The sequence below is a fragment of the Microcoleus sp. PH2017_34_RAT_O_A genome (genome assembly GCF_020737885.1).
Lineage (GTDB): Bacteria > Cyanobacteriota > Cyanobacteriia > Cyanobacteriales > Microcoleaceae > Microcoleus.
Genome location: NZ_JAEQDD010000005.1, coordinates 57672 through 115342 on the forward strand (window position 1 = coordinate 57672; position 57671 = coordinate 115342).

General features: G+C 46.3%; 47 protein-coding genes and 1 tRNA gene (2 of these 48 cut by a window edge). 26 read left to right on the forward strand and 22 right to left on the reverse strand.

The window, feature by feature from the left end; translation table 11 throughout:
• The 3 genes from JGK11_RS03785 to JGK11_RS03795 all read right to left on the reverse strand — a co-directional run.
• Positions 1 to 4874, reverse strand: partial view of a PAS domain S-box protein gene (locus JGK11_RS03785; RefSeq protein ID WP_293210619.1) — the 5' portion only. It extends 1318 nt beyond the left edge of the window; 4874 of the gene's 6192 nt are visible here — the first part of the coding sequence; its start codon is at positions 4872 to 4874; the stop codon falls past the left edge of the window.
• A gap of 205 nt (positions 4875 to 5079) precedes the next feature.
• A complete protein-coding gene (locus JGK11_RS03790) occupies positions 5080 to 5580 on the reverse strand; it encodes a chemotaxis protein CheW (protein WP_293175155.1) in 501 nt (166 codons plus the stop codon).
• 506 nt (positions 5581 to 6086) lie between these two features.
• Positions 6087 to 6452, reverse strand: coding sequence for a response regulator (locus JGK11_RS03795; RefSeq protein ID WP_293175153.1), 366 nt, complete (start codon positions 6450 to 6452; stop codon positions 6087 to 6089).
• Positions 6453 to 6558: 106 nt separating this feature from the next.
• Between JGK11_RS03795 and JGK11_RS03800 the strand changes: the two genes are divergently transcribed.
• Positions 6559 to 6783: a hypothetical protein gene (locus JGK11_RS03800; protein ID WP_293210622.1), complete on the forward strand. Its 225-nt coding sequence runs from the start codon at positions 6559 to 6561 to the stop codon at positions 6781 to 6783.
• A gap of 243 nt (positions 6784 to 7026) precedes the next feature.
• On the opposite strand, the gene JGK11_RS03805 is transcribed toward JGK11_RS03800, so the two are convergent.
• Positions 7027 to 9405, reverse strand: a complete 2379-nt coding sequence (locus JGK11_RS03805; RefSeq protein ID WP_293210625.1) for an amylo-alpha-1,6-glucosidase — start codon at positions 9403 to 9405, stop codon at positions 7027 to 7029.
• A 603-nt stretch (positions 9406 to 10008) separates the two neighbouring features.
• Entirely contained in the window at positions 10009 to 11094 is a 1086-nt protein-coding gene (locus JGK11_RS03810; RefSeq protein WP_293175147.1) for a glycosyltransferase family 4 protein, read from the reverse strand.
• A gap of 280 nt (positions 11095 to 11374) precedes the next feature.
• Here JGK11_RS03810 and JGK11_RS03815 point away from each other — a divergent pair, with 280 nt between their 5' ends.
• The 4 genes from JGK11_RS03815 (at position 11375) to JGK11_RS03830 (ending at position 15872) form a co-directional block, all read left to right on the forward strand.
• Positions 11375 to 11656 (forward strand): hypothetical protein, encoded by a 282-nt coding sequence (locus tag JGK11_RS03815; RefSeq protein WP_293175145.1) that lies wholly within the window; start codon positions 11375 to 11377, stop codon positions 11654 to 11656.
• Positions 11657 to 12072: 416 nt separating this feature from the next.
• On the forward strand, positions 12073 to 13560 hold the full coding sequence (locus tag JGK11_RS03820; RefSeq protein WP_293210628.1) for an EH signature domain-containing protein: 1488 nt from the start codon (positions 12073 to 12075) through the stop codon (positions 13558 to 13560).
• A gap of 346 nt (positions 13561 to 13906) precedes the next feature.
• Positions 13907 to 14641, forward strand: a complete 735-nt coding sequence (locus JGK11_RS03825; protein ID WP_293210630.1) for a phosphoadenylyl-sulfate reductase — start codon at positions 13907 to 13909, stop codon at positions 14639 to 14641.
• 253 nt (positions 14642 to 14894) lie between these two features.
• Entirely contained in the window at positions 14895 to 15872 is a 978-nt protein-coding gene (locus JGK11_RS03830) for a class II fructose-bisphosphate aldolase (RefSeq protein WP_293210632.1), read from the forward strand.
• Between the two features lie 399 nt (positions 15873 to 16271).
• Here the strand turns inward: JGK11_RS03830 and JGK11_RS03835 are convergent, their stop codons facing one another.
• A complete protein-coding gene (locus tag JGK11_RS03835) occupies positions 16272 to 17108 on the reverse strand; it encodes a Uma2 family endonuclease (RefSeq protein ID WP_293191493.1) in 837 nt (278 codons plus the stop codon).
• Between the two features lie 197 nt (positions 17109 to 17305).
• Here JGK11_RS03835 and JGK11_RS03840 point away from each other — a divergent pair, with 197 nt between their 5' ends.
• Positions 17306 to 19510: a Tex family protein gene (locus JGK11_RS03840; RefSeq protein ID WP_293210634.1), complete on the forward strand. Its 2205-nt coding sequence runs from the start codon at positions 17306 to 17308 to the stop codon at positions 19508 to 19510.
• Positions 19511 to 19793: 283 nt separating this feature from the next.
• Here the strand turns inward: JGK11_RS03840 and JGK11_RS03845 are convergent, their stop codons facing one another.
• Both JGK11_RS03845 and JGK11_RS03850 read right to left on the reverse strand, forming a co-directional pair.
• Positions 19794 to 20912 (reverse strand): GDSL-type esterase/lipase family protein, encoded by a 1119-nt coding sequence (locus JGK11_RS03845; RefSeq protein WP_293175133.1) that lies wholly within the window; start codon positions 20910 to 20912, stop codon positions 19794 to 19796.
• A 15-nt stretch (positions 20913 to 20927) separates the two neighbouring features.
• A complete protein-coding gene (locus JGK11_RS03850) occupies positions 20928 to 22307 on the reverse strand; it encodes an MBOAT family O-acyltransferase (RefSeq protein ID WP_293210636.1) in 1380 nt (459 codons plus the stop codon).
• Between the two features lie 190 nt (positions 22308 to 22497).
• Between JGK11_RS03850 and JGK11_RS03855 the strand changes: the two genes are divergently transcribed.
• Both JGK11_RS03855 and JGK11_RS03860 read left to right on the forward strand, forming a co-directional pair.
• Entirely contained in the window at positions 22498 to 22626 is a 129-nt protein-coding gene (locus tag JGK11_RS03855; protein ID WP_293175129.1) for a hypothetical protein, read from the forward strand.
• A 512-nt stretch (positions 22627 to 23138) separates the two neighbouring features.
• Positions 23139 to 23708 carry a Uma2 family endonuclease gene (locus JGK11_RS03860; RefSeq protein WP_293175127.1) on the forward strand — a complete coding sequence of 190 codons (570 nt, stop codon included), beginning with the start codon at positions 23139 to 23141 and terminating at the stop codon, positions 23706 to 23708.
• A 74-nt stretch (positions 23709 to 23782) separates the two neighbouring features.
• On the opposite strand, the gene JGK11_RS03865 is transcribed toward JGK11_RS03860, so the two are convergent.
• Together JGK11_RS03865 and JGK11_RS03870 are read right to left on the reverse strand one after the other, a co-directional pair.
• On the reverse strand, positions 23783 to 23977 hold the full coding sequence (locus JGK11_RS03865; protein ID WP_293175125.1) for a hypothetical protein: 195 nt from the start codon (positions 23975 to 23977) through the stop codon (positions 23783 to 23785).
• Positions 23978 to 23989: 12 nt separating this feature from the next.
• Positions 23990 to 25072, reverse strand: a complete 1083-nt coding sequence (locus JGK11_RS03870; RefSeq protein WP_293175123.1) for a PIN/TRAM domain-containing protein — start codon at positions 25070 to 25072, stop codon at positions 23990 to 23992.
• Positions 25073 to 25450: 378 nt separating this feature from the next.
• On the opposite strand from JGK11_RS03870, the gene hemW reads away from it, so the two are divergent.
• The 4 genes from hemW to JGK11_RS03890 all read left to right on the forward strand — a co-directional run bounded on the left by hemW (position 25451) and on the right by JGK11_RS03890 (position 29855).
• Positions 25451 to 26791, forward strand: coding sequence for a radical SAM family heme chaperone HemW (gene hemW / locus JGK11_RS03875; protein WP_293175121.1), 1341 nt, complete (start codon positions 25451 to 25453; stop codon positions 26789 to 26791).
• A 227-nt stretch (positions 26792 to 27018) separates the two neighbouring features.
• A complete protein-coding gene (locus JGK11_RS03880; RefSeq protein ID WP_293175119.1) occupies positions 27019 to 27279 on the forward strand; it encodes a hypothetical protein in 261 nt (86 codons plus the stop codon).
• Between the two features lie 121 nt (positions 27280 to 27400).
• Positions 27401 to 27667 (forward strand): DUF1830 domain-containing protein, encoded by a 267-nt coding sequence (locus JGK11_RS03885; protein WP_293175117.1) that lies wholly within the window; start codon positions 27401 to 27403, stop codon positions 27665 to 27667.
• Positions 27668 to 28289: 622 nt separating this feature from the next.
• Complete coding sequence (locus JGK11_RS03890; RefSeq protein ID WP_293175115.1) at positions 28290 to 29855, forward strand: FAD-binding oxidoreductase; 1566 nt, start codon at positions 28290 to 28292, stop codon at positions 29853 to 29855.
• A gap of 416 nt (positions 29856 to 30271) precedes the next feature.
• On the opposite strand, the gene JGK11_RS03895 is transcribed toward JGK11_RS03890, so the two are convergent.
• Positions 30272 to 31141 carry a lipid kinase gene (locus tag JGK11_RS03895; protein ID WP_293175113.1) on the reverse strand — a complete coding sequence of 290 codons (870 nt, stop codon included), beginning with the start codon at positions 31139 to 31141 and terminating at the stop codon, positions 30272 to 30274.
• Between the two features lie 304 nt (positions 31142 to 31445).
• On the opposite strand from JGK11_RS03895, the gene JGK11_RS03900 reads away from it, so the two are divergent.
• Complete coding sequence (locus JGK11_RS03900) at positions 31446 to 32840, forward strand: HEAT repeat domain-containing protein (protein WP_293195988.1); 1395 nt, start codon at positions 31446 to 31448, stop codon at positions 32838 to 32840.
• A 178-nt stretch (positions 32841 to 33018) separates the two neighbouring features.
• On the opposite strand, the gene JGK11_RS03905 is transcribed toward JGK11_RS03900, so the two are convergent.
• Entirely contained in the window at positions 33019 to 36435 is a 3417-nt protein-coding gene (locus JGK11_RS03905; RefSeq protein WP_293191817.1) for a PAS domain S-box protein, read from the reverse strand.
• 793 nt (positions 36436 to 37228) lie between these two features.
• Here JGK11_RS03905 and JGK11_RS03910 point away from each other — a divergent pair.
• The 6 genes from JGK11_RS03910 to JGK11_RS03935 all read left to right on the forward strand — a co-directional run bounded on the left by JGK11_RS03910 (position 37229) and on the right by JGK11_RS03935 (position 43789).
• Positions 37229 to 38224 carry a LysR family transcriptional regulator gene (locus JGK11_RS03910; protein ID WP_293175107.1) on the forward strand — a complete coding sequence of 332 codons (996 nt, stop codon included), beginning with the start codon at positions 37229 to 37231 and terminating at the stop codon, positions 38222 to 38224.
• A 173-nt stretch (positions 38225 to 38397) separates the two neighbouring features.
• Positions 38398 to 39462, forward strand: coding sequence for an anthranilate phosphoribosyltransferase family protein (locus JGK11_RS03915; protein ID WP_293191814.1), 1065 nt, complete (start codon positions 38398 to 38400; stop codon positions 39460 to 39462).
• A 137-nt stretch (positions 39463 to 39599) separates the two neighbouring features.
• Entirely contained in the window at positions 39600 to 40205 is a 606-nt protein-coding gene (locus JGK11_RS03920; RefSeq protein ID WP_293191811.1) for a molybdenum cofactor guanylyltransferase, read from the forward strand.
• Positions 40206 to 40278: 73 nt separating this feature from the next.
• A complete protein-coding gene (locus JGK11_RS03925) occupies positions 40279 to 41478 on the forward strand; it encodes an aminotransferase class V-fold PLP-dependent enzyme (protein WP_293175101.1) in 1200 nt (399 codons plus the stop codon).
• Between the two features lie 596 nt (positions 41479 to 42074).
• Entirely contained in the window at positions 42075 to 42419 is a 345-nt protein-coding gene (locus JGK11_RS03930) for a DUF6717 family protein (RefSeq protein WP_293175099.1), read from the forward strand.
• Positions 42420 to 42436: 17 nt separating this feature from the next.
• Positions 42437 to 43789, forward strand: coding sequence for an LCP family protein (locus JGK11_RS03935; RefSeq protein WP_293175097.1), 1353 nt, complete (start codon positions 42437 to 42439; stop codon positions 43787 to 43789).
• Positions 43790 to 43845: 56 nt separating this feature from the next.
• On the opposite strand, the gene JGK11_RS03940 is transcribed toward JGK11_RS03935, so the two are convergent.
• Entirely contained in the window at positions 43846 to 43971 is a 126-nt protein-coding gene (locus JGK11_RS03940; protein ID WP_293175095.1) for a hypothetical protein, read from the reverse strand.
• A 24-nt stretch (positions 43972 to 43995) separates the two neighbouring features.
• Between JGK11_RS03940 and JGK11_RS03945 the strand changes: the two genes are divergently transcribed.
• Positions 43996 to 44505: a pentapeptide repeat-containing protein gene (locus JGK11_RS03945; protein WP_293175093.1), complete on the forward strand. Its 510-nt coding sequence runs from the start codon at positions 43996 to 43998 to the stop codon at positions 44503 to 44505.
• A gap of 264 nt (positions 44506 to 44769) precedes the next feature.
• Here JGK11_RS03945 and JGK11_RS03950 read toward each other — a convergent pair whose 3' ends face one another.
• Both JGK11_RS03950 and JGK11_RS03955 read right to left on the reverse strand, forming a co-directional pair.
• On the reverse strand, positions 44770 to 46023 hold the full coding sequence (locus tag JGK11_RS03950; RefSeq protein WP_293175091.1) for an S-layer homology domain-containing protein: 1254 nt from the start codon (positions 46021 to 46023) through the stop codon (positions 44770 to 44772).
• 395 nt (positions 46024 to 46418) lie between these two features.
• Positions 46419 to 47111, reverse strand: coding sequence for a GDSL-type esterase/lipase family protein (locus JGK11_RS03955; protein WP_293175089.1), 693 nt, complete (start codon positions 47109 to 47111; stop codon positions 46419 to 46421).
• Between the two features lie 79 nt (positions 47112 to 47190).
• Between JGK11_RS03955 and JGK11_RS03960 the strand changes: the two genes are divergently transcribed.
• The 4 genes from JGK11_RS03960 (at position 47191) to JGK11_RS03975 (ending at position 49121) form a co-directional block, all read left to right on the forward strand.
• Entirely contained in the window at positions 47191 to 47424 is a 234-nt protein-coding gene (locus JGK11_RS03960; protein ID WP_293175087.1) for a DNA-directed RNA polymerase subunit omega, read from the forward strand.
• Positions 47425 to 47772: 348 nt separating this feature from the next.
• Entirely contained in the window at positions 47773 to 48417 is a 645-nt protein-coding gene (locus JGK11_RS03965) for a hypothetical protein (protein WP_293210639.1), read from the forward strand.
• Positions 48418 to 48644: 227 nt separating this feature from the next.
• Entirely contained in the window at positions 48645 to 49010 is a 366-nt protein-coding gene (locus JGK11_RS03970) for a DUF1818 family protein (RefSeq protein ID WP_293195992.1), read from the forward strand.
• Positions 49011 to 49047: 37 nt separating this feature from the next.
• Positions 49048 to 49121: transfer RNA gene (locus JGK11_RS03975), tRNA-Pro, on the forward strand.
• A 122-nt stretch (positions 49122 to 49243) separates the two neighbouring features.
• Here the strand turns inward: JGK11_RS03975 and JGK11_RS03980 are convergent.
• The 7 genes from JGK11_RS03980 to petB all read right to left on the reverse strand — a co-directional run bounded on the left by JGK11_RS03980 (position 49244) and on the right by petB (position 56485).
• Positions 49244 to 49870 (reverse strand): hypothetical protein, encoded by a 627-nt coding sequence (locus JGK11_RS03980; protein WP_293175049.1) that lies wholly within the window; start codon positions 49868 to 49870, stop codon positions 49244 to 49246.
• A gap of 187 nt (positions 49871 to 50057) precedes the next feature.
• Positions 50058 to 51104: a PDDEXK nuclease domain-containing protein gene (locus tag JGK11_RS03985; RefSeq protein WP_293175046.1), complete on the reverse strand. Its 1047-nt coding sequence runs from the start codon at positions 51102 to 51104 to the stop codon at positions 50058 to 50060.
• A 173-nt stretch (positions 51105 to 51277) separates the two neighbouring features.
• The gene (locus JGK11_RS03990) at positions 51278 to 51823 is read right to left on the reverse strand and encodes a hypothetical protein (RefSeq protein WP_293175043.1); all 546 of its coding nucleotides are present in this window, start codon (positions 51821 to 51823) and stop codon (positions 51278 to 51280) included.
• A 225-nt stretch (positions 51824 to 52048) separates the two neighbouring features.
• Positions 52049 to 53389 (reverse strand): cytochrome 450, encoded by a 1341-nt coding sequence (locus tag JGK11_RS03995; RefSeq protein WP_293195994.1) that lies wholly within the window; start codon positions 53387 to 53389, stop codon positions 52049 to 52051.
• 534 nt (positions 53390 to 53923) lie between these two features.
• Entirely contained in the window at positions 53924 to 54631 is a 708-nt protein-coding gene (locus tag JGK11_RS04000) for an HAD family hydrolase (protein WP_293206287.1), read from the reverse strand.
• Positions 54632 to 54767: 136 nt separating this feature from the next.
• Positions 54768 to 55250 (reverse strand): cytochrome b6-f complex subunit IV, encoded by a 483-nt coding sequence (gene petD, locus JGK11_RS04005; protein ID WP_293175034.1) that lies wholly within the window; start codon positions 55248 to 55250, stop codon positions 54768 to 54770.
• 566 nt (positions 55251 to 55816) lie between these two features.
• Positions 55817 to 56485, reverse strand: a complete 669-nt coding sequence (gene petB, locus JGK11_RS04010; RefSeq protein ID WP_293175031.1) for a cytochrome b6 — start codon at positions 56483 to 56485, stop codon at positions 55817 to 55819.
• A gap of 135 nt (positions 56486 to 56620) precedes the next feature.
• Between petB and JGK11_RS04015 the strand changes: the two genes are divergently transcribed.
• Positions 56621 to 56893, forward strand: coding sequence for a hypothetical protein (locus JGK11_RS04015; protein ID WP_293175028.1), 273 nt, complete (start codon positions 56621 to 56623; stop codon positions 56891 to 56893).
• 183 nt (positions 56894 to 57076) lie between these two features.
• On the forward strand, positions 57077 to 57671 hold the start of the coding sequence (ctpA, locus tag JGK11_RS04020) for a carboxyl-terminal processing protease CtpA (protein ID WP_293195996.1). Its footprint extends 695 nt past the window's final position; the window shows 595 of its 1290 coding nt (coding positions 1-595); the start codon lies at positions 57077 to 57079; the stop codon falls past the right edge of the window.

Consider the following 57671-nt stretch of genomic DNA (forward strand, 5'->3'; position numbering starts at 1 on the left):
GTAATTATGCCTTTGAGGTCAGTTTCGCTGACGATCGCAGCTTCATCGAGGGCATTTTGCCGCGTTTTGAGTTCTTGCAGCAAGCGTTCCTGTGCCTCGGCCAACTGCTGCATCTGCTGCTGCGATGCTTTTTCCTGGGTGACGTTGCGGCAAACGACTACACCACCTTTAATTGCTCCTGTTTCGTCTTTGAGCGGCCGGCCGTTAATTTTGACCCACAGGCCCTCAGGCTGGGCTGCGTGGCGGGTGAAAATATCTACATCGTCAACGGATTCTCCTCGAAGCGTGCGTACTAAAGGGATGTCGGCTGTGGGATAGGGAGTGACGGTATCGGGCAAAAATACACCGTATTTTGCCGCCCACTCGTTGGGGAGAGCATCTGTGGAACCCGAGCCAAACATATTTGTAGCGGCGGGGTTGAACAACACAAAATTGCCATTGGCATCGGCAGCAACCACGCCGTCGCTAATGCTGTTAATTAGCAGTTGCAAGAGATTGCTTTGCCCTCTAAATTCCTCTTCAGAACGGGCTAATTGGGCTGTTGTTTCTTGCAGTTGACTAATTGTTTGTTTGCTTTCGGTAATGTCGCGCGCGACTGCATACATGATCTTTTCTTCTATTAGCGGTCGCGATTTCCAGGACAGCCATTTGTAGGAACCGTCTTTGCAGCGGTAGCGATTTTCAAAAGATATTGTTTCGGCACCGCCGGCTACTTTTGCCGTTTCTGCCAAGGTTTTTTCCACGTCTTCGGCATGGACAAAATCGATAAAAGATTGGTTTTGGAGTTCTTCTACTGTGTAGCCGAGGGTTTTTGCCCAAGCGGGATTGAGACGCTTGAATTTGCCTTCAAAATCGGCAATGCAAAGCAAGTCTAGGGACAGGGTGAAAAATCGATCGCGCTCTGCTTCGGCTTTTTTGCGATCGGTAATTTCGATCGCCACACCGCCAACACCGATCGGTTTCCCGTCCTCTCCGGCCAAAGGAAAGTAAGAAGCCAGCCAATCTCGGATTACGCCCGGTTGATTGACGGTTGTACCTGCAACCTCAATATTTAAAAGCGGCTGGTTGTTTGCCAAAACCCCCTGCAAAATCGGCTGTAGAGTATCGACCATTTCCGGTATCACTTCTCTGACGGTTTTGCCTAGGTGTTCGGCAACTGAGACGCCGGTCGTTTCGGCCAAACTTTCGTTGACTTGCACGAACCGCAACTGCTCGTCAAAAATAAACATCGAGGCTGGGGCGGCGGCGAAAAATGCGTCAAAGCGGGATTGACGCAAAACTAATTCTCGTTCTAGGGCTTTGCGATCGGTAACTTCCAGAACGAAAGCACCGATACCAAGGGGTTTGCCGTCCTCTCCCGGCAAAGGAAAGTAAGAAGACAGCCAATCCCGCACCACATCTGGGTGGGCAGTGGTAGCGTGGGAGACTTCGAGATTTAAAATCGGTTCGTTGGTACTCAAAACCTGCTGGTACAGCGGGCCGAGAACCGGTGCCATTTCCGGTTCGGCTTCCCATAGGGTTTTGCCGATGTATGCTGAAGCCGGCTGGCCCCCGAGTTCGGCTAATTTTTCGTTGAACTGCATGAACCGCAGTTGGTCGTCGGTGATGAACATTCCCGCTGGTGCTGCGGCGAAAAAGGCATCAAAGCGAGCTTGACGCAAAGAAAGCTCTCGTTCTAGGGCTTTGCGATCGCTCAGATCGCGGCCTTCTGGAATTAATAGCACGACTTTGTCGCTCTCGTCTTTGATGGGTTTGAGGGAGAAGTCAAGGGTTGCGAGGAAACCCCCGGTAAGTAGGACTTCCGCTTCGTAGCGAACTACCTCGCCGGCGGCGGCTTTGGCGACAGCTTCTCGTACCTGTTGCTTGACTTCTGGGGAAATCTGCCACCACGGGGTTTCCCAAAACGGCTTGCCTACTACCTCTTCAATCCCCACCTCAGCGGCAAGGAGGGCTGTTTGGTTGATTTCCAAAACAGTACCGTCTGGCTCTAGCAGCCCCATGAATTGTAACGATTGGTCGAAAATGGCTCGGAACAGTCTTTCGCGATCGCGCAGCATTTCTTCTGCCCGTTTGCGATCGCTGATGTCGCGGGTAACTGTTGCCAACCCCATCGGCTCTCCTGTTTCTGGGTGTTTGACTGTAAATACGCTGTAGTCAACGGGAATGCGATCGCCGGTGCGAAAGTGCTTCAACCGAAACTCGCCCCGCCAAGAGCCAGTCTCCATGACGCACGGCATAATTTCTGCTGTGAATTGCTGGAGGTCTTCTGGAAAAAAGAATTCCCCCGTATTCTTAGTTTTGAGTTCTTCGGGAGAGTTGAGTCCCACTAGCTTAATGCCAGCGGAGTTCAGGTAAAATGGCTCTCCCTCCATTGTTGCCATCCCGATAAAATCCGAGCTACTTTCGACGATCGATCTCAATCTTTGATTTTCGATTTCGGCTTGCTTGCGGCCTGTAATGTCGTTGTTAGTTTCTAAAATTGCTTTGGGTTTTCCCTGTTCGTCTCGCTGCAAATTCCAGCGGCTGAATACGGTAATTTTGGTGTCGTAATTGGTGGTGTGAATCAGTTCTCCTTCCCAATAATCCCGCTCTGCTAACTGTGCCAATATTATTTCTAAAGGCTGGGGGAAGATGGTGTGAAATAGAGTGTGGGTGAGTTTACCCAAAGCTTCTTGTTTCGTGAAGCCGTACATTCTCTGGGCGCCTTGGTTCCAATAATTAATCGTGCCGTCAATATCCCGAACAATCAAAGCATCGCTGGCAAGGTCGAGCATTTGCAAGTTCTGCTGCAAGGCTTGTTCGGTGCGCTTGCGTTCTGTAATGTTGCGGGCGATCGTTGACATAAATTCAACTTCTCCGCTCTGGGATTTGTGGGCAATAATTACTTGGGAAACGGGTATTTCTTCGCCGTCTAAAGTCTGCCAAATTGTCTCGCCGCTCCACACCCCGTCCCGGCAAGCTGCGGGGATACCAACTTCCATCAGAGTGTCCATACTTTTGGGCGATGTTACGTCAGAAATACTAATTCCGGCTAAATCTGAGTCCTTGCCAACTCTCAACATTTCTCTGGCTGCGCGGTTGAGATAGATGCTGCGCTGTTGGGAGTCTGCCATCCCTACCCAGTCGGTGGTGGTTTCTAAGATTGCTTTGAGCCGCAATAGTTCTTGTTCGGATTCGCGCCGTTGTGTGATGTCGCGCGAGAAGCCGAGAACGCCTAGAATCTTGCCTTCTGCGTCTTTGAGGGGCGATTTTTGGGTGTCGAAGATGTGTACTTTGCCGTCTGCTAAGGAGGCAATGTCGTTGGGGTTATGGACTTCCTGACCGTTGAGTACGGCTGTGTCATCAGCGCGCCAGCCTTTAACTTGTCTTTGAGGATCTGTTTGGGTATGGAAGTTGCCGAATATTTGCTCTGTGGGTACGTTGAGTTCTAGGTCATCTTTGCCTAGCATTTCTGCTTGGGTTTTGCCGAAGGCGGCGGCGAAACCTGCGTTGACTAGGCTGTAGCGGAAGTTTCGATCTTTGACGAAGATCAAGTCTGGGGTAGCGTCAATAACTGTTCGCAGCAAGTTTTGGGAGCTTTCAGCCTCGGCGAGTGTCTCCCGCAGTTGTTCTTCCATACGCACCCGGTTGGTGATTTCTCTAATGGCGCAAACGAGGACTTTGCTGCCGCCGGCATCTACAAAGGTAGATTTTTTGACCGACAGAAAACGGGTATTTCCGTCCGGTTCAGTAATGGTTTCTTGGGTTTCGCTGCTGGTGTTTGCCCAGAAAACTAATTGGTTTTTTTCTTCATATATGTCTGCTTGTTCTTTGGGCAAGAAGTCGCGGTAAGCTTTGCCAATTAGTTCCGATCTGCTGCGACCGATGTATTGACAAAAGGCATCATTTAATGCTAGCCAGCGGTGCTGTTCGTCTTTGACATAAATCGGGTCAGGGATGGTGTTGATGATGTTGTTTAAAAATTGTTCAGAGGCTTTTAATTGCTCTTGAACAGCGGTGCGATCGCGAACTTCCTGTTGCAATAGTGCGTTGGTTTGCTGAATCTGCTCGGTTCTGTCATTGACTCGCTGCTCTAGTTCTGCGGTTAGCTGCTGCAATTTGGCTTCTGTCTGTTTGCGCGCTGTTATGTCGCGGCCTTCCGCGAGAATTTGAAATACTTCTCCTGTTTCATTTAACAGGGGCTTAAATGATATGTCAATTACTGTCACCTGGTTGTTGGCTCCGGTGATTTCGTATTCTTCCCGTACAAACTTGCCTGCCGAGACTTGTTTAATGTTGGTTTTGAGGCGCTGCTGGTTGGTTGGGGATGATGCCCACCAAGGTGTGTGCCAAAATTTTAGCCCCAGCACTTCTGATGGTTCCAAATCGCCCAATTCTAATGCTGTCTGATTTGCTTCGATCAGAGTGCCGTCTGGGTTCAATAATGCGATTAGTTGAAAAGCTTGGTCGAAGATTGCCTGAAATCGCTGGGTTGTTTCGCTGAGGGCTTGTTCTGTTGCTTTTTTGGAGGTAAGAATTTGGGTGGAACCTACTAAGAATTGGTAGCGGTTGGACAGACTCAAAAAGGCGATCGCCGGAATGACAGTTATCCAATCCGATACAGTTTGTGCCACATGGGAGTGCGGCAATCCCAGGTATTCGGCTGCGTGGCCGCTGTGGCCGAAAGCGCAGCTCCAAAATATGGCTGCTGTGACTGTGGCGAAGATGTCGAACCCGAATTGACGGTTTCGCCACAAACCTAAGCTGATTAGCGAGGCGATCGCAAAGTAACAGAAACAAATAATACAATTGGCAATCCCAGCTACCAGCGAAATAGAAAAGTCAGGTAATGTCAGGGTGAATGTCGTGGCGATCGAACTATAGATAAAATTCATGATAAAATTAAGAATTGGTAAATTAAAGGCGATCGATTTTAGATTTTAGATTTTAGATTGACTCCATATTCTTCCTTTGTCAATTGTCAACTGCCTAAAAACCTCACTGTCAACTGTCAACTGTCAACTGTCAACTGCCAACTGCCAACTGTCAACTGTCAACTGCCAACTGTCAACTGTCAACTGTCAACTGTCAACTGTTTAATTACCAGCGTTCGGAATGGGCGATCGCCTCGACATCCACTATCATTAGCAAGCGTCCTTCGGAATTGTACAAACCTTTTAAGAAGGGAGCCAAGTCGGGACTGACATCTACTGCTGAGACAGTGCGATCGGGATTTAGAGACAAAACTCCTTCGACACGGGAGACAGCCAAGCCCATCCGCATTTTCGACAATCTCACATCTCGCGGATCGGGCGCTTCCACCACTAAGATGCGGCTGCTTGGGTGGTGGGTGTCAACCGGATCGAGCCCAGCAAACCGTCCGAAGTCTGCTGCTGCTAGGATTTCGCCCCGCAAGTTGGTTAATCCCAACAAAAATGGCAGGGTGTTAGGAACTGGGGAAATCGGTTGTTCGTTGAGGGAAAGAACTTCCCGCACTGCTTCTAACTCTACGCCAAAGAGACTGCCTCCTTGACCGAAAAGGAGAAATTGCTTTGTTCCACTTGTCTGATTCCCCGCCGCCTGGGTAGCAGTTGTTTTCATTCCTGATTTTTTGTTTCTAGTGTATCTTACAAATGAGGAATTTGCTTTGCTAGGAAAGCCGATCGCTCCGAGAGTTTATCTGGATCGGTTTTACAGGATCAAATGGTTAAATAAATAGCGGGCTGGGCAACTGGAATGATTTCTCTAATATATCTACCACTTTTAAGGAATTTAGAAACCATGTTTGTTGAAAAAAAAACTGGGTTTCTCGCTATGATATTTGGTGAATGCTACTGAACACTTGATATAGCACAAAAGAGTGTGAGTGAGGTCAAGCGCGATTACCAATTACCTATTGCCAATTACCTCACTATTAGGAGAACGGCTATATTAGACCTCTTGCAAAAAAAATATATGTTATCCTTAAAAGTTTGCTCAAGTTTAGGTCAAACTTTGAATTATGGGGTTGATTGGCATCTCCTTAAACTTGTTCAGCCTGCTAGATTATAAAATTGTCTAAACTTTCTATAATAGCACAAAATTATTTTGCAAGAGGTCTATTTTGTTTAAGCCCAAAGCAGTCGCTGCACGATGTTGACGAGTTGCTGAGGCTCAAATGGTTTGCTGACGTAAGCATCGGCGCCTAAATCGGTTCCCCAAGCTTTATCGATATCGGTGTTTTTATGAGTACAAAATACTACTGGCAAGTGTGCAGTGGCGCGATCGCCCCGCAATTCTCTGATCACTTCAAATCCGTTCATTCGCGGCATCACTACGTCTAACACCACGAGATCCGGCGGCACTTCTCGGATCAGGGCGATCGCTTCTTCGCCGTCACCAGCCCGGATCACCTGCATTCCGGCATCTTGAAGAATGCGACAGATGATTTCCAGTTCGCTGGGAACATCGTCCACTACTAAAATTTTTGACATAATTTCACACTTCCTTACTATTGTTCACGGCGGATAATCTCGCTCCAGAAGCTGCTGGGGTGATGGCTTTCGCCCCGCTTCACTACGGTTATTTGATTGCGCCATTTTGCAAACAAATCAATGCACTTCTAAATACAATATAGCCGGTCACATAGCCTCAGCGAAGAAGGAAGAAGGAAGAAGGAAGAAGGAAGAAGGAAGAAGGAAGAAGGAAGAGGGAAGAAGGAAGAGGGAAGAAGGAAGAGGGAAGAAGGAAGAGGGAAGAAGGAAGAGGGAAGAGGGAAGAAGGAACAAGAAAGAGGGAAGAATAAGCCAGAATAAGCCAGAATAAGCCAGAAAGAAGAAGTCCGATGAAGTCGGAAGAGAAAAAAAGCTATCCCTGCCTCCGTGACTTCCGTGTCGCGAATCAAGGGAATTGGGAATTCCCAATTCCCACTTAAGAATGAGAATTAAATAACTTACACAAGTTTGTGGGGTGGGCGGGAGAGCCCGTCCAAAAAGGGCGGGCTCTCCCGCCCACCCCACAATAACAATTAAAATTGTAAGTTATTTAATTTGCGATCCTTAGCCGCATTTAAGCTTCGATAATTACTCGCAAATTGCCGCGTTTTTTCATCACCCGACAAGCGGTTGAGGAACCAGATCTCTCAAATTCCAAATCTAGCAAAGTTGAGCCTATCCTTAAGTTGTTTAGCGACAACTTATTAATCGATTCTGGTAAGGCTGGATCGATAATTCGCAGTTGGTTGTTAGGGGCATCGGGAACTAAATTTAACATCATTTGCAACAGTTGAAAAATGCTGCCAGTTGCCCAAGCTTGGGGCGAGCAAGCTACAGGATACTGCACGGGGCGATCGCTCTGGCTGTTGCGCTCGTAGCCGCAAAAAAGTTCGGGGGGACGCTCGTAGGGTTGCAGCAAAGTCATGTCAAATAAGCCTTGAGCTACTTCTAGGGCTTGTTCGACTCGGCCGAGCGATCGCAATCCCATAGCTGTCAAAGCGTTGTCGTGCGGCCAGACTGAGCCTGTGTGGTAGCCTATGGGATTGTAGGCGGGAGATAAGGAGGATAGGGTGCGAATTCCCCAACCGCTAAACATATCTAGGGCTTGCAATCTTTCAGCTACGCTGCGAGCTTTTTCTCGCGACAAAATGCCGAGGTGCAAACAGTGTCCCGGATTTGATGAAATGCTGTCTACAGGTTTGCCTTGGCCGTTTAATGCTAGGGCGCAATAATCTAAATCTTCGATCCAAAAATCGCGGTTGAATCGGGTTTTTAGGTCTTTTGCTTCTTCTAGCCAGCGATCGCATAAATCGATGCGTTTCTTGATGCGGGCAATCTCTGCCAGCCTGGTTTTGGCAGCGTAAACGTAGGCTTGGACTTCGCAAAGGGCGATCGCTCCTTCTGCAATGACGCCCGATCGGTTGACGATGCAATCTCCCGAGTCTTTCCAGCCTTGATTTGCTAAGCCGCGCTGGGATTTTTTGTAATAGCTGAGGTAGCCTGTGGCGGCACATTTGCGATCGATCCATTCCATCGCTGCCAAAGCATTTGGCCACAAAAGATCTAAAGTTTGGCTGTCGTATGTCCAGGCGTAATATTCAGCGTAAAGCATCAACCACAAAGGCGTAGCATCGACTGTTCCGTAATAGGGAGTGTGGGGAATTTCGTTGCAGCGAGCCATTTCTCCCATGCGAATTTCATGCAGTATTTTGCCCGGTTCTTCGTCGCGCCAATCGTCGTCGGTTTTGCCTTGATAGTGAGCTAAGGTTGTCAGAGTTTGTCTGGCTAAACTTGGATCGAGAATTAAGATTTGAGCAGCGGCGATGATGGAGTCGCGCCCGAATAATGTCGAGAACCAGGGAACTCCGGCTGAAATTGCTTTGCCTTTGCCAAAGGTTTGTCGTAGGGAATAAATGTCTTGTTCGGCGCGTTTTAGGAGTCGATTAAAGGTGTTTTTATCTGACTTAATTCTGGTAATTTCGGTCAGCCATTCTCGCTCTTCTAAAAGTTCCGCTGCTTTGGCTTGAACTAGGTTTACGGGAGTGGTAACTTGGGAGATCGATTTGCCGTCGATCAGCATTTTGAGCCGATATCCCAATTTGATTGCTTCGTGGGATTTTAGGGAGATGCGCCATACTGCTGTATTCCCCTGAAACAGTGATGGTGGCTGGTTGTAAAACTCGATCCGAGATTCCATTACTAAGCCGTCTAAACCTTGGTAGGCAAGGGTTAAATCTTGTTGAAGATCGCAGAAAGGATATGGGGCGATCGCTCGATCGCCGATCGAGTTTTTTGCTGATTCTTGAATTGGCACATTTGGGTTTTCTACTGCCGGATTTTCACCGTGGCTATTGCCGTTTGCAGCGTCAGGAAAAGCTGCTTTGTCTGCAAATTCGCTGGGGGATGCTCCGTCGGTTTTTTGGGGCATCAGGCGCAGGAGTTTCCCGCGCTGGGAGCGGCCGTAACCCCGGACTTCAAATAAGTCTAAGAAATCTGAGCTGAAGCTGAGACTTATTTCAAAGCTGACTGGTTTTGTGGTGAAGTTGGTGATTTCTATTTCTTCAAATAAACCGCCGTTGAGCACCATTTCTCGCCTGATGCCGATGGTTTCTGCCTGGATGCGATCGTCAATGCGGGGATTTGAGCACAAAACTGTTTGCAGGTAGCCTTTTTCGGCGTTGCTGCTGAGCAAAATTGGCGATCGCCCTTCTATTTGCAATTCTAGGCGGCTGAGGAAGCGCGTGTCGTGGCAAAACAACCCAAAGCTAGACACGTTGTCGTCTTCTAAGCAGCCTGAGATGTTGCCGAGGGTGTCAGTAATCAGGAATAAATCATCGTCTTTGAGGGTGAGTGTTGGTTGAGGTCGATCGGCGATCGCGCAAGGCCACTCGGTTACGGGTAACTCCGCAGCAGCGACAAATGTTTTTCCTTCTATTTCATAGGTATCGGTCATTTTTACAAAAAGTGGATTCCCAGCTTTCAAAAGTTTAATTTTCTTGAGCTTTTGACTCTTGACTTTTTGGCATTAAATTTTGACACGAAGCACCCTGATGTAATGCTTCACTATTAGCATCATACCATTTTTTTCAACTGATGCCAGCAAATAGTTGACTTCCTAAAATGAATTTAATTTTTATTAAATCCAGACTAAAAAGTGAAGTGCTCGGTAAAAAATCAGCATGATATCGACCAACTAATACAGCAGTTTTTAATAGACTTATTGCAAAAATAGCTAGGACGGGCTAGAAGCCCATCCCACATTTTTTTCTTGTGGGATGGGCTTCTAGCCCGTCCCAAAAAATTAATTAAAAAAACTTTTGTAATATTATCTAATCTTCTGAAATACATTAGGGACATGGCAATGCCGTGTCCTTCTTCCTCTTGCTGCTGAGAATCTTCTACTGAAAGTTCGAGCCTGTTTTACGACAACTAAAATGACAATTAATTAAACTCAGGTAAAAACCGGGTGTTTCCATAAAACAACCCGGTTGATTGAATGTGGTAAGTAAATTTTGGATAACTAAACCCGCCTTGCGTTTAATTTGTCCTCGCCCAGCTATCTGCCGTGCAGTTCTAATTCTGTCAAATGATGCGCGTGACCGTTTTGAGAAAATCGCTCTTTTAAAATTTGTCGGTAAACTGCTTCATAGCCATCGACCATTGTTTTAACGCTGAAGCGATCGATCGCGTGTTGGCGACAAGCGCTGCGATCGAGTTCTCGGGCCGGTTCGATGGCGGCGATACATTCTGCCACGCTTTCGCACAGAAAACCCGTTTTTTCGTGAACAATAACTTCGGAAGTCGAGCCTAATTTCATGGCAATTACGGGCGTTCCCGTTACCATGGACTCAATCATGACTAACCCGAAAGGTTCGCGCCAAGTAATCGGAAATAATGTGGCGACTGCACCGCCCATCAGCACGCTTTTTTGGGCGTGGTTGGCTTCGCCTAAATATTCTATTTGCTTGCCGTCAATGTGCGGCTTGATTTCTTGCTCGAAATATTCGCGATCGACAATATCGACTTTGCCGGCAATCTTTAAATGCCAGCCGGAAGCCTTAGCAATTTCTATGGCTAAATGAGCACCTTTTTCGGGCGAAATACGACCGAGAAAAGCTAAATAAGGAGGATTGTCCGGCTGCGGGTGAAATTCGTAAGTCGCCGGATCGATGCCGTTATAAACTGTGGCGACGTAGTTGAGATTTAGTCTTTCTTCCCGCTGAGAGTTAGAAATACTTAGATAGGGCTGAGTGCGGGCCAAGCTAAACATCTTCTCGTTGTCTGGGGTAAAAATGCCGTGGAGGGTGTGAACTGTGGGCGTTTTTACTAAGTGCGAGTAAGACAAAGCTGTGCAGCCTACGTGGGAATGAATGATATCAAATTCTCCGGCTTTTCCATATACTTTGCTCAGTTGCATCATATCGTAAATGCCGTATTCTTTAACGGTGGGATCGAGACGCAGCGCTCTGGGGTGAACTGATTCTAAAGTAGCAGAAGTAATTGAATCGCCGGAGGCAAATAAGGTGACTTCATGTCCCCTTCTGACTAATTCTTCGGTCAAGAGGCTGACCACCAGTTCAATTCCTCCGTAAGCTGGGGGCGGAACTCGCTCGAACAGGGGGGCAATTTGGGCAATTCTCATCACAAACCTTCTAATTTTATTTACTGTAAAATTTCCTACGCGATTGAGGATTGTTACACTAGGTAGTGTTAGCAACTTCTCTTAACTTTTAAGTTACTGTCGCGCACAACTAAATTTAATAACAATTTACAAATTTAGTCTATGCTACTTGAGAGGGAGATTGTGATTTCAGTTGACAGTTGACAGTTGACAATTGACAGTTGAGTGCGACCTCTACCTGGAAGTCCGAGGATGGGAGTAATGAATAGTCTGATTTTAATTTCTCAAGGGCGATCGGGCTTTGGGCTTTAAACCAATTCTTTCGGGTAGGGCGATCGCACTTGTGTGCTTCTTTTTTGAGTTCACAGGACTACTGCCGCACGGACAAGCTAGCTTGACTTCTGCCGAAAGAGAGCATAACGCCCAACCCCAGCTAGTTTTCCCAGTCGTACCTTCCCTGAATATCGAAAATTGTGTAAAATATTACAATCACAGAAATGACGCGCGGGCGAGCCAATCAACGGGGTTTTCAATTGCGATCGATCGCACACTTGCGAGAGATTTATGTACAAAAGTCGGTTGAAAGTTGACAGTTGACAGTTGACAGTTGAAAGTTGACAGTTGACAGTTGACAGTTGACAGTTGACAGTGACTTCTACATGGAAGGAATATAGTGCAATACCGTTTACTTAAGACAGATCCCCCCTAACCCCCCTTGAAAAAGGGGAGTAGGGGGTGGGACAAGAATGCTCTCAAAGTCCCCCTTCTTAAGGGGGATTTAGGGGGATCTCCGGCGCATAAATAGTGTTAAGTCAACCGTATTGGAATATAGTGCTGTCGCGAACTCGCAAGTTGTAGAATACGCGAGCTCTTGCGTGCTCGCACTATAATAAAAAAATGCTTTTCGCAAAACAGAGATGCTCCCCTTTAAACCAATTCTTTCTGGTCAAAAATTGCATCATGCTAGTGCAGCAACTTTATAGCAAACAAATTATAAATATGAGCGTTCAGTTTCGCCAAATTCAACTACCGGAAAATCCCAGCCAGCGGCTGCCAGAAAAAATCAAAGATTCGGGAAATTTTGTACAGAAAAGCAAGCCAAATATTAGCGAAGTGCAAGCAGGTGTTTTGCGAGGAATGGCAGAAATTATAGCAGATATTGAGGGCGATCGAGCTGACAGTATTACTCCTCTAGAATGGACTTATTGTCTCTGGGCTAAATCTCAATGGGATCTGAAAAATCCCGTGAAGCGAAGCTATCCCGTAGGGAATCGCACCAGAGAAATATCTCAAGCTATTTGGCTGGTAGCTCAGAACAATGTGCGCCTGAAACAGCAGTTGTTGTGGCGTTTGGCGCTGCATTACAGCCACCAGTTAGAAAATCCTGTTTCTAGCAATGCTCCCGCCCTCGATCGAGCTTTGGTAGAGTGCTTTGCCGACTTTGCCAATACAGCGACTGGCACCGATGCTTTGCCAGTACAAATCATTAAAATACTGACCCGCGATTTACCGGATTACGAGCTAGCAAAATTGACTTGGCAATACCTAAAAACCCCTGTAGAACTATTAGGAAAAGCTCAGTTACCCGCAAGTATCCCCGTAGTCGATCGCGCCGGGCCACACCTTGCCGGAATTTTTGCCAAAAATCAGGTTGCCGATTTGTCGGGTGTAGAATGGCTGCTCAGGTGCTTGAAGGAAATGCCACCAGCGTCGCAACTTGCAGCAGTTGAAGAGTTGTTAGTTAAAATTTCGAGCGATATTCTCAAAAATCAACGGCCGAAATTGGTTGAGTGGGTGCGAGACGAATATTATCCGAAATTGCAGTTACTTTCGGCTCCCGCTCAAGAGTCGCTGAGGCGATGGATTGGCGGACTAAATTACAGTTATTTCCAGAAAACAATCGATTTGGTGGCGCGGATGCTGCGGCTGTCTGATGCGGAAATTAAGCAGTTGGAGGAGCGCCGGGATTTTTGGGCAAATTATGGCGATCGCCTGCTGCGGGTGCGGTTGCTGTTGCCGCAGTCGTCTGTGAGCGCGATCGGCTACCAGTTGCCCTTTGATGTGGATATCTTGCCGGAAGACGGCAATCCTCCAACGGAAGTTTGCATTTTTCAGTTGGAGGGCTATTGCGCGATCGAGTTTTTCCGGGGCACCGGCGCCGAAATTCGGTTGATTAAGCGTACCAAAGAGAGCGATCGGCTGTTGTTTGTCAAAAAAGAACTGTCTGTTAAGCGCATCAGAAAATTAGGTGGCGAAGTGCACGATCGCGTTTTCATGTGGCAAAGTTCTTGCGAAAAGTGGCTGAAGCAGAAAAAAATTATGCCCAATGAGGGGACTAAATCTTTTCAGGGAATGTCGCAGTATTACGGCAAATATGATTCTACAAATGGCTTGAGAATGCCGGAACCTCAGGAACAAAAAGAGCGGGAAGTTTTATTAAAAAAGTGGCAGAAAGAAATGGAAAGTTTGGCAGCAGAGAGCAAATAGTCAGTTGCCAATACTATCTAAAGTAATAGTTGAATCGGGAGAATCTCAGTTTAGTATTACTTAAGCGCACAAAAAAGATGAGATGACATCAAATGTTTGAGCGTGGTTGTACCGTAAAATTTTGCACCGCATTCATCTCCTCGTGCGAGACTTGCAGTCCGAAAAATTTTAGCGAGGGACGTTGGGGGCGATACCGCTGTCAAGTCTCAACCTTTTTCCTCTCTACGGCTGCTCGGTTCAAGCTGTGGATGCGTTTTTGATCTAGCGTGCGATTCATCGGTGAGAAAGATACTGCGATCGGCTATAATCAAGAGTTAGAAAAAAAGAACACCGATCGCGCAAAAATATGGTTGCCACTCAGAAGAATCTCAACATAGTCGCCCTGGAAGCAGAATACAGTCAAAAAACACCGCGAGAAATTCTCAAATTTGCCCTAGACAATTTTGACAATATTTCAATCTCTTTCAGCGGTGCCGAAGATGTAGTTCTGATCGACATGGCATCAAAAATTACCAAAAACTTCCGCGTTTTCACCCTAGACACGGGACGGTTGCACTCAGAAACCTATGAGTTTCTGGAGCGAGTTAGAAAACATTACGGCATTAAATTAGAAGTAATGTTTCCCGATTCAGCAGAAGTACAAGCCCTAGTAGATGAAAAGGGATTGTTTAGTTTTTATGAAGACGGCCACAAAGAATGCTGTGGCGTGCGGAAAGTCAAGCCGCTTCGCCGCAAATTGAATACTCTCGATGCTTGGATTACCGGTCAGCGCAAAGACCAAAGTCCCAGTACCCGCAACGGTATTCCGGTGATTGAAGTTGACGGTGCTTTTTCAACTCCAGACCATGAATTAATTAAATTCAACCCCTTAGCAAACTGGTCTTCGGCAGAGGTTTGGGAATACATTCGCGCTTTGGAAGTGCCTTACAATAAGTTGCACGAACGCGGTTTTGTTAGCATTGGTTGCGAACCTTGTACGAAACCAGTATTGCCGAACCAACACGAGCGCGAGGGTCGTTGGTGGTGGGAAGAATCGACGATGAAAGAGTGCGGTTTGCACGCTGGTAATGCACAAAAATAGTTGACAGTTGACAGTTGACAGTTGACAGTTAACTAATGGGAGCATCTCAGTTTTGCATTTATTATAGTGCTGTCCCCGCTCGCGAGCTGTACAATACTCGCGAGCTCTTAAGCTCGCACTCAAAGAAAAAATGCTTTTTACAAAAATGAGATGCTCCCTAACTAATGACTGAGGACTGATGACAACTAACAACTAACAACTGACAACTGACAACTGACAACTGACAACGGAAAAGTTTTTAAGCCAGGTACTTATGCTCGCCTCAACTAGCGAATTGCTGAACACAGCCCGGAGAAATGCTTACGCGATCGGCGCTTTTAACGTGTACAATCTCGAAGGAGTAAAAGCCGTCATCGATGCCGCCGAAGCGCTGCAAAGTCCTGCGATGCTGCAACTTCACCCCAGCGCCCTCAAATACGGAAAATCGCCTTTAGTCGCGCTTTGCATGGAAGCAGCGCGCAAGTCCTCCGTGCCGATCGCAGTACACTTAGATCACAGCACCTCAGAAAAAGACATTCACCTCGCCCTCGCCGCCGGTATCAAGTCCATCATGGCTGACGGTTCTCCTTTGTCTTACGAACAAAACTTGATATTTACTCGCGAAATGACTGAGTTATCCCACGCTAACGGTGCGGTAGTTGAAGCGGAAATCGGCAGAATTAGCGGCACGGAGGACGGTTTGACAATTGAAGAAAAAGCGGCCAAGATGACCGATCCGGTGGAAGCTGTAGAGTTTATTGCAGCAACTAAGGTGGATTTTTTAGCGGTAACAATTGGCAACGTTCACGGTAAATATTTCAGCGAACCGAAACTCGATTTTCCGCGTTTGGCAAAAATCCGGGCTTCTGTTTCGGTGCCGTTAGTGTTGCACGGCGCTAGCGGTTTGCCGGAATCGATGATTAATCAATCTATTAAATTAGGTGTGTCTAAGTTTAATGTAAATACGGAAGTTCGCGATGCTTATATGGATGTGTTGAAAACTAGCAATTCTTTGTCCGATCCGGATTTGTTGGAAGTTATGGAAAAGGCGATCGCTGCTATGCGATCGGTGATTTCGGGTAAGTTGCAACTTTTTGGTTCTGCTCGTAAGGCTTATTTGCATCAATCTCCTTACGCGGAAGGATTTACGGCAAATAGTGTCAGCAAGAAACAAGAAAATCGGGCGGTTCAAATGAAAAACCGGGCGGTTCAAACCGCGTCTACACAGACAAAACCTGCCTCCGCAGGTTGAAGAAAACCGGGCGGTTGAAATAGAAAACCGGGCGGTTCAAACCGCGTCTACACAGACAAAACCTGCCTCCGCAGGTTGAAGAAAACCGGGCGGTTGAAACCGCTTCTACACAGACAAAACCTGCCTCCGCAGGTTGAAGAAAACCGGGCGGTTGAAATAGAAAACCGGGCGGTTGAAACCAGGTTTACACAAACACTCACGTGCCTCCGCAGGTTGAAGAAAACCGGGCGGTTGAAATAGCTTAATTCCAAGCATATTGGGTTAAACTTACGCGATCTTCTTCAGTCCGCGGAGGCGGACTTTGTTTGTGTAGACGCGGTTTCAACCGCCGTCTTTTCTAACGGTTTAAAAACGGAGGCGGACTTCGTTTGTGTAAACCTGGTTTCAACCGCCGTTTTTCTAACGGTTTAAAAATCGATCGGGATCGATGCCAGATTCCCGCAACCGCTGAATCAAAGACTGCAATTGAGCTTCCGCTGACTCAGCGCGCTGCCGTTGCTGTTCCGCTTCAGTCAGAATCCAGTTGCCATCAACATCATACCAGCGCAACCACAGGCGATCGATTCCCTGAAACTCCCCTTGCCACAAACCCAAGCCCAAACCTAGATCCGGAATCCAGACTCGCGAGTCAGATAATTCTAATTCTTGATAGTGTCCGGCATTCAATACAAATACTCGCAACCTGTTAGTATAGCGGCTGAAAACAGCATAAACAGGAACCCGCAAAATCTGCTCGTAAACCTCCCATTTACTAGGCGGTTTCTCATTTGTCTCCGCCTGCAAAACTTGCCCGTTACCCGCAGCATTCGGCTGATTTCCTGAATTTTCGTCATCGATATTTGCACCTAAATCTTCTTTTTCGGTTCCCGGTGAAAGCAGTTCCACAATTACAAAAGGATTCACGCCTTCCTGCCAAGTAACGTAACTCATCCGCAGTTCAGATCCATCGTACAGTCTCGGAACTCCCACAACTCCAAACCAATCGGGGCGTTTGTGCCACAGAGGGTGCTGCACGTCATAATAAAGGTTCATGTCAGTGCCGCTAAATATCTCAGAAGCCTGATAATTGCGAGGGCGAAACGCCAGGGTTAACAACTGCGGCTGCCAATCGTGAAATTCGTCTGGCTTCCCAGGTTCCTCCGAATCTTCGCTAGGTAAATCGTACATCGTCGGCAGCGTTTCTCTGGGCGATCGCGGCGGATCGCTTTGCGGCACTGGATATTTAAAAGGAAACATATAATATTGAGAAATGACTGCATTTATGCTAACATCATTTTAATACTGCTAAGGCGTTCCAGCAAACCTTCTCAAAGTCTTATTGATCTCATTTCCTCCTCTGTGTCCTCTGCGCCTCTGCGGTTCATTTTCCTATTAATTCGCGGAACTCATAAATATTTTATTAACTGCCAGTAATTGACTCAAACTTCTGTACTATGCTCAACATTTCTCAACTGATTGCTCAAGAACTTTCCATCAATCTTTCTCAAGTCAATAATGCTCTGGAACTTTTTGCGGAGGGCGCAACTATTCCGTTTATTGCCCGCTACCGCAAAGAACGCACCGATTTGCTGAACGAAATTCAGTTGCGGGATATTTCCGATCGCTTCACCTATTTGACGGAAATTGAAGACCGCAAAAAGTCGATTTTAGAGACGATCGCCTCCCAGGGCAAACTTACGGCCGAATTGCAAGCCAAAATTGAGTCGTGCTTGCAAAAAAATGAACTCGAAGACCTTTATCTGCCTTACAAACCCAAGCGGCGGACGCGGGCGACAATTGCTAGAGAAAAAGGTTTAGAACCGCTGGCAATTTTTATTAAGTGTCTGAATTTGCCGACTGCTAAACCAGCCGATATCGAAGCGGAAGCAGCTAAATATATTTCGGAAGAAAAGGGAGTGAAGACAACAGAAGAAGCTGTCAAAGGTGCTGGGGATATTTTGGCGGAAGCAATTTCCGAAAAAGCTGAATACCGAGCTTATTTGCGAGATTTTTTAATGAAGACGGGGGTTTTTGTCTCGAAAATTAAAGATGATTTCCCGGAAGGAAGTACGAAATTTGAAATGTACCGCAGTTACCAAATTGCAGCGAGAAATGTTCAGTCGCACAATATGTTGGCGCTCTTCCGCGGGGAAACGGAGGGGGTTTTAGATTTAGATTTAGCCTTTGATGAATCGGCGGTGATGGCTTATTTGGAATCTCAGGAAATTAAAACTAGGATACCTGAAGTTAAGGAGTTTTATCGATCGACCTTGAAGGACGCTTTCAACCGCCTGATGAAGACTTCGCTGATGACGGAAGTGCGATCGCACCACAAAGCAGAGGCTGATATCGAGTCCATCACCACCTTTGAAACCAACCTCCGCGAGTTGCTGCTGTCGGCGCCGGCGGGCATGAAGCCCACACTCGCGATCGATCCGGGATTTCGCACCGGGTGCAAAGTTTCCGCCCTCGACGAAACCGGGCAGTTTTTGGAATATCAAGCCATTTTCCCCCACCAAGCCGCAGGCCAGAGACAACAAGCTGGTAAAATTGTCAAGCATTTGCTGGAAAAATATAAAATTGAATTAATCGCGATCGGCAACGGTACAGCTTCCCGCGAAACCGACGACTTTGTGTCGGAAGTTTTGGCAGATATGGACAAAAAACCGATTAAAGTTATGGTGAACGAATCCGGCGCATCGATTTATTCAGCGAGTGATGTGGCGATCGCCGAATTTCCAGATCTCGACATCACAATTCGCGGCGCAGTCAGCATCGGTAGGCGCTTGCAAGATCCTTTAGCCGAACTTGTCAAAATAGACCCGAAATCGATCGGAGTCGGTCAATATCAACACGATGTTGACCAAAAACTGCTCAAAAAGAAACTCGACGAAACAGTCGAAAGCTGCGTTAACTACGTCGGAGTTGACTTAAACACAGCCTCGAAAGAACTGCTGACCTTTGTATCGGGAATGACAGCAACAGTTGCCAAAAATATCGTCAATTACCGCAACGAAAACGGCGCCTTTAAAAATCGCCGCCAACTCCTGAAAGTTCCCAAACTCGGGCCCAAAGCTTTTGAACAAGCAGCCGGATTTCTCCGCATTCGCGGCGGCGAAAACCCGCTGGATAATACAGCAGTTCATCCTGAAAGTTATCCTGTTGTCCAGGCGATCGCCAAAGATTTAAGTTTGCCGCTGACCGAAATAACACAAATATCGGCAAAAGTCAAGACTGTAGATATCAAGAAATATGTGACCGAGAAAGTCGGAGAACCAACACTCCGAGACATTATTTCCGAACTAGAAAAACCCGGAAGAGACCCGCGCGCCGAGTTTAAATATGCTACTTTCCAAGCCGGAATTAACGAAATCTCCGATTTGCTAGTTGGGATGGAATTGGAAGGCATTATCACGAATGTAGCTAACTTTGGGGCCTTTGTTGATGTGGGAGTTCACCAAGATGGTTTGGTTCATATTTCTCAATTAGCCGATCGCTTCGTGGACGATCCGAAACAGGTTGTGAAAGTCGGACAAGTTGTGAAAGTGCGGGTTTTGGAGGTGAATGAAAAGTTAAAGCGGGTGAGTTTGACCATGAAGCTGCAAGAAAAACCGCAACCGTCAAATAGCGCGAGGCTTCCCGCCCCGCGCCGGCGTTAAAACTAGCGATCGTATCGTGTGCGATCGATTAACCCCAATAAATAAAGTTCGTACTGCGGACTTCAGTCCGCTCTTAGGATCGCAAATTAAATAACTTACAATTTTAATTGTTATTGTGGGATGGGCGTCCCGCCCGTTCAAAAAGGGCGGCTCTCCCGCCCACACCACAAACTTGTGGAAGTTATTTAATTCTCATTCCTTAGACTGCGGACTTCAGTCCGCACTACGAACCCTTTTTGTTATAGTAATCTACCGGATATGGTATCCACACGACAGACAGATTTTATCGAGCTTTTTCAGATTTGCCAACGAGATCGAACAACCCTTCAGCAACAGCTTGATTGCCGTCTTTATCAAGGTGGACACTATCAAACTTAATGTACATCGGAGCAGAACGACCTTCTTTTTCGGCAATTTGCGATCGACCCCGACGAACTGGTTCCGTACCATCGAGATAGGCTACACCGAGTGACTGACTAATTTCCCCAAGTCTCTTACCCGCGTCGATAGTCAGCCGATTTTTTGGCACTCGCTGCTCGTTGTCAAAAAAACCGTCAAAAGCAATAAAGCGAGCAGGTAAGTAAACTACAACGAGCGATCGACCGTCAGCAGCAACGGAGTCTCGGAGTACGCTCAAATCTTCTTCAAACTGCTTCCAAACGCGTTCGGGGAGATCTGGAGGCACATTAGCCTGCTTCCAGCCAGAGGCTACCGTTGCGCCCAAAGGAACTTCCGGGTTGATGTTGTTATTTGATAAACCTAGCAAGTACAAGCATTTTTGGGAGTTGATTCTCAGCCAGGAAGGAGAAGCTAAGACGTGAGTAACTTGTTTTAATCCGTTTTTAAAATTGTCCAGTTTGGATTGAGGGGCAGGATCTAGATAGGGGTTTTTCGGTGCACCTTTGTCCTCGCGGCGAAACCACGTCATTGAGACCATGTTGTTGTCTACAGCCAGCACTACTATATCTGGTTTGTAGGCCGACCACTGGTTGCGATAAACATAGTTAATTTCTTTGACCGTATAACCTTCTATAGCGCTGTTGATATAGGTTGCTTTGGCACCATTTTTCTGAAAAACAGTTGCTAGTTGAGCTGGCCAAGTATCTTCTGCACCAATCCCAGTCCCAAATGTTGTTGAATCCCCCATCCCGAGGATTCGCACTTCGCCAGGGGGTTTCTGAACCGGCAGCAGGGGGCCGCGATTTCCCGCACTGCTCATCGCGATGGGACGACCTCCTGTAAATTCGCGATCGTAAACGTTATTTTTGTACTCAGGAGCAATAACTTGCAGCATTCCTTCCAATAATAAAGCTGCTAACAATAGCTTTGACAAGTCTACGGTCGTGCGGCGAAATGCGGTTTTTATATGGGAAAGTGCTTGGTCATTAAATATTGGGAGCATAACTGATCGATCCGATTAGAACTGGAAGTAAATGAAATTTGAACTTGAGGCGCCGGCAAAGGTAAATATCAGCGCAATTGCGATCGTACAAACAATCCACTTGAGCAAATTTGGGTGTAGCTGAGCCCAGCTCATCCATCGTTGCTTCAGATCCCCCCATTGAATTAGCAAAACTAGCGCCAGGTAGAATATCGGGCGATAGTCAATAGGTATCCGGCCATCAGCAAAAGTCAATATCCGCTGAAATACCACACCCGCACTGTTCAAATCAGATGATGCAAAGAGTACCCAAGAAGTACAAATCACAAAAAAGGTCAACAGCCAGTGCAGGAAATAACTGGCTTTCGACTTAGGTGCAGAGGAGAGTCCAAACGCTCTTTCCATTGACAGCATTGCCCCTTGCAAACCTCCCCAAGCAACCCAGTTCCATCCAGCACCGTGCCAGAGCCCTCCCAGCAGCATAGTGATCATTAAGTTTCCATAGGTACGGAGTTGGCCCTGCCGGTTGCCACCCAGGGGAATGTAAAGATAGTCGCGCAGCCAATTTGACAGTGAAATGTGCCAGCGGCGCCAGAAATCAGTAATGCTGTAGGCCATATAAGGCTTGTCAAAATTTTTCGGCAGTTCTATTCCGAATAGACGGGCAGAACCGATCGCCATATCTGAATAACCAGAAAAGTCGCAGTAGACTTGAACTGTAAAGGCGAACGTAGCTAGTAACAACCCCAACCCGGAAACGCTCTGGGGCCCACTAAACGCCTCACTGGTAATTGATGCCATCGGGTCAGCTATATAAACTTTTTTCAGCATCCCCCAGATGATTTGGGCAATGCCACTGCGGATCCCAAGCCAGTCTACCGGTGACTCGCACGTCAACTGGGGCATGAGAGTCTTGGCGCGGACGATCGGGCCAGCAACCAGATTAGGGAAGAAAATGACGTACAGTGCTAGGTCGAGAAATGACTTTTGGGCAGGTGTAACGCCCTTGTAGACATCGACTATGTAACTGATCGTCTGGAATGTGTAAAAAGAAATACCCAGAGGTAATAGTAGATTTAGTTTAGGCCAAGGATAAAATCCAAACAGGGAGTGTGCCGAAGCCGAGAAGAAGTTTGCGTATTTGAAAACGCATAGAGTGCTTATAACTACAACCAAAAAACCAATTAAGGCAGTAGTTTTATCTCTGTTTTTAGTTGATGACTCTATAATGCGAGCTGTTGTATAAGCTAGCAGGGTATATAAAACCATTAGGAGCGAGTACGGTACGCTCCACACCCAATAAAAGCAGTAGCTAGCGAATAACAAAAACCAACGTCGGTATTGCGGTGTCAGCAAGTAATAGACATACACCACCACCACCAAAAAGACCAAAAATAATGTGGAGTTAAACAGCATTTTTTGAAATCTGAAATTTTAGCGATCGCTAAGTGAATCGTATCTATAGAGATAGCAGTTGTCAATGATTGGAACATTTATTTTTCGTAACAAACCCCAAAGACGCTTTAACAGTTGACAGTTGACAGTTGACAGTTGACAGTTGACAGTTTGAGAGTGACCTCTACCCTTAAGTCCGAGGATTGGAGTAATGAATAGTCTGATTTTAATTTCTCCCTCAAGGGCTTGGGGCTTGCAACCAATTATTTTTGGTAACGTGCAGCGTCCGAACGGAGAGTATAAAACTTTACGATTTATTGAGAATTGCTATTATTCTTGATAAGAATGTTCTCTGACATTTTTAAAAGAGCAGACTGCGGTGCAAATCACCAAAGGGTCAAATGATGCCCGAGGGAGGGACTCAGTTGACAGTTGACAGTTGACAGTTGACAGTTGACAAGACCTCTTGCAAAAATCGGAAAACACCCTGAAATTATCTGCGTTTACCTGTGTTTATCTGTCTGACATCTGCGGTTGCAGGATCGATCGAAGACTTATGCAATCTTGTCTACAGTTGACAGTTGACAGCTTGCCGTGAACGTAGTCGAATGGTTAACCTAGGACATCAGTTGACCTAGAAGGAAGAGGATTGGAGTAATAAATAGTTTTCTTTTTATTTCTCCTTATAAGGGATAGGCTTTCAACTAATTCTTTCTGCTAATTTTAACCGCTCTTCAACCCCTCTGGGTTGGGATGAGAGTTTGTACAGACGCCGTTTCAACCGCCTGGTATTCTGAGCGATCGCGCATCGACGAGCTATAATTGTGTAATCCTCACCCACCTCAAAATTATATGGTTGCAAGTAAAAGCGACACCTACGTCTCCCCCGAAGACTATTTAGCAGGCGAGAAAGTCAGCCCCATCAAACACGAGTACAGACAAGGAAAAGTCTATGCAAAAGCAGGGGCAAGCAAAGCTCATGTCATTATTATGGGGAACGTATCTGTACTTTTGAGAAACCATCTTCGGGGAAGTGGCTGTATACCTTACATGGCAGACATAAAAGTTCGGATTGAGGCAGCAAATTGTTATTACTATCCCGATGTAGCGGTGACTTGCGATGAACGGGACAGTAATACTGCTGAAGATTTCATTATCTACCCGCGCTTAATTGTGGAAGTTTTATCGCCGACAACAGCGGCTTTTGACAGAGGCGAAAAGTTTGCCGATTACCGTACTTCCGAAAGTTTGCAAGAGTATGTATTAATCAATCAAGAAAGAGTTAGTGTAGAGTGTTTTCGCCGGAATGCAGAGGGTTTGTGGGTGCTTTATCCTTACAGTGAAGGGCAAGACGTTCAGTTGGCGAGCGTTAATTTTAGCTGTGCGATCGAGGCTTTGTATGAAGATGCGATACTACTCTAGTTCATCAAAATTGTTCGATCGTTCGGACTAAAGTCCTGATTGACTAAACGGCAGAGAGCGGACTAAAGTCCTCACTACAAACTTGATTTTTTCTTGCTGGCTTTCCAAGTGCCGCCGTAGAAGTAAAAAGGATTGTTTTTACTTACCGATTCCCAACATTTAAGGCACAGAAAAAACCACTGCCCCGACTCGTCATACCGGGCGCGGTAGAGAGTCGGGGCAGATTGGGAACAGCGATCGCAATATTTAACCCTAATTCCTCTGGCCATTGTTTCTCAGTTTCAAGCAATAACGGACTCTTGAGGGCGGGCAAAAATCATGCGGCCCGCGCTAGTTTGCAAGGCGCTAGTAACTACGACTCGGGCTTCGGCGCCGACGTAGCTGCTACCTGCTTCTACGACAACCATTGTGCCGTCATCCAAGTAACCGATTCCCTGAGACGGTTCTTTGCCTTCTTTGCGGATTTTTAGTTCGATCGTATCTCCCGGCAAATAAGTCGGGCGCACTGCATGAGTCAAATCGTTGATATTTAAAACGGGCAGTTTTTGAACGGTAGCTACTTTCGACAAGTTGTAATCGTTGGTGAGCAAAATGCCGTCGATATCCAAAGCGAATCGGACTAATTTAGCATCGACTGTGGCAATCTCTTCGTAGTCAGCCGAGTGAATTTGAATCCGTTCTGGATATGTTTCTTTGATGCGGTTGAGTACATCTAAGCCGCGGCGCCCGCGCACTCGCTTTTGATCGTTAGCGGAATCAGCTACCAGTTGCAGTTCTTGCAGCACGAATTGCGGGATGATAATTTGACCTTCGAGGAAGCCTGTTTCTAGCAGGTTTTCAATCCGGCCGTCAATAATGCAGCTTGTATCGACAACTTTGGCACTTGTTGGCTTGAAATTACCTTCGCCTATCAACACTGTGGTGTCTAAGCTTTTGGGGTTGATCAGTCGCAGGAAAGCGCGGCCGTGGGTGTCTGTCAAACTGACGCCTGTGAAGCCGAACATGACGCTTCCCAATACTGCGACTAGGGGTTTGATGAAGCCGAACTCGCGGGGAATTGGCAGCAGGAACAGCGGAGCCAGCATTAAGTTGGCGACTAGCAGCCCGATGATTAAGCCGATCGCCCGTGTCAGCAGCATTTCCACCGGCATATCCCGGACTTGCTTTTCTAACCGCCGGTAGGTTGTTTGAGCGACTAATCCCAACACGAAGCCGATTAATGCTCCAAACGAGCCCAGTACCGAACTTAGGCCTTGTATATTTGTAACTTGCTCCAGCAGGTTGTTTGGCAGGAGCTCGACTCCGTAATAGCCGATTCCTCCGCCTGCAATTATGAATGAGATAATTATGATTGCGTCTAGCATTTAGTTCTAGGTTAATGAATGTGTTTATATTATATCTTTCTAGTGCTGATAGTTTTTTCGTGGTTGCGGTCGGATATCGCTATCTTTACTTACCAATTTTTATGAACTTATATTTCGCGCCTGTACCGTGAAGGGGGATATGCTACCCCTGCTTCACGGCATTGAGCGCGCCCCTTCACGGGCAGACATGAGGTGCGAATAGACCGCCCTGCAACCTGTTCGGGAATTACTGCCGATCGCCATCGCTAGGAGATTAAGCTAGAATAGCAGATCGTTCGCAGTGCGTTATTGCTAAGAAAATGTCACAATATACATAATTATTTATAACGGTTTAATTAAAACTTTAGATTTGAAGTTGCACTTTTAGCTGGAAATGTAATGAACCCTACCACAGATTATTTAACATTTGAATTCCCAAAAAGTGGGCAGGTGGCAAATTCCGGCATTCCCAGTTCGGCTTACCTGCACGTACCTTTTTGTCGCCGCCGCTGTTACTACTGCGACTTTCCGGTTTTTGTGGTGGGCGATCGCAAAAATGGCGAAAATTCCGGCACAATTGTCCAATACGTTGCCGTACTGTGTCAAGAAATTGCAGAAACTCCAAATTTAGGTACATCTCTAAAGACAGTTTTTTTTGGTGGTGGCACGCCTTCGCTGCTTTCTGTCAGTCAATTGAGCCATATTTTAGAAACTATCGACGGCAAATTTGGCATTGCTGCTGGGGCAGAAATTTCAATAGAAATTGACCCTGGAACATTTACTTTAGAACAGTTGCGGGGATATGCCGCAGCGGGAGTAAATCGAGTTAGTTTGGGAGTGCAAGCTTTTCAGGATGAATTGCTGCAAGCTTGCGGGCGATCGCACTCGGTGGCAGAAATTTTGGAATCAGTAGAAATAGTGCGATCGGCTGGGATTGTCAATTTCAGTTTAGACCTCATTTCTGGACTGCCGCACCAAACCTTAGAACAATGGGAAGCTTCCCTAAAATCAGCGGTAGCAATTAGCCCGACTCACCTGTCGAGTTATGACTTAATTGTTGAGCCCTTAACAGCTTTCGGGCGATATTTTGAAGCAGGTTCCCAGCCGCTACCAGCCGATGAAACTGCTGCTCAAATGTACCGTTTAGCGCAGGAAATTCTGACTGATGCTGGCTACGAACATTACGAAATTTCCAATTATGCTAGGCCAGGCTATCAGTGTCAGCACAACCGCGTTTATTGGGAAAATCGCCCTTATTACGGCTTGGGGATGGGGGCGGCGAGTTATGTGGAAGGCCGGAGGTTGACAAGGCCTCGCAAAACTCAAGAATATTATCAGTGGGTGCGAAATCTTTCCGAGACAACTTCTGCTGCTACCGCCCAACTGGGGGGGGAGACCCAGACCGATATTCACCCAGCAATTGAACCCAATTTTCAAGTCTCAGACAATGACGTTTTGTTAGAAACGCTGATGCTAGGTTTGCGTTTGGCAGAAGGGGTTAGCCTGTCGGCGCTGACTGAAAAGTTTACTCAGCAAACGGTTGATAAAATTTGGCATTGCTTGCAGCCCTACTGGCGGCAGGGATTGGTGGAAATTGTGAATGCTGGGGCGATCGCCACTTTAGCCGAAGGTGAAAAACTGCTCCTTTCGGGAAATTTGAGATTGAGCGATCCCGAAGGTTTTTTGTTTTCTAATACAATTTTAGCCGACTTGTTCAGCAAGTTAGAAGAGGATAATTAGCTTATGTCTGAGGAAGTATACACAGCGCTAAGGCGATCGCCCGTCCAGCCACACCCAGCAATTCGACAATCAGAAAATTAAATTGCTCCCTGGGTTTATAATGTCAAAAATAATGTGTTTTATATCGATCCTTAATAAAACTTAAGTAACGAACTAAGCCTTGAGATAGACGCGACGACTGAAATCCGGCTGTCATACTTGAGAGTGACGATTTAAAAAAGATCTTGATGGAAACCCTGACTCTCGAACGCCACAACATTCACAGCAATCCCAATCGGGTAATTAGCGATCGCGGCTGCAATCAAACTTCTAAGTGTAAATTTTGCGGTCACTACAAGATGCAAAGAGGTGCCGTGGGTCACTGTCAATTGTTAGGCGCACCAGTGCGAGGAGGATGGAAATCTTGCACTTTAGCACTGCCACCTTTTGCACCTTCTTGGGAACAGGTGGAAGGCGCCACTATTTCCTCAGGGACATTTATTAATTAATTATTAATTAATCTAAAGAATGTCGGGAAAATTTGATTTTGACAGGCGAGCGGATATATATTAGACTGAGGCTGGTGACAGATACCTTGCACAATTTCACAAACAAGTTAAAAACATGAATATGACACTTACTCAGGTAATTTCGGAACGTGATGCGCGTATTTTGTGTTGGTATCTCAATACTACTAGCCAAATGCAAATTGCTCGGATTACAAATATTCCGAATTGGTATTTTGAGCGGACGGTGTTTCCGGGAGAACGTTTTTTGTTTGAAGCGCTCCCGTCCGCTCAGTTAGAAGTTTGCAGGAGTGCGGAGACGGGTGCTATTGTGTGCGAGCGAATTTTGTGCGATCGGCTGCGAGTTGAAGAATTAAGCGCACCTGATTAAACCAGTTGACAAATAGTAGGGTGCGTCAGGTGTGACATTTTCAATCACCACAGAAAGTCTCATGCTGACGCACCATTGATTCCGGGGATAAGCTGTCGTGCAAATAAACATTGCATATTCGGGACGGGCTAGAAGCCCATCCCACAAGACTTAGATTATTTCTTGACATACAGTTTAAATGCCGCAACAGCTTACCTCAGTCTGAGATGGTTGGTTTGTCGCCAAAATCATCCTAGCTGACCAAGAATTTCACAGGTGGTACCCGCCACGTGATTTATCCGTGGAATCAATCCCAAATCGAAAATCATCAAGCCCCCGAATTTATCCGTGGGTCGCCTCTAAAATCTAAAATCTAAAATCGATTGACGCACCCTACCGATCGGGAACGGGAGCATCTCAGTTTTGCAAGAAGCATTTTTTCTTCACAGTGCGAGCGTCCCCGCTCGCGTGCTTTTATACGCACGCGAGCGGGGACGCTCGCACTGTAAATGCAAAACTGAGATGCTCCCTCGGGAACTCTTGTGGGGTGGGCCGGAGAACCCGCCCAAAACTTAAATTTAAATGCAGACCAGATTCTAAGCTAAATTATATAAAATTAACCGCTATTAAATATTAAAACCCGATGTCCCTCACCGAAAAAATTCTCTCCCAAGTGCCGGGAGACGCCCTTGGAGGCCTGCGAAAGGTCGATCGACTCTGGGAAAACCTCAAACAAAACACCGCCCCAACACCCGCAGCCGTCAAACACAGCCAACAACCCCTAGAAACCCTCGACTTCGACATAGTTATCAGCGGCGGAACCCTAGGAATATTAATCGGTACAGCCTTAGCAGTACGCGGTTGGCGAGTAGCCTTACTCGAACGCGGCATCCTGCGAGGGCGCGAACAAGAATGGAACATTTCACGCAAAGAATTAGACGCATTCTTAGAACTAAACTTGCTTTCAGTTGAAGAAATAGACAAAGCAATTGCCACCGAATACAACCCAGCCCGCATCAGCTTTACCAACACCCCTGACATCTGGATTCGCGACGTACTCAACATCGGCATCGACCCTATTTACCTCCTCGAAACCCTCAAACATAAATTTCTCCATTTCGGAGGAAAACTATTTGAAAATACACCATTTAAAACAGCAACAATTCACCCCAACGGAGTTATAGTAGAATCAGAAAATACCGATTCACCAAATGTCAACACTTCATTTACAACCAGATTATTATTAGACGCAATGGGATATTTTTCGCCCATTGTCCGTCAGGCAAGACAAGGCAAAAAACCCGACGCCGTATGTTTAGTAGTCGGCAGTTGTGCCCAAGGATACCCCAAAAATGACACTGGCGATATATTTGCATCCTTCACCCCAATGCAAAATCAGTGCCAATATTTTTGGGAAGCATTTCCCGCCAGAGACGGGCGCACGACTTACTTATTTACCTATATAGACGCCGACACAAAAAGATTTAGTTTAGAAACATTATTTGAAGACTATTTGCGCTTGCTTCCCGAATATCAAAACGTCGAACTCGAACAGTTAAAATTCCAAAGAGCACTCTACGGATTCTTTCCCTGCTACCGCCAAAGCCCTCTAAAAATGCCTTGGAATCGGATACTTCCAGTCGGAGACAGCAGCGGCAGCCAATCGCCCCTCAGCTTCGGCGGTTTCGGGGCAATGGTGCGCCACCTCAAACGCTTGACTCTCGGAATTGACGAAGCTTTAACCAGCGAAAGTCTAGACAAAAATTCCCTGGCACTTTTGCAACCGTATCAACCAAATCTATCAGTTACTTGGTTGTTTCAGCGTTCGATGAGTGCTGCGATCAATCAGAAAATAGACCCCAATCAAATCAATCAACTTTTGGCTGCTGTATTTGGGATAATGGAAGAATTGGGAGAACCAGTGCTCAAGCCGTTTCTTCAGGATATCGTGCTGTTTCCGGCTTTGTCGCAAACTTTGTTTAAAACAGCAATCAGCCATCCGGGATTGGTGATGAAAATTATCCCGCAGGTGGGGATAGCTAATTTGCTCGATTGGATGGTTCATTATGTGAATTTAGGGATTTATACAGGATTACAGCCTTTAGGGAAAGCGGTAGAACCGCAGGTAAAAAATTTAGGAACCCAACAGCAATACTATTTTCACCGATTAGTTGAAGCCTGGAAATACGGCGCTGGAGGCGATTATTAATTCTCAGTATTTTTATTCGTAGTAAGCACTTTCCTTTGGGCGAAGGTACGTAGTTGCGCTTCAGCGCTCTTTATAATATTAGGAAAGAGCGCTGAAGCGCAACTACGTACCTAATTTGTCTGATGACAATAAAACTGGGTTTGTAGTGAGGACTTTAGTCCTTCTTCTATTAAGGAATAAAGTCCTCACTACGAACCTTTTTTACTATGGTAATCGAGCGGATATGATATTACCGGGCGCTTAGCCTGGAAGTTATACCAATTATCTAAAATTGTGCAACACTCTTTGACCCCCCCCTAGCCCCCCCTTGCTAAGGGGGGGGACAAGAATACTGTTGCATTCTTCTGAAAAATTGGTATTAAATTAATCTTTTGTGGAACGGGCATCTTGCCCGTTACTGATATATGAGTTATCAGTTATGCAGGAGCGATAACGGCCAAAGCTTGGGGAATCACTCGGAATTTTGCAGGCGTTTGAGTGGTAATTTCACCGTCGGTATTAATCGGACGGCGCTTGCTAGTATTGATCTCAATTTCTTGAGCGTGCAAGGCGCGAACGTTGGGCCAACTGTTATGATTTCCTTGCCTCATCGCTGGCAGCAAAGCAATGATTTCCCACCAATTTTTTGTCTCTAAACTATACAAATCCAGCCGCCTGTCGTCGATGGTGGCATCTTCGGCAACTGTCATGCCGCCGCCGTAATAGCGGCCGTTGCCGATCGCAATTTGAATGGTTTTCACATGAAAAGATTGGTTGTTTACTTTAATTTCGGCTCTAAATGGTCGCGATTCCCAGATTGTTTGTAAGGCGGTAAAAGCATAAGCTAAAACTCCCCAGCGCTGTTTCACGTCTTTAGTGAGTCTCTGGGTAATTTGCACGCTCAATCCTAAACTAGCTACATTAAAAAAATGCTGGCCGTTCACCCAACCTAAGTCTATGAGCCGAATTTTACCGCTGGCAATTACTTGACAAGCTGCGGATAAATCTGTTGGAATTTCGAGAGTGCGGGCTAAATCGTTAGCAGTTCCCATTGGCAAAATACCTAAGGGTAATTTAGTGTCGATCAAACCTTCTATGGCGCAGTTGAGTGTGCCGTCGCCTCCGCCGATTATTACTAATTCGACTTGATGTTGGTAGTGCCGAATTGTTTCGGAAATTTCATTTGCGTGGTTTGTAGATTCGACAATTAAATCAAAACCAAGTGCTTGTAATTTTACAGTGGCTTGAGATAATAAATTTTGCCCTTTGCGGGAGTGCTGGTTTACTAAAAGGAGAGCTTTTTTCATGAATAATTGGGAATTGGGAATTGGGAATTGGGAATTGGGAATGGGAATTATGTCATGGTTGGGTGTGGTTGTTTTTATCTTGGTTGTCTAAAAGCTGTGCTAAACTGCGATTTTGGTTTTTCAAATTAAGAATTTCACAGGTGGATGACTTAAGTGCATGAATTTAATGCTGTAATTACATTTTACCCATGGTGATGGATTGACATTAATCTTAAATAATTGATAATTGTAGCAAAAGATTGCTGAAAAGTCTCTCGCATTCTGCGCTAGCTGTCATCTACCTTCTTGAAGCTAAATTAAAATCATGTCGAATATTTTAGAACAAGCGCAAGCTGCTGCCGATCGCCAAAACTGGCCTCTTTTAGTTGAATGCTTGCAGCAATTGACAGCAAACGGTAGTCAGCAGCCGGAAGAACATATTTTAGAAAAGGCTGTCAGTTTAGCAATCGCAGCCTTAGAATGGGGGGATTTTCAAGACCGCTGGGAAATTGCTAAGGTATTGCCCAATCTGGGAAATGGCGCGATCGCACCTTTAATCGCCTTGCTTGAAGACGAAGATGCAGATACAGAGCCCCGGTGGTTTGCCGCCCGCATCCTCGGAAAGTTCGTGAAGCCTAGCTATCCCAAAGGCAATCGCCCGGAAGTGATGCAAGCTTTAGTAAAATTAATCGAAAATTCTGATGAAGAATTGAGCCAAATTGCGGCGGAAACTCTAGGAAATTTCGGCACGAGTGCGATCGAATCCCTGACAACTCTCCTACAACAAGCAGACTCGCGACAGTTTGCTACAGCAGCCCTCGCCCAAATTCGGCGCCCCGAAATTATCCCACCGCTGTTGAGTGTAGTCACGGATTCTCAAGTTGCGGTGCGTGCTTGCGCTATTGAGGCGTTGAGTAGTTTTCACGACTCTCGGATTCCGTCGGTACTGGTAGGTGCACTCAAAGATCCGGCGACAGCAGTCAGAAAGGAAGCGGTGCGGGCTCTTGGGGTGCGCGCCTATTTAGATGCAGAATTAGATTTAGTTAAGTTGCTCAAACCTTTGCTTTGGGATATCCGTTTAGAAGTTTGTCAGGAGGCGGCGATCGCAATTGGGCGACTGAAAACCGATGCTGCGGCGGCGGCTTTATTTGAATTGTTGCGATCGCCCGCAACTCCCCTTGAATTGCAAATCGAAACTGTGCGTGCCCTCGGCTGGAGTGAAACCGCTGCCGGTTTAGAATATTTGCAAAAAGCGCTGATCTGGCGATCGGCTGCTGATTTAGAAGGCGAGGTATTGACAAGTAATTCTGCAATTCCAATTATCGATGAACACCGATTAATTCAAAACAAGAATCCTGCTGTTTGTCAAGAGATTGTCACTGTTTTGGGGCGAGTGGAAAAGCCGGAATTAAAAACCAAAGCTGCTGAAATTGCGATCGATTTGCTAGAGGGCAATCATCCCGCGGTGCAGTCTTCCCAAATCAAACAATCTTTGGCTTTAGCGTTAGGACAATTAGGAGATATCAGAGCGGTAGATGTGTTGATTCAACTGTTGGCAGATGCCGATAACAGCGTCAGACTGCATAGTTTATCAGCACTCAAACGGCTGGGTGGGGGAGAGGTTCGGCAGCAATTAGCAAGTTTAGTCGATCGTCCAAGTCTCGAACCCAGATTAAAACAGGGAATTGCGATCGCCCTGCAAGAATGGCAAGAGAATTAGGATGCAATAGTAGAATTAAGAAAAGACGGCGAATAGAATTCGCGACTACACAAACGATGTCCGCCTCCGCGGACTGAAGAGGATAAGGTAATTTCAACCGGACACTCTTTAACCCGCGGAGGCGGGTTTTGTCTGTTTAGGCGCGGTTTCAACCGCCGTCTGTCTTCTTCTGTCTTCTTTACCTCTTTTCAATAGGCAATCGCACACCGAAAGTCGAGCCGAGTCCCAGGCCGGGACTTTGGGCCCAGACAGTGCCGCCGTGGAGTTCCACGAGATGGCGGACGATCGCCAATCCGATTCCCAGCCCGCCGTAATTGCGTGTATGACTGCTGTCAGCTTGGCGGAAGCGATCGAACACAAACGGCAAAAACTCCTTGCTGATGCCAATTCCCGTATCGCTAACGGCGATCGTCACAGAGTGAACCGGAGACGGAGACAACATGGCACTACCAGCCGATCGCGGTTCCCCCTCCTCCGAGAGCCTGATTTCCACGCTACCGGACGGTGGCGTAAACTTAATGGCATTCGAGACCAAATTCCACACTACCTGCTGCAAACGAGTAGCATCGCCCCTCACCAAGCTCACCCCTTCGCCATAAAAAGTCGCCAATTCAACTCCCCGAGCTTCAGCATCAGGGGCGAGCGCTTTGACTGCGGTTTCTACAATCGGCACCAAATCCACGGGGCGCAGCTTCAAACATACTTTGCCACTCACAATCCGGGAAACGTCCAGCAAATCCTCAATCATCTGAGTCTGCAACCGCCCGTTTCGCTCGATCGTCTCCAAACCCACAGCCGTTTTTTCGGCACTCAACTTGCGCTGTCGCAGTATCTGGGCCCAGCCGACAACTGCATTCAGAGGCGTCCGCAACTCGTGAGAAAGCGTTGCCAAAAACTCGTCTTTAATCCGGTTGGCCTCCGCTGCTTCCCGGTAAAGCCGCGCATTATCGATCGCCACCGCCGCATCCCGCGCCAAATCCGAGAGCAAAATCAAATCGCCCTCGCCGCAGCGGCGGCCGGACTCTCCGCACAGCAACGAAATCGCTCCCAGCGTCCGCCCGCGAGCGATCAGCGGCACGCAGATTGCCGACAGCGGGTTCTGGTAGCACAGCACTTCCAACAGTTCGTTGTCCGACAGCACCGCCTCGATCGCCCAATGCGGTATTTCTGGGTAGAGCTTCGATTCTCCAGTCCGCAGCACCTTTGCTACTCCGTGGCGTCCCTGGGGGTCTACCGGCAAACGGCGATTGATTTGCCACAACAGAGCGACTTTGCTCGGATCTGAGTGAGCAACTGCTTGCAAGCCGATCGAGCCGTCGGCCTCGATTAAATGCACGCAGCACCAATCCCCCAGCCCCGGTACTGCTAAATCTGCCAAATCTTGCAGCGCCTCTTGGTAATTCAAAGAAGCCGATGACAGCACAGCCAAAGCTCGGGCGCGCAAATCCGCTGTTTGGGCCGATCGCTGGCGATCGTCAATATCAGTAGAAGTCCCGAACCACTTGAGGATGTTTCCGTCAGCGTCCCGTACTGGCATGGCGCGACCCAGATGCCAGCGGTAAACCCCGTCAGATGCCCGTTTCAAGCGGTATTCCACCTCGTAGGTCTCCCCCATCTGCACCGACTCATTCCAGCGTTCCAGGGAATTTTTCAAGTCATCTGGATGCACCACTGGCTGCCACCCCCAGCCTTGAGTTTTTTCTAGGGTCAAACCGGTGTATTCAAACCAGCGTTGGTTGTAGTAGTCGATCCAGCCGTCAGGCCAAGCAGTCCAAACTATTTGGGGGATAGTTTCAGCGAGGATGCGGTACAACTGTTCGCTGGCTTCGGCTGCGCGGCGGGCGGTTTGTTCCCGCGCCCAAGCCTGATTTCGCTGTTCTTCGGCCTCTTTGCGATCGCTGATGTCGCTAATCACGCCGATCCATTTCCACGGATGGCCTTGTTTGTCAAGAACTACTTTGCCCCGATCGATCCAGTGGAGCAAGCCACCACCGGAGCATTGCACGCGGTATTCCTGAAAAAATGGGGCAGTCCAATTGTCTGGCGCGCTCAAATATCGATCGACTGCGGCCTCGATTTGCGATCGGTCTTCCGAATTTAAAATACTGTTCCAAGCTGCTCTCGTCCTCGGAAATCTGCCTTTTTCGTACCCCAAAATTTCATCTACACGACCAAACCACAGCACGATACCGGTCTCGATATCCCATTCGTAAATTAAATCGCTAGCACTTTCTGCCGCAATCCGAAACCGCTCTTCTGACTGTCGCAGCACTTCCATAAACTTAAAGCGTTCCGTCACGTCCAAAACCAGAGACAGCATCGAGATCAACTGTCCAGAATCGCTGTAAAAAGCCGAATTGTGCCACTCGCAATGCACCAAAGAACCCGACTTATCATAATTGCTGTTGCGAACGACATTGCACCGTTCGTGTTGGTTTTTCAAACTCTCAATTGCCGCTTGTACATCTTTCACATCGCCGTCAAAAATAAAGTTCCATTCGCTAAAATGCTTGCCTAAAACTTCTGTTGCCTTCCACCCAAAAATCTTTTCAGCAGCCGGAGACCACCCACTGAGGCGAAAATTTTCATCCCACTCAATCACAGCTAGGGGCGTATTTTCAAAATGAGAAGTGAGTTTTTGCAGGGCGTCGCGCAGGGATGCTTCTACTTGCTTGCGGTCAGTAATATCGCTAAAAGAAATAGCCATGCCATCGCCCAATTTAACGGTCACAATCCGAAACCAGCCCACAATGCCTTCGCTGTTGTAAGAAATCTCAGTATTGAGGGGAATTCCTGTTTCTACAACTTGCACGTAACGATCGAACAAACCGCTATCTTGATGACCGGGTAGCACTTGCAGCAATCGCTTTCCGACCATTTCTTCAGGAGTGCTTTGCTGAATTTTTGCCGCAGCGGGATTGACGTATTCCCATTCAAAATCGACAATTTGGGAGCCGTCGCGAATGCTGCGAAACACGTTAAATCCGTCTAGAGATAATTCCTGAAAAGCGCGAAAGCGTTCTTCGCTTGCTTGCAGCTTGTTGGCAATTTCCAGCAGGAGTTGTTGGACTCCCTCCGACTGCGCTATTTCTAGGAGCAATTGCTGGTTAATTGGCCCGAGTTCGCTGCTGGGGGATGGGACGGGATTTTCAATGGTACAGCCAGCTTGCGGTCGATCGGCCTTTTGACTTTCCAGCGCTGTATTTGCTGCTAATTGTGTCGCCCGCGTCACCGCCAACACTTGAGAAAGCGAGGGCATCAATTGGGCCACAGCCCACACAGAAATGACAGCGGTAAAGGCAGCGAGCAAACTTGACAGCGCGTAGCTGGGATGAACCAGCATCGAAACTTGCATCAGGTGAGTTGTCCCACCGCAGAAAAACCCGAGTCCCAATAGGATAAAACCCTTGCTGGCAGGCACATCCCGCTGCTTCCTGGCAAAGTAGATCAGCATCGCTGGAATTGAGTAATAAGCCAAGGCAATTAACAAATCGCTCACCGCGTGCAGTCCCATTAACTGCAATTGCCACTCTTCCCATCCACCTTGGGGCATAAAATTGTGCTTAAATGACATAATCTTAAGAAAATTCTGCATTTCGCCTTTCCTGTGCGATCGATCGTACTTCCACTTGTGTTGCTGACCCGCTAATTCCTAGTCTATACACAAAAAAACAGAAAACAACAGTGACTTTAGGCAGGGATGAAAGTTCATCGGAGGTTTCAAACGGGCGGCAAGATTCGGACATTTATTGACAGTAATAGGGAGAGCCAGGTACTATAATCTTGAAAGATGTACGATCTAAAATGCTAGCTTTTAACTTTTAATCTTACATACAAACAAGTTAGCTAGAGTGATTGAGGAAACCCCTATGACAGTGCAATTCATTAAATCTGTTGAGTTACAAACTTAAAAACATCGAACGCTCAACTTTGCTGAATTAAATCGTTTTATCAATCAAGTTTTCCAGTCATATAATGGATTTAATTGGGAGCATCTCAGTTTTGCATTTACAGTGCTGTCGGGAGCTAAAAAAAGTTTCGTAGTACGGACTTCAGTCCGCTCTTTAAAAAATGCAGTGCTGTCGGGAGTTCAAAAAAGGTTCGTAGTACGGACTTCAGTCCGCTCTTTAAAAAATGCTTCTTGCAAAACAGAGATGCTCCCATTTAATCTCAGAGAATGGAATAGTCTAAGTCTAATTTAGCCTAATAAATCCTGACCGAGCAAATTAATTTGTAGAGCCAAGCATCCGCGCCTCTAGAACCAGAATCCAAACTAATCTGCACCTGTATCAAGACGTACTAAATTATTCTACTAAATCGGTTAAGGTCTCTAATGTCTCTGACGATCTCCCAGTCAAAGTTCTCAAACCATCTCGAATTAAACATCCATGCGCTTAGAGCAGCTTCAAGCATTTCTTTCAGTTGCTGAAACCGGTAGCTTTCAGCAAGCAGCCCGGAAGTGCGGCGTCACCCAATCGACTATTAGCCGTCAAGTGCAGGGACTTGAAGCGGAAGTGGGTTTGTCGCTGTTTCACCGCACCGCCCACGCCAAGCTGACAGTGGGAGGGGAACGCCTGTTACCTCACGCTCGCAAAATCTGTCAGAGTTGGCGAAATGCTGCGGTCGAATTGGGAGACTTGCTGGCGGGAAAACAGCCGGAACTTTGCGTGGCTGCGATTCACTCGGTTTGCGCTGCTTATTTACCGCCTGTGCTGCAAAGGTTTTGTCGCAGCTATCCTGAGGTGCAGTTGCGCGTGACATCCCTAGGAAGCGATCGAGCTTTGAAAGTTCTCAAAGACGGTTTGGTGGACATCGCGGTGGTGATGAACAACCGCTATTTTACTCAAGCCCCGGAAATGTTGGTTGAGGTGCTCTACAATGAGCCGATCGAGGTATTAATGGCAGCGAGTCATCCCCTGGCCCAGTACGATCGAGTACCTTGGCCGGAATTGATTTGTTACCCGCAAGTGGTGTTTAAGGACGGGTACGGAATGCAGCGCATGGTACAAGAGCAATTCGGACGCATCGGTGCTAAACTTCATGCTGTTTTGGAACTCAACACTCTCGATGCTTTTCGAGGCGTGGTGCGCCAGGGAGAATTGATTGCTTTGCTGCCGCATTCAGCTTTGCTAGACGCTAAGGCCGATCGCACTTTAGCAATTCGATCGATCGCTCTTGAGCGCCCAAATTCCAAGGTTTCGGCGATCCTCTTCGAGGGCTTCGCTAACGGACAATCGGCGATCGATCCGACTTGGACTCGCGAAGTGGTGTTGGTAACAACTCACGATCGAATGCAAATTCCGCCGATCGCCCATTTCTGGAATCTGGTACGGGAACTTGTACCACCATGTGATGTCATCAAAGTAGTAAAATCCGGAAATTAATACCTGTTTATAATTGAGATTTGAAATTTGAGATTTTATGGCGTTACGAATAACCAATAACGAATAACCAATAACGAATAACGAATAACCAATAACGAATAACCAATAACCAATGCCCAATGCCCAATGCCCAATGCCCGATGCCCAATGCCCAATGACCAACTTCAATAATTATGAGTGACGCATTTAGAGAATTGCTACGAAAAATTGGCAGTGGAGTACACACAGGAGAAAACTTAACTCGATCGCAATCAGCAGCAGCCACGCGAATGATGCTGCTAGGAGAAGCAACACCGACTCAAATCGGAGCTTTCATGATTTCCCATCGCATCAAACGGCCCACCGGCGAAGAATTAGCCGGAATGCTGGATGCTTACGAAGAATTGGGGCCGATGCTTGCCCCTCCCAACCGAGAAAAAGGATTTGCCGTTTCTAGCGTCGCCGTGTTTGGCGTAGCCTACGACGGGCGATCGCGCACCGCTCCAATTAGCCCAATAACCGCCCTAATATTAGCCGCCTCTGGCGTCCCAACCGTCATGCACGGAGGGGAGACAATGCCAACCAAAGAAGGCATTCCCCTGATCGAAATTTGGCGCGGTTTAGGAGTTGACTGGAGAAAACTCCGTTTAGAAAAAGTCCAGCAAGTTTTTAACAGTACGGGTTTAGGTTTTGTTTACCTTCCCAAGCATTTTCCTCAAGCCGCGAGTTTAGTGCCCTACCGCCGCGAAATCGGCAAACGGCCGCCTTTTTCGACAATGGAATTGATGTGGTGTCCCTGCGCCGGCGACGTTAACGTCATCTCAGGCTACGTGCACCCGCCTACAGAGGGTATGTTTCAAGCAGCCTTTGAGTTGCGGGGAGTCAAAAATTATACCACAGTCAAAGGATTGGAGGGCAGTTGCGACTTGCCGCGCGATCGAACTGCAATTATCGGCATTGCTAAACCGGGCGCCGAGTTCGAGCGAGTGCTTTTAGCCCACGGAGATTACGGTTTTAGCAGTACAAATCCCGCCTTTGAATCAGCATCTGAGTTATTCAAACAAATGCAGGAAGTTTTGTTAGGAAAACCCTCAGAAATGATGCAATCTGCTATCTGGAACGGCGGATTTTATCTGTGGCGCAGCGGAATTTGTTTGGATATGGACTCTGGTTTGATTGAGGCAGAAACCTTATTAAGCAGCGGTCAAGTAGTGCAAAAACTTGAGGAAGTTAGCAAAGCCGTTAGTGCTTTGAATTGAGCACAATCAATCAGGTTGAGTGCTAATGACAGTTGACAGTTGACAGTTGACAGTTGACAGTTGACAGTTGACAGTTAACCGTTAACTAATGACCAATGCCCAATGCCCAATGCCCAATGCCCAATGCCCAATGCCCAATGATTAACCATAAAATAGCAGTAATTGTGCTCGCAGGCGGTCAAAGTTCGCGGATGGGTACGGATAAATCTCTCCTAGAAATTGAGGGTAAAAGCCTGTTGCAGCGGGCGTGTGAGGTTGCAGCAGCCTTAACGCCAGAAGTGTATGTTTTGACTGCTTGGCCCGATCGCTATCGATCGACCCCAACCCAAAAATCCCAATTTCTGGTAGAGTACAATCCGGGTTCCGGCCCCTTAGTGGCATTAACTCAAGGACTGACGGACATTTCTGCCGACTGGATTTTGCTATTAGCTTGCGATTTGCCCTTATTAGATTCCCGAATCATTGATAATTGGGCGAGTAAGTTAACAGAGTTTCCCCCATCTACCTTAGCAGTTGTCCCCTATCAAAATTCGCGCTGGGAGCCATTATGCGGTTTCTACCGCAAACAATCTCTGTCCAGCTTGCAAAGTTTTATTGACAAAGGGGGACATTCATTTCAACAGTGGTTAAATCAAATCCAAGTAATCCCTCTACCCGTAGGGGAACGAGAAGCAGTCATGCTATCGAATTGCAATACACTAGAAGAATTTGAGCAATTAAAAGGTAAAATGGTTGACAGTTGACAGTTGACAGACTAATGACTAATAGGGTTCGCGAGCGGGGACGCTCGCACTAATAACTAATGACTAATAACTAATGATTAACGAATATTGGTTACTCGATCGCGAAATCACATTCCTCAACCACGGTTCCTTTGGAGCCTGTCCGATTCCCGTACTGGAAGCGCAAACCAGTTTTCGAGAACAACTGGAAAGAGAACCATTGCGCTTTTTAATGCGGGAATTTGAGCCGCTGTTAGATAACGCCAGAAATCAGTTAGCCACCTTTATTGGTGCAGGCGAAGAAGAATTAGCCTTTGTGCCGAATGCTACCACTGGAGTCAATGCCGTTTTGCGATCGCTCTATTTTAGTCCGGGCGACGAATTGCTAACCACAAATCAGGAATACAACGCCTGTCGCAACACACTAGATTTTATCGCAGAGCGCACAGGCGCCAAAGTAATAGTAGCAGAAATACCATTTCCCATTGAATCGCCAGAACAAATTATTGAAGCAATAATTAAGTGCGTTTCCCCGCAAACAAAATTAGCCTTATTAGACCACATTGTCAGCCAAACAGGTTTAATTTTTCCCATCAAACAGTTAGTCGGCGAATTAGCTAATCGCGGCGTAGATGTATTAGTAGACGGAGCTCACGCACCGGGAATGGTAGCACTGAATTTAGAAGAAATCGGCGCCGCTTACTACACAGGAAATTGCCACAAATGGCTGTGCGCGCCGAAAGGTGCAGCTTTTCTGTACGTGAGGCGAGACAAACAAGATAGCATTCGGCCAACTACCATCAGTCACGGCGCCAACTCACCGCGCGCCGACAAATCACGCTTTCAACTAGAATTTGACTGGATGGGAACAGTCGATCCAAGTCCCTATTTGTGCGTACCTGTAGCCATTGATTTCATGGGTTCTTTGTTGAGTGGCGGCTGGCCGGAATTGATGGCAAAGAATCATGATTTAGCATTGGCTGGGAGACAAATATTAGCAGATAAATTAGATTTGCCGCTGCCTTGTCCCGATGAAATGGTAGGTTCTATGGCTGTTATACCACTAGCCGACGAACAGCCTGACGCCGCTGCAACGGGTGGAATTCCACCATTGCAAGAGGTGCTGTGGCAGATTTTCAAAATAGAAGTGCCGGTTATTCCTTGGCCAGATTCTAGCAAGCGGCTGGTGAGGATTTCAGCTCAATTTTACAATACCTTGCCACAGTATGAATATTTAGCGAAAGCGCTAGCTGAGCTAACAGGAAATTCAGCGGGAGATTCCCAAAAAACCTAAACCTTAACTATAGTAATCCTCAAAAAAAAAGGTACGTTGTTGGGCTTGGGCCCTCCGAAGATTTGTGATCTACCAACTTACCCAACAACAGCTTTTACCAAATATACCTAAATACGCTTGGATTAAAGCTTTCAAATGAGTTTGATCTCACGAATTTACAGGAAATACAAGCATCTTTTAGCAGCCTGACTATTCTTAAATGAACCGTATTGGTCTACAATCTACGGTAAGAGGGCTGAAGCCCAACAACGTACCTTATCTTTCTGAGAGCCACTATATCAAAATAAATATTGCAAAAAATTATATTTAAAATATTCACTATCTAAAATTAAGCAACTAATACGAATCCTAAAAAAACTGGCAAAATATTATAAATAGTATGCGAGCATCTGTAGGGATACGACAATACCGTCTAGTTCACAGAACTGCGAGTTTTAATAATTGGTACAAGATTAAGAATTGTAGCAATTTATTTTAAATTAGCATTAAAACACGGTACGAAAATCGGATTTTACACAACTTCCGCTGCACCGAATATAATGTATCAAGACTTGTATTTATATCCCCAAAAAACAAAATAAAAAGAGGAGAATACGATGTCAAATGCCATGATGGTAATTTTCCCCTATCGCGAACAGTACACCTGGGTTTTTGACGACGAGCGAGCCGGACTTGTCCGAGAACCATTTGTTCAGGGCGTCCCCGAAATGATTAACGTACTTGTCGCAGACATTCCCAACGCCGCTCAAGGTTTCCGACTATTATTTTCAGCCAATCCATTTCCCGGATATCAAGCAGAAATGGCTTGGTTTAAAACAGAATACGGCGGAAACTGGTATCGGTGGGAAGCCGAAAATCTCGAAGGCTGGCTTTGTCCGGCTTTGTTTAAATACTTTCTAGAAGCACCGCCCAAGTTTTATTGCAAAGCTGAAAAAATGTAATAATCAAGAGCAAGTCAATGAAAAACTTGTCAATCTTTAAGAGAAACTTTGTTAAACCAGCCGATCGCAAATCTAGACAAAAGCTCAAATTAGCACTATGTATATTTGGGCTATTTGTGCTAATTGTCACAGCAGCCATCTCCGCAGGACTCGGGGCAATTACCGCCCTCTTAGCACCCGTGGAACCGCAAATGATTAGCAAAGTCCTAGACGCTACAGGCTTTAACTATATATCATCCAACCGCTCTGGATACCGCCTCTCGCGGCCTGTTAATATCTTAATCCTGGGAATTGACCGCGTACCCGGATCTGTCCCCAATTCCCGCAAGATTTTTAACGGCCGCAGCGATACAATACTCTTATTCCACCTCGATCCTAGAGAGAAATCTATTAGTTTGCTTTCAATTCCGCGAGATACAAAAGTCGAAATTCCCGGAATTAGCTTCAGCAAAATTAACGAAGCAAATGCCAGAGGAGGAGCAGTTTTGGCGGCGCGATTGGTGAGCACTATCGCCAACAATGCAACAATTGAAAGATACGTGCGAGTCAGCAGCGTTGCGTTTCGGGAATTAGTCGATTTGTTGGACGGAGTTGAGGTATTTGTACCTCGGGCGATGTCCTATACAGATAAAGCCCAAAAGTTAAGCATAAATTTAGCACAGGGATGGCAAAATCTCAACGGAGAAGAAGCAGAACAATTGGCTCGATTTCGCAACGACGGTTTGGGAGATATCGGCCGAATTGGGCGACAGCAATCTTTAATTCAAGCTATTCGCAACCGCCTCGCAAGTCCATCAGTATTGGTGCGATTGCCACAAATTGTGCGATTGATGCAAAAATATGTAGATACAAACCTAAATTTTGAGGAAATATTGACGATCGCAAATTTCGGTTTGCAATTGGAGCGAGATAATTTTAAAATGGTGATGTTACCGGGACGCTCTAGCTCATCACAAGGGGATTTGAGGAGTTATTGGATTGTCGATGTTGCTGGGCGCGATCGCATTATGACACAATATTTCAAACAAGGCGCAGCGGATTTTGCCCAAGGGCGAAACGCCAATCCCAGCCAGCCGGTTTCACCCAGCAGCCTCAAAATCGCCGTCCAAAATGCTTCTAGCAACCCAAAAACCGCCAAAACCGTCGCTGAATTTCTCAGAAAAAAGGGCTTTTCTAACGTATCTGTAGTCAAAGATTGGCCCGACAAGCAACGTCAAAGTCAAATTATTGTACAGCAAGGCGATTTAGAAGCAGCAAATCTTCTGCAAAAAACTTTAGGCTATGGTAAAATAGAAGCATCTTCTACTGGTGAAATTGAATCTGACTTGACACTTCGCGTCGGCGAAGATTTGGTAAAGCGATTTAATTAGTTATTAGTTATTAGTTATTAGTTATTGGTTATTAGTTATTGGTTATTGGTTATTGGTTATTGGTTATTTGTTGCTTGCAATGCCCTGTTTTCCCTTCTTCCCAATGCCCAATGCCCAATGCCCAATGCCCAATGCCCAATTCCCCATTCCCAATTCCCCATTCCCAATTCCCAATTCCCCATTCCCTATTCCCTATTCTCATCATCATGAAAAGTCTATTCCGAATTTTACTGAGCCTAATTATAAGTGTAGTGTTAGCCTTTGGGTGGGTAATGCTGAGTGCTACTCCGGCATTTGCGCTACCAAAAAAAAATATTAATTACACAAATATTAACTTGTCCGATCGCGATTTCTCCAATTCTGACTTAGCGGGCGGAACATTCGTCGCCGCCGAGATGCGGGGAACCAACTTTCAAGGCGCTGATTTAACCAATGCGATTTTGACTAAGGGAGTTTTGTGGAAGGCCAACTTGTCAGGTGCAAATCTGTCCGGTGCTTTAGCCGATAGAATTACATTCGACGGCGCTAATTTGACGAATGCTAATTTCACCGAAGCAATTATGACTCGAAGTCGTTTTTTTGATGCAGCCATTTCCGGGGCTGATTTTACCGACGCAATTATCGATGCTTATCAAGTAACAATGATGTGCGAAAAAGCCGATGGTGTCAATCCCGTGACGGGAGTTTCTACGCGAGAAAGTCTGGGATGTTCGTAGAAATTTTGATTTAAATAAGGCTGACGCGCCAGGGCGAGAAACCGGGTTTCTACGAGTTTTTTGGTTTAGTAACAATCAATCTCCAAAGAAACCCGGTTTCTGAGTTCAGCCTGTACACTCTTCGGCTAGAAACCGGGTTTCTACGAGTTTGTTAGTTTAGTAACAATCAATCTCCAAAGAAACCCGGTTTCTGAGTTCAGCCTGCATCACTTACATCCGTTACGTTCGCTACATCCCGCATATTGCTCGTTGCGGAAATTCCTTTTATCGAGCGCGACAAATGCCTGTATTTGCAGTACCCAATACCAAGTCAGAATTCAACAATAAATCTAAATCAGTGTCGGGATTAACAGCATACAAATCGACTTTATCTCGACCCAAAAATACCCCAACCAAAGTACCGACTCCTGCGCCGCCGAGTACCTCTTCAGTGGCGATCGCCCGATCGCCCGTAACTCCCGCAATCGCCGCCGCCGCTGCTGCACCCAAAGCCGTGTTCTTAATCAGATTACCAACATTCACGCCCTTAGTCACAGTTTCTTTGCGAGTAATCACCTGCGAAGTAGCATTCAGAGGAACTCTGCTACCGTTGATGATACTTAACTCTTGCGCCACAAACTGAACGCCCTCAGCAGTCGATCGCAATTCGCCACTAATTTTCGAGCCTTCGGGTATCATAACCTTGCCATTACTTCCTGCGATATCCGCAGCCACAGTCAGCGTAATCGGAGACTTGTCATTGGGGGCGAGCAAAATTTTGCCTTTGGCGTACTCGATGGGAATAGTCACCCCGCTGGGGATTTTCACAGCAACACTCTGGCCAATATCAATCTTAGCAATGTAAGGAGAATTAATTGCTCTTGCTTGATTGGTACTGACTAATGTTTGATAGATAAAAGCAGCTACTTCCGCCCGCGTGGCTGACTGGTTTGGCTTCAGGGATTTAGGATTGGGATAGCTGACAACCAACTGTTTTTCAGTAGCAGCAGCCACACTTTTCACAGCATAACTTTGAATTTCACCCGCATCATTATAGTAGCTGAGAACATCTTGAAAATTGCAAGCAGGCTCATAACCCAGCCCGTTATTTAAAGCCACTACAACTTGAACGCGAGGAATCTGCTGTGATGGCCTGAAAACATTGCCGGGGTAGCCAGACATCCATCCCATTTCATAAGCTTCGGCGATCGCCCCCCGCGCCCAAAAATTAGACGGAACATCGACAAAACCTATAGCAGCGCGAGTTTTCGCCTTTTTCACAGAACGGATCATTGCCGCGAATTCCGCCCGCGTTACCAGTGCATCCGGGCGGAAAGTGCGATCGGGAAATCCTTTAATAATTCCTCTTTCTGACAAATCTTGAATAAAGTCTTTCGCCCAATAGTTATTACTAACATCCGAAAAAGCTGTTTGAGCAAAAGCAGGCGCAGGAGTCAGCATCGGCGCTGCGGTTCCGGCAACAGTTGCCAATGTTAATATAACAGATGTGCCGAATTTAATGCGTTGAAATACAGACATTTTTGATTCTCCAATTTACACAAGTTTTTTATTGAGAAAAAAGCAAGCCTTTGTCCGGCTATTTATCGTTGATTGATTCTTGCCTAGCTTGCTCTTGTGCTCAGTGATGTCATCATTATTAAATGCTTTTATTTGTGGCGAGGGGAAGATACGGTCTTTTAAAATAAATATTTTTATGCTGGTTGGTCGATTTTAAAATGCTTAAATTCCTTAAAATCCTTATGTTGCTTATCTTCCTTATCTACCTGGAACTTATAAAGGTACGTAAAAGGTACGTTGTTGCGCTTCAGCGCTCTTTTGGGATATCGGAAAGAGCGCTGAAGCGCAACAACGTACCTAGATTAATGACTAATTGAAAAGAGCGCTAAAGCGCAACTACGTACCTAGACTAATAACTAATGACTAATAGCGAGTAGCGGTTCCCAACTTGTCACATCTTCAAATAAACATTGATAACCGACTTCATTGGGATGGAGACCATCCGAAGTCAGACAAGAACGCCACCAAATATTACCGCGATCGATCCATTTATCAAAAATATCTAAATAGGGAATTCCCCGTTCCAAACAAGCTAACTTTGTGGCTTCTTTATAGCGATATTGGTCAGCGTGATTGTAGTACAAACAATCTTGAAAAGGCATTTTGCTTTCATCCACCGGCACCATCCCGACAAATATCACCGGACAAAGTTGTTGCGATAAATTTAACAAATTATCCAAAACAGTTTTAAAATGTTCAAAATCAGTATAACTGCGCCCAGTAGGCGATTGCACTCTCGCCGTATCGTTGAGGCCTACCGACAGTATGATGGCATCCGGGACGCGGTTTCTGAGCTCGCCCCGGTGCCGAAACTCGTTTTCGAGGCGCTGGGCGACTTGATACGTGCGATCGCCCCGAACGCCCAAATTGTATAAAACGTGTCCTGCACTCTCCGTTAACATCCACTGTCGCCGCAATCTTTCCACCCAACCCCCGCCTACACCGTCGCCGAAACCGTAGATTAAACTGTCGCCGAAAGCAACCAATTTGAGGGGATGAGAATTTACCTGATGCAAGTGACCAAAGGAATAGGCTGTTGTTGCCTGCATAAGCAATGATACTCAGTTAGTAATTTTGAATCTTCGCATACTAGACTAGAATGTAACATTAGATAAAGTAGGTAATCTCATGGTTAAGCGTCCAACCTTCGATTCAACTCAGCTAACCCGTCGGGCAGAAGAGTTGATCGGTGCTGCATCCAATCGCTATCGGATTACGGTGCAAGTGGCGAACCGCGCCAAACGCCGTCGCTATGAAGATTTTGACAATATGGACGACCATCAAATGATGAAACCTGTGATGCGGGCGATATTTGAGATGTCGGACGAACTCACTCAGCCGGAAATTATCGGGGATATCTAGACTTGGGGAGTTTTGAGTTTTGAGTGGTGAATTTCAACAATTTTTGTTAATTCAAAACTCAAAACTTTCTTCAACCAGACTGGCGCGACTGGCAGAAAAATCCGGTTTATTTTTAGCTTTCAAACGAGTGCTAGCCGGAGACCAAGTTACATCTATATACGCAAGCAAGTTACATCTATATACGCAAGCGAGCGGGACGCTCGCACTGCGAAGAAACGCTTTTTACCAAATCGGGATGCTCCCAACCGGGTTGATTTTCGTAAATCCTAAGATGAGAGATTAGGATATAGGCTGGTAGGTGAGTTTAGGAAATTATTCTATTTTTGAATTGAAATTATTGTCAAAACCGTGAAAAAGAAATTCAAGCTGGGCTTCAGTTTTCTGTTAGTTACTTTGAGTGTGGCGATTTTTACGCTTTTGAGTGGCGTATTGGAATCGGGCGAACTGAGTGTGTCGGCTTTGGAACCTTCGCTGCTGCGTGGTTCTGGGTCTAGAGGACTGGTTGCTCAACAATCGGCGCCACAGCAATTGAGGGCGCAGGATGCGTGGAAATTGGTGTATGAAAAAGTGCCGGATTTGCCGATCGAGAATAACTACATTTCTAAGGAAACCGGCAAAGTAGATCCCAACAATACTTTAGTCGGGCGCTTGATTAGATATCATGTGTTTGTTAAAGGACGGCCGCCGAATTACCGTTTTGATTGGAAGTTGAGTTTAGCTGACTATCTGGGGGCGACTCCCGATTATTTGGTGGAAGGCGTGTATCCGGGAAAAGATGTTTTGCGAGAAAATCCGATGGAACGCGATCGCGCTGCTATTCAAAGTTTAAATAGAAAACAGCGGGATGCTTTGGTTCAAGCTTTGGTTGATGTTTTTACCGAGAATTCGGGGCCATCGCGCACACCGGCGGCGGGCGAAACACCAAAAGGGCGATCGACTTCCCCGGAAATACCGCAGCCACAGCCGGGAGATGCAAAGTTGCTGACACCGTAAGCTTGAAGGAGGCCTAGAAACCGGGTTTTTGGCTAATCTGCCTGGTGTAACGCGTCTTTTCGGCATAAACAGATTGGTTCGTAGTGCGGACTTCAGTCCGCAGCGGGAGAGCGGACTGAAGTCCGCACTACGAACCGTTGTTGTTATCGTAATCGACTGGACATGATATAAGCCATAAAATCACCTAATCAATCTAAAATCCAAAATCCAAAATCTAAAATCGCCAGATGGAACGTGTAATTAAGACTGGTGCGGGCTGGCGTTTGGGATGGAACCCAAACGCAGAAGAGTTTCAGGGTTTGGTGGCTGGGGAAGGTTGGGCGATCGAACTCACCGAAGCCGAGTTAAACGATTTTTGCCGGTTGTTGGGACAATTAGCCGCCACAATGAGTCAAATGGCCTCTGAGTTAATGGACGAGGAAAAAATCGCCATTGAAGCCGAAAGCGACTTGTTGTGGGTGCAGTTAGAAGGCTATCCCGAAGCTTACAGCGTGCAGTTGATCTTGAATGCTGGTAGGAGGTGCGAGGGTTTTTGGCCGGCGGCTGCGGTTCCGAGTTTGGTGCAGGCAACCAAAGTTTTAAAAGTTTTTTGACTTTTTCTGAGATTCTATGCTAAGCTGTTAAAGCTGTCGGGGCGTAGCGCAGCTTGGTAGCGCACTACTTTGGGGTAGTAGGGGTCGTGGGTTCAAATCCCGCCGCTCCGATTGTGATAAAGATCGTGATAAAACCTTCTCAAACGAGAAGGTTTTGTTGTTTTTAGCAGTGACTCTTGGTATTGCTGAGTTCGTGACAGTGGAGTACAAAACGTCATCCTCTGGATCCTCTTTTAGGCAAAACCAGGAAATTTCTCACTCAAACTTTGAGAGAAATAATACTGACACCAAAATTCTGCTACTTCTAACAACATCGGTACAGATTTAGGAGTTATACCTGAACCATACTCCGGGGCATAACTTTCTACGTATTCTTTAGCTAGTTTATAGATCCAATAAGGAAAATCGTTGTCTGTGAAACAACGCAGTGCATAGTCTAATTTTAGTAAATTTCCACTGCGGACAAAATGTACTGTTCCCCAGGCAACATTACGACGATCGTCTCCTTGTAGGCTATTAATTGTTCTCAATAACTTACGGATAGATTGCTCGCCTTCATTACTAGGATTTTCTAGGTAAATTTCCATTTGGGCGATTCCTTCAGCTATTACCTGTTTGTGCTGTTCCCATTCTTCCTCGGTATAGTGTTCGGGACAAGTAGCTTGATTCATCTCGTGTTGTACTCGCTGAGAAATGTACAGCGCAAATTTTTCGGCCGCAACTCGATCGGTACACAAACTTTTGATACTTGTCAGTCTGGTTATGGATATAGCAAATCGAGTTTTTTCAAGTTCCTTGGCTGTTTGAACCCATTTCTTGATTTTAGTGGCAATAGGAGTTAGTGAACTTTTTGGTTTCATTTTAATTGATAGAATGCACAAGTTTTGTCGTAGGTTTTTTTAGATTGTACACAAACCTATGTCATAGATGGCGATCGCCATTTCGGTTATTTTCCGGGAATTTTGCTGTGACTCGGGCGATCGTAGTGTCGGAATGTGCTGTTAAATGTTGTCGAATGCCATCTCGTCAATTATTCCATTGTTTTTGTCATAACTCCTCCTCAATCTCCACATCTACCGCTTCTAACTCAGCTTCCAACTGCTCAAAAGTCGGCAAACTCCCCTGTAACTGTTCCGGTAAAGTCTCCCGCAATTGATAAGTCGAAACCCCGATCGCCTTATTCATGTCTCGCAAAGAATATTCCACAATCTTCTGCTTTTTATTCTTGCATAAAATCATCCCAATAGTCGGCATATCGTCCCGGTGTTTGAGTAAATCATCCACAGCCGAAACGTAAAAACTCATCTTTCCCGAAAATTCCGGCTTAAACGCTTCCACTTTCAAGTCAATTACCACAAAACAACGCAAACGTAAATGATAAAATAATAAATCAATATAAAAATCTTCCCCTTCAACCTCCAGGTGATACTGACTCCCGACAAAAGCAAACCCTACCCCCAACTCCAGCAAAAAATCGCGGATACGTTCAATCAAAGCCTGCTCTAAATCGCGCTCTTTTGCTGCTTTACCTAAACTGAGAAACTCAAAATTATAAGGGTCTTTAAATAACTGTTGAGCCAGTTCTGATTGAGGATTTGGCAGAGTGCGAGAGAAATTAGTATCAGCTTTCCCTTGCCGCCGGTATAGTCTACTTTCTATCTGATGAACTAACACATTTCGACTCCATCCTTGCTCGATAGTTTGGCGAATGTACCACTCGCGCTCAACCCCATCTTTCACACTATCCAAAATGCGGATATTATGGCCCCAAGGAATTTGTGCAACAACCTGCTGCACAAATTCAAAATCTGGGTAAGTTTCCGCAAAACTCCTCATATATTTCAGATTGCGAGATGAAAAACCCTTCATCTCAGGAAAAGCTTTTTGCAAGTCAGCAGCCAAAGTGTCTATAACTTTAGTACCCCATCCTTGCTGCTGTTGCCGATTTAAAATATCCTGTCCAATTTGCCAATAAAGCAACACTAATTCTCGGTTAACAGAAACTGCTGCCCGTACTTGAGCATTGCGGATGCGTTCTTTCAGTTCCCGCAGGAAAATATTATAATCTTCTGGAATTGATAAACTATCCACCATAGCTTAACCCCCACATATTTTCTTGAATCAGCGTGGTTTTATAGTCAGGATAGGAAATATAAAACTACGAAAAGTATAGCCGATCAATGTATGTAGTTGCGCTTCAGCGCTCTTTGCTAATCTTATAAAGAGCGCTGAAGCGCAACTACGTACCTAAGTTGTCCTAAATATTTTCAATCTTGAGCAATAATTAAACAATCACTGCCAACTTTCGACAGAAAATCAGGAAATGCTGCTGTGGGGCTGCTATCTTTGTTTACAACTCTGCGGAGTGTATAGCCTTTTTCAGGAGCTCTGCCGAAAAACGAGTTTCTGCGATCCCAGATATCCCCATTGGGAGTGTTCGGATCGCGATCGATCAAAAAATCCATAATCCACGGCGGTACAGACAATCCAAACGCGATCGGCGTGATGTGCCCGTGCTGCAAAGTTGCATCCGAGAAGCGGAATAAGTAGCTGAAGCGAGAAAATTTGACGGCATAAAGTAACATCCGTCCCGCCATTGATGAATGAAATGTCCAGACAACTGGTTCATAAATCCGCAGCAATAATGTTCGTTGGCCAGGATTCCATTCTGAATTGTACATCGTCAGACAATAGTCTGGCAAAATATTCCCGTCCATAAAGAAGATACCTTGCAGGGCTTCTGGAAACTCCGGTGGATGTTCTGCTTTCATCCAGGTTGCGATGTCTTTTAGTTTCTTTGTTTCAATTAACATGGTATTATTTAACCTCTAAAAAATTGTGATTTAGTCTCTGGTTATATACCCCCTTGAGTTCGTTGTGTAACAGGCATCTTGCGTGTTTTTTAAGGGCGGGCGGGACGCCCACTTTACAAGCAATTTGATGTGTTGTGGAACAGGCATCTTGCGTGTTTTTTAAGGGCGGGCGGGACGCCCACTCCACAAGCAATTTGATGTGTTGTGGAACAGGCATCTTGCCTGTTACGATCGCCGAACTTTACCAACGGTACTAATGACATCCACCAGCATCTTCAGTGCGATATCTTTAGCTGGGCAAATCCGTCCCGCACTCCGATCGCCCACCGAATGAAAACCCATATGATAAGGGCACAAATTCTCGCGCTTAGCGTTGAATTCGTACACCGTAGAACCCCAGAAACTCGCGTCTAGATGCCCCAAACTGAGCGGTATCAGTACCTTGGTTCCGGCGGGAAAAGTGCGCTGTCTGCCCCCTACCGTGGCGGTAAATGGCTCTGTCGCGACTCGGTGGGTGGCGCTGACGGGAGCCCAGAGGCGCCCGCATTCCAACAGGAAAAGCTCGATCGACTGGCGATCGTCCAAATCGAGATCGTCCCAAAACTCCGTCGGATTAATTTGAGCCGTCTGTGTTCCTTTATACGCCGGGAGAGGGCGGTATCCCATAGCCGTGTAGCCTAGGTGCAGGGGGCCTTGCAGTCCCGCTATCCCCATAATTGCTGTCATCAGCTTTGCCAATTCCCGCCTAGTCATGCCGTTGTTTTCCGAGCTCACCTCGAAGTCGGCTAGGGCAGGAGAATTTTCGTAGATAGTCGCCGCGCGCTCGATTAAAGCCGACAAATCCCCGTGTCCAAACAGGTTCAGGCTTTGCAGCAGGCTGCCCGCGACGGCGAAGTAGTGCGCTGGGCTTTGGCGGATGTAATGTAAATCGGTGAGAAGTTCGATCGCAGACTTGTCATCTGGGTTAATCCCAAAAATTACGTAGTGCAGGTATGGAACTAAAAATCCCATCCAACCGCGCCTGACATCGGTAAAAAATGTTCCCCCCGCACCGTGCGGCATCTCGGTATAATCTGATGCTAGGCGATCGAGCAACCGCCTGCTGATTTCGTCTTCTTGGCGATCGGTTGTGGCGCTGTTGAAAAGATACTTTTGCATACAGCTTCGGAATGCTGCGTGGTTGCTGCTACCGTCTGGTTCGCGATCGGACAAAGACAGCAGGAAAAGGTTCCTACCGCCGACATCTTGGTTGGGGGAGAGATCGGCATCGAGCACAGAAGTACCCAGCCGCCATCCGCGCGCCTGAGGCGATGTGAGTGCTTCTTCGAGTGTTGCAAATTCTCCCATCACGACTTGTCCCGCGCAGCAAAAATTAGCCCCGAAAGCCAGCCGTTTTATTGGCAAATAGGTGGGTTCGTTGGCAATTAAACCCTCTATAAGACTGATTATCGGCAGGAACGTTTTGCTGAGGCTTTCTGTCGGATTTTCCAAAGTCCAAGTCTGAAACTCATGCAGTGCCGGGTTCATAAATGATGAGAAGACACCTTCTAAATTTAGGTTCGTCATAATTAAGATACTTTTTGCTAAAAGTTGCTAAACTTTAAAATCAATTGTCTTTGATTGATTAGTACGAGCGGCATCGATCGATAGTTAACTTAATATTTATGCCGTTTGCCCTTGGGTAAAACCGGAAGATTTCTCTAAACATTAAGAAACAGATATATAGTTATACCAATTTTACATCAAGTTAGATATAGCCTTTCTCAAAAAAGTGAGGTATGCCCGCTAGTCTTATGCCCTATGCCCCATGCTCTATGCCCCATGCCCATGAGTACCTCATATGAGAGCTTGAAAGGCTATAGAATAAAGATACTGTTGAGAGGTCATGAGTTATGGCACACTGATTCTGGCGATCGCAGAAAGTGCACAGAGCAAGCGAGCAACAACTAAAAAACAGTCGCACCGCTCAAGGGAGAAGTATTTCTGACACTTGTGGAATTGCATGAACGACTGAATCTTGTTCTGCAACAAATCACACCTGAATAAATTTGTTCGCTATCTTCTTACAATTTCATTTTTGAATCTTTATTCGAGGCAGCTTCATATTAAATTGCTATCAAACATCTCTTTAAAACTTGATAGATCGAAAATTTTTGTGCCTTTATAGTCAAAATATTTTCCTTCTCGATCGACTAAAACTGTTTTAATTTTAAGCTGCTTAGCCCCTTCGATATCGTCTTCGATTGAGTCACCAACCATTAACACTTGTGATGGTTCTATATTTAAATCATCTATAACAAATTTAAAAACTTTAGAGCTAGGTTTGCCAAAACCAATTTCTTCACTAATATAAATTTTGTTAATATATTCCTCTAATTTTAATGCCTTGATTTTGTCCCTTTGTCCGTCGGAAGGTCCATTTGTAAGAATAGCGGTATTAATTTCTTTTTTTCGTAAATCTTTTAGCGATGGAATAACATCATCAAATAATGTTATTCCGTGATTTGCCTCTTTCATATAAATATCATTTAGTGCTGAAGAAAACGCTAAACGATTTTCGCGTTCGCCTGGTATAACATCAGCATAGCGACGCAACCTATACTCGTCCCTAGAAATAATTCCCTTAACAAACTGTCGGAACAAGGTAGGCTCTATCAAGCTATAACTATTCCAAAATTGATTAACATCTATGCCAGATGATTCAAGAACTCGATTAACAAGACTGATTGCATTTTTTTTAGCTTTCTGATAATCACAAAGTGTATCATCTAGATCGAAAATGACATATTTTATTCTATGCAACTTCATGTAAAATTGGTATTTTTTATATCGATCTGTTTAAAGTCTAAAATCCCAAATAAAATGACGCCCGCGAAAGTTTCCTAGCAGTACAAAAGCACTTTATCGGAAACCCGCGGGCGTCAAAATCAAACAAACTTAAATCTTAGAACAGACCAAGCGTGAAAGATTTGTCGATCGGGAAAATAGCACCAATACCCAACCACAGAGTTACCGCAGTTCCAAAAAGGAAGACTGTAGTAGCAACAGGGCGGCGGAACGGATTTTGGAACTTGTTAACATTCTCGATGAACGGAATCAAAATCAAGCCAACTGGAACACCGGCCATGCAAGCAATACCCAACAATTTGTTAGGCAAAACGCGCAGGAGTTGGAACACAGGCCACAAATACCATTCCGGCAGAATTTCTAGCGGAGTAGCAAAAGGATTGGCAGGTTCGCCAATCATAGCCGGGTCTAGTACAGCCAAGCCGACGCACAGAGAAATCGTTCCCATGATCACAATTGGGAAAACGTAGAGCAAGTCATTGGGCCAAGCTGGTTCGCCGTAATAGTTGTGACCCATGCCCTTAGCGAGCTTAGCGCGTAGCTCTGGATCGCTCAAATCTGGTTTTTTGATAATAGACATAGTGAGAGTGTTCTCCTTTTAGTTTTGCCCGGGCCTGGCATTCCGCTGTATTCGTTAGTCCGAATCAGCGGGGCGATCGCACGAAGTATTGACCGTAATAAATATCTTGACATCCTCACCGCCGTAAAACGGACGGTGATTCCTAAACCTCACGATTTAGGTTTCTGCTTCATCGCAACTGCCTCCACCCTAGGCGCGAGTTTATGGCCTTACGTTCGCTCCACAGACTATCCCCGCAAGCCTTGCGGTTCTTGTGTGTCGAAATCCAAAAAAGGAGTTCTCATTTTTTTGGTTGATTCTAGGGGTGGACTGTCCATTGCCCTATCCTCTTTTCCCGGTCTACCGATTTGTCTGCGCCACCAGTTTTACTGGACTTCGCTCGTTAGGCTGTCTGAATCCATCGTCTCGGGTGGGTCAAGGACCACCTTAATTATACTGAAAGATTTGTAAAGCCGTCCTGGAAGGACGGGGTTTCAAACCCAATTTTCTGATGAGAGATGAATTCTGAATTTTCAACCCAAAATTCCGCAGGGGGGCAAAAAAATACCTCCCCCACAACTCAAAATTTACAATGGGCCAGAAATGCCTTGCTTGCGAATCATCAAGAAGTGAGCCAGCATGAAGACGATAATCAGCCAAGGCAACACAAAAGTGTGCAAGCTGTAGTAACGAGTCAAAGTGCCTTGACCGACGCTGACACCGCCGCGAAGCAGTTCTACCAGTGTAGAACCGACAAAGGGAATGGCTTCTGGTACGCCGGAAACGATTTTAACTGCCCAGTAACCGATTTGATCCCAAGGCAGAGAGTAGCCGGTCACGCCGAAAGAAACAGTGAGAACCGCCAAGATTACTCCTGTCACCCAGGTTAATTCGCGGGGCTTTTTGAAGCCGCCGGTCAGGTAAACCCGGAAGGTGTGCAAAATCATCATCAGTACCATCATGCTGGCAGACCAGCGGTGGATGGAGCGGATCAGCCAGCCGAAGTTGACTTCATTCATCAGATATTGCACTGAAGAAAAAGCTTCTGCTACCGTGGGACGGTAATAGAAAGTCATGGCGAAGCCGGTGGCAAACTGGATTAGAAAACAAACTAGAGTAATGCCGCCCAAGCAATAGAAGATGTTGACGTGGGGAGGTACATACTTTGTAGTGATGTCGTCTGCGATCGCCTGAATTTCCAGGCGTTCATCAAACCACTGGAAGGTTTTTGAGTCGGTGATTTGTTTAGAAAACATGGAGCCAGAATTCCTAAAAGAATATTGCTGTGGTTGAGGTTCATTCTCAGCAGCCACAAGGTTTTTTTGTCGCCCCGCGCCGAGCAGTTGGCTTTTACTAGCAAATGCCTGAGGCTATTTTTAAATTTGGAGCTCATGAAAGGAAATCTCTTGTGCGATCGCCCGCGAGCACTGGGAAACCAAGCTAGAGCTGAGCCCTACTCGCTGGCGTTGCGCGATCGAATTCCAGACTGTGATAAAAAATGTAACATAATTGCTGTACAAATTTCACGGAGCGATGCTTTTGCCTTCGTCTCAAATAGCATTTTCTGCCAGCTCAACATCCGCCCCAAGCTCGCATACAGCCAAGAACCCAGCCCAGGAGCAAAGTCCGAGTCCGCCAGAGGGTGGCTGGGAGGTAAAATTTAATATTCATGATAAAACTTCACTAATTTTGCGATTAAATGTTACAATTAACTAATTTTTTGTTCGCGGCTGGGCAATGATGAATCCTGAATGTCTCCGGGACAGTTGACTGCACAAAAGCTTAAAAGCTTACAAACTTAAAATACAGGAAATGCCATACTTGCCTATCTTTGAGACAAAAAAATCATGCAGAGACGAGTTTTCCAGACAGCAATTATCTTCTTCCTCCAAGTCGTCCTGGTTCTAGGCGCATGGGCTCTTCCGGCGGCGGCGCTAACTCCAGAACAGCAGTTGTTGAGCGAAGCTTGGCGCATTGTCAATCGTTCCTATGTGGATGACACCTTCAACTCGAAAAACTGGTGGTCGATTCGCGAAAAAGCCGTCAAGGAACCGCTCAACGACAGACAGCAGACTTACACGGCGATTCAAGGGATGCTGGCAAATCTTGACGACCCTTTTACTCGACTGCTCAAACCGGAACAGTACCGCAGTTTGCAGGTCAACACTTCGGGAGAATTGACGGGAGTTGGGCTACAAATTGCGATCGACCCCGAGACAAATACTCTGACAGTGGTGGCTCCTTTGGCGGGCTCGCCGGCGGATAAAGCCGGCATTCAACCGCTCGATCGCATTTTGAAAATTGACGGCACTCCTACCTCAGAATTGAGCCTGGACGAAGCAGCAACTCGAATGCGGGGCCGCATCGGCACTCCTGTTACTTTGACCTTGGGACGCGAAGGAAGGGAGGTTCCTGAAGACATTGAGCTGGTGCGCGATCGCA

What these genes read in the sequence shown, in the direction of transcription:
- JGK11_RS03790 (WP_293175155.1), bottom strand. Translation starts at nt 5,580, where the DNA reads ATGAAAACAACTGCTACCCAGGCGGCGGGGAATCAGACAAGTGGAACA.
- JGK11_RS03795 (WP_293175153.1), bottom strand. Translation starts at nt 6,452, where the DNA reads ATGTCAAAAATTTTAGTAGTGGACGATGTTCCCAGCGAACTGGAAATC.
- JGK11_RS03805 (WP_293210625.1), bottom strand. Translation starts at nt 9,405, where the DNA reads ATGACCGATACCTATGAAATAGAAGGAAAAACATTTGTCGCTGCTGCG.
- JGK11_RS03810 (WP_293175147.1), bottom strand. Translation starts at nt 11,094, where the DNA reads ATGAGAATTGCCCAAATTGCCCCCCTGTTCGAGCGAGTTCCGCCCCCA.
- JGK11_RS03820 (WP_293210628.1), top strand. Translation starts at nt 12,073, where the DNA reads ATGAGCGTTCAGTTTCGCCAAATTCAACTACCGGAAAATCCCAGCCAG.
- JGK11_RS03825 (WP_293210630.1), top strand. Translation starts at nt 13,907, where the DNA reads ATGGTTGCCACTCAGAAGAATCTCAACATAGTCGCCCTGGAAGCAGAA.
- JGK11_RS03830 (WP_293210632.1), top strand. Translation starts at nt 14,895, where the DNA reads ATGCTCGCCTCAACTAGCGAATTGCTGAACACAGCCCGGAGAAATGCT.
- JGK11_RS03835 (WP_293191493.1), bottom strand. Translation starts at nt 17,108, where the DNA reads ATGTTTCCTTTTAAATATCCAGTGCCGCAAAGCGATCCGCCGCGATCG.
- JGK11_RS03840 (WP_293210634.1), top strand. Translation starts at nt 17,306, where the DNA reads ATGCTCAACATTTCTCAACTGATTGCTCAAGAACTTTCCATCAATCTT.
- JGK11_RS03845 (WP_293175133.1), bottom strand. Translation starts at nt 20,912, where the DNA reads ATGCTCCCAATATTTAATGACCAAGCACTTTCCCATATAAAAACCGCA.
- JGK11_RS03850 (WP_293210636.1), bottom strand. Translation starts at nt 22,307, where the DNA reads ATGCTGTTTAACTCCACATTATTTTTGGTCTTTTTGGTGGTGGTGGTG.
- JGK11_RS03855 (WP_293175129.1), top strand. Translation starts at nt 22,498, where the DNA reads ATGAATAGTCTGATTTTAATTTCTCCCTCAAGGGCTTGGGGCTTGCAA.
- JGK11_RS03860 (WP_293175127.1), top strand. Translation starts at nt 23,139, where the DNA reads ATGGTTGCAAGTAAAAGCGACACCTACGTCTCCCCCGAAGACTATTTA.
- JGK11_RS03865 (WP_293175125.1), bottom strand. Translation starts at nt 23,977, where the DNA reads ATGGCCAGAGGAATTAGGGTTAAATATTGCGATCGCTGTTCCCAATCT.
- JGK11_RS03870 (WP_293175123.1), bottom strand. Translation starts at nt 25,072, where the DNA reads ATGCTAGACGCAATCATAATTATCTCATTCATAATTGCAGGCGGAGGA.
- hemW (WP_293175121.1), top strand. Translation starts at nt 25,451, where the DNA reads ATGAACCCTACCACAGATTATTTAACATTTGAATTCCCAAAAAGTGGG.
- JGK11_RS03880 (WP_293175119.1), top strand. Translation starts at nt 27,019, where the DNA reads ATGGAAACCCTGACTCTCGAACGCCACAACATTCACAGCAATCCCAAT.
- JGK11_RS03885 (WP_293175117.1), top strand. Translation starts at nt 27,401, where the DNA reads ATGACACTTACTCAGGTAATTTCGGAACGTGATGCGCGTATTTTGTGT.
- JGK11_RS03890 (WP_293175115.1), top strand. Translation starts at nt 28,290, where the DNA reads ATGTCCCTCACCGAAAAAATTCTCTCCCAAGTGCCGGGAGACGCCCTT.
- JGK11_RS03895 (WP_293175113.1), bottom strand. Translation starts at nt 31,141, where the DNA reads ATGAAAAAAGCTCTCCTTTTAGTAAACCAGCACTCCCGCAAAGGGCAA.
- JGK11_RS03900 (WP_293195988.1), top strand. Translation starts at nt 31,446, where the DNA reads ATGTCGAATATTTTAGAACAAGCGCAAGCTGCTGCCGATCGCCAAAAC.
- JGK11_RS03905 (WP_293191817.1), bottom strand. Translation starts at nt 36,435, where the DNA reads ATGCAGAATTTTCTTAAGATTATGTCATTTAAGCACAATTTTATGCCC.
- JGK11_RS03910 (WP_293175107.1), top strand. Translation starts at nt 37,229, where the DNA reads ATGCGCTTAGAGCAGCTTCAAGCATTTCTTTCAGTTGCTGAAACCGGT.
- JGK11_RS03915 (WP_293191814.1), top strand. Translation starts at nt 38,398, where the DNA reads ATGAGTGACGCATTTAGAGAATTGCTACGAAAAATTGGCAGTGGAGTA.
- JGK11_RS03920 (WP_293191811.1), top strand. Translation starts at nt 39,600, where the DNA reads ATGATTAACCATAAAATAGCAGTAATTGTGCTCGCAGGCGGTCAAAGT.
- JGK11_RS03925 (WP_293175101.1), top strand. Translation starts at nt 40,279, where the DNA reads ATGATTAACGAATATTGGTTACTCGATCGCGAAATCACATTCCTCAAC.
- JGK11_RS03930 (WP_293175099.1), top strand. Translation starts at nt 42,075, where the DNA reads ATGTCAAATGCCATGATGGTAATTTTCCCCTATCGCGAACAGTACACC.
- JGK11_RS03935 (WP_293175097.1), top strand. Translation starts at nt 42,437, where the DNA reads ATGAAAAACTTGTCAATCTTTAAGAGAAACTTTGTTAAACCAGCCGAT.
- JGK11_RS03940 (WP_293175095.1), bottom strand. Translation starts at nt 43,971, where the DNA reads ATGGGGAATTGGGAATTGGGAATGGGGAATTGGGAATGGGGAATTGGG.
- JGK11_RS03945 (WP_293175093.1), top strand. Translation starts at nt 43,996, where the DNA reads ATGAAAAGTCTATTCCGAATTTTACTGAGCCTAATTATAAGTGTAGTG.
- JGK11_RS03950 (WP_293175091.1), bottom strand. Translation starts at nt 46,023, where the DNA reads ATGTCTGTATTTCAACGCATTAAATTCGGCACATCTGTTATATTAACA.
- JGK11_RS03955 (WP_293175089.1), bottom strand. Translation starts at nt 47,111, where the DNA reads ATGCAGGCAACAACAGCCTATTCCTTTGGTCACTTGCATCAGGTAAAT.
- JGK11_RS03960 (WP_293175087.1), top strand. Translation starts at nt 47,191, where the DNA reads ATGGTTAAGCGTCCAACCTTCGATTCAACTCAGCTAACCCGTCGGGCA.
- JGK11_RS03970 (WP_293195992.1), top strand. Translation starts at nt 48,645, where the DNA reads ATGGAACGTGTAATTAAGACTGGTGCGGGCTGGCGTTTGGGATGGAAC.
- JGK11_RS03980 (WP_293175049.1), bottom strand. Translation starts at nt 49,870, where the DNA reads ATGAAACCAAAAAGTTCACTAACTCCTATTGCCACTAAAATCAAGAAA.
- JGK11_RS03985 (WP_293175046.1), bottom strand. Translation starts at nt 51,104, where the DNA reads ATGGTGGATAGTTTATCAATTCCAGAAGATTATAATATTTTCCTGCGG.
- JGK11_RS03990 (WP_293175043.1), bottom strand. Translation starts at nt 51,823, where the DNA reads ATGTTAATTGAAACAAAGAAACTAAAAGACATCGCAACCTGGATGAAA.
- JGK11_RS03995 (WP_293195994.1), bottom strand. Translation starts at nt 53,389, where the DNA reads ATGACGAACCTAAATTTAGAAGGTGTCTTCTCATCATTTATGAACCCG.
- JGK11_RS04000 (WP_293206287.1), bottom strand. Translation starts at nt 54,631, where the DNA reads ATGAAGTTGCATAGAATAAAATATGTCATTTTCGATCTAGATGATACA.
- petD (WP_293175034.1), bottom strand. Translation starts at nt 55,250, where the DNA reads ATGTCTATTATCAAAAAACCAGATTTGAGCGATCCAGAGCTACGCGCT.
- petB (WP_293175031.1), bottom strand. Translation starts at nt 56,485, where the DNA reads ATGTTTTCTAAACAAATCACCGACTCAAAAACCTTCCAGTGGTTTGAT.
- JGK11_RS04015 (WP_293175028.1), top strand. Translation starts at nt 56,621, where the DNA reads ATGAAAGGAAATCTCTTGTGCGATCGCCCGCGAGCACTGGGAAACCAA.